62 protein-coding genes and 1 riboswitch (1 of these 63 running past the window's edge) are annotated in these 53,882 nt (G+C 72.2%); of the genes, 27 read left to right on the plus strand and 35 right to left on the minus strand.

What is annotated here, in order from left to right:
- The coding region (locus ACTHMF_RS03255; RefSeq protein ID WP_440316276.1) for a substrate-binding domain-containing protein at positions 1–940 on the plus strand (940 nt) is incomplete at its 5' end.
- Positions 941–1,261: 321 nt separating this feature from the next.
- On the opposite strand, the gene ACTHMF_RS03260 is transcribed toward ACTHMF_RS03255, so the two are convergent.
- The 5 genes from ACTHMF_RS03260 to ACTHMF_RS03280 are packed head-to-tail and all read right to left on the minus strand — an operon-like array spanning position 1,262 to position 3,801.
- Entirely contained in the window at positions 1,262–1,798 is a 537-nt protein-coding gene (locus ACTHMF_RS03260) for a DUF6328 family protein (protein WP_440316277.1), read from the minus strand.
- Complete coding sequence (locus ACTHMF_RS03265; protein ID WP_440316279.1) at positions 1,795–2,175, minus strand: hypothetical protein; 381 nt, start codon at positions 2,173–2,175, stop codon at positions 1,795–1,797. Before ACTHMF_RS03265 ends, ACTHMF_RS03260 begins: the two co-directional genes overlap by 4 nt.
- 38 nt (positions 2,176–2,213) lie before the next feature.
- Entirely contained in the window at positions 2,214–2,519 is a 306-nt protein-coding gene (locus ACTHMF_RS03270; RefSeq protein ID WP_314146224.1) for an AzlD domain-containing protein, read from the minus strand.
- Complete coding sequence (locus tag ACTHMF_RS03275; RefSeq protein ID WP_440316280.1) at positions 2,516–3,259, minus strand: AzlC family ABC transporter permease; 744 nt, start codon at positions 3,257–3,259, stop codon at positions 2,516–2,518. Before ACTHMF_RS03275 ends, ACTHMF_RS03270 begins: the two co-directional genes overlap by 4 nt.
- Entirely contained in the window at positions 3,256–3,801 is a 546-nt protein-coding gene (locus ACTHMF_RS03280) for a TetR/AcrR family transcriptional regulator (protein WP_314146226.1), read from the minus strand. The genes ACTHMF_RS03275 and ACTHMF_RS03280 overlap by 4 nt, the downstream gene beginning before the upstream one ends.
- A 91-nt stretch (positions 3,802–3,892) precedes the next feature.
- Between ACTHMF_RS03280 and ACTHMF_RS03285 the strand changes: the two genes are divergently transcribed.
- Complete coding sequence (locus ACTHMF_RS03285; RefSeq protein WP_440316282.1) at positions 3,893–5,131, plus strand: MFS transporter; 1,239 nt, start codon at positions 3,893–3,895, stop codon at positions 5,129–5,131.
- Here the strand turns inward: ACTHMF_RS03285 and ACTHMF_RS03290 are convergent.
- On the minus strand, positions 5,115–6,134 hold the full coding sequence (locus ACTHMF_RS03290; RefSeq protein WP_440316283.1) for an NADPH:quinone reductase: 1,020 nt from the start codon (positions 6,132–6,134) through the stop codon (positions 5,115–5,117). The genes ACTHMF_RS03285 and ACTHMF_RS03290 overlap by 17 nt on opposite strands.
- 32 nt (positions 6,135–6,166) lie before the next feature.
- Positions 6,167–7,354: a MarP family serine protease gene (locus ACTHMF_RS03295; protein ID WP_314146229.1), complete on the minus strand. Its 1,188-nt coding sequence runs from the start codon at positions 7,352–7,354 to the stop codon at positions 6,167–6,169.
- A 119-nt stretch (positions 7,355–7,473) separates the two neighbouring features.
- Between ACTHMF_RS03295 and ACTHMF_RS03300 the strand changes: the two genes are divergently transcribed.
- Positions 7,474–7,677 (plus strand): hypothetical protein, encoded by a 204-nt coding sequence (locus ACTHMF_RS03300; RefSeq protein WP_440316285.1) that lies wholly within the window; start codon positions 7,474–7,476, stop codon positions 7,675–7,677.
- A 9-nt stretch (positions 7,678–7,686) separates the two neighbouring features.
- Here ACTHMF_RS03300 and ACTHMF_RS03305 read toward each other — a convergent pair whose 3' ends face one another.
- Complete coding sequence (locus tag ACTHMF_RS03305) at positions 7,687–7,812, minus strand: hypothetical protein (RefSeq protein ID WP_440316286.1); 126 nt, start codon at positions 7,810–7,812, stop codon at positions 7,687–7,689.
- A 20-nt stretch (positions 7,813–7,832) separates the two neighbouring features.
- Complete coding sequence (locus ACTHMF_RS03310) at positions 7,833–8,537, minus strand: copper resistance CopC family protein (RefSeq protein ID WP_440316287.1); 705 nt, start codon at positions 8,535–8,537, stop codon at positions 7,833–7,835.
- A 106-nt stretch (positions 8,538–8,643) separates the two neighbouring features.
- Here ACTHMF_RS03310 and ACTHMF_RS03315 point away from each other — a divergent pair, with 106 nt between their 5' ends.
- The 9 genes from ACTHMF_RS03315 to ACTHMF_RS03355 all read left to right on the plus strand — a co-directional run bounded on the left by ACTHMF_RS03315 (position 8,644) and on the right by ACTHMF_RS03355 (position 20,578).
- Positions 8,644–9,891, plus strand: a complete 1,248-nt coding sequence (locus ACTHMF_RS03315; RefSeq protein WP_440316289.1) for an ROK family transcriptional regulator — start codon at positions 8,644–8,646, stop codon at positions 9,889–9,891.
- Between the two features lie 10 nt (positions 9,892–9,901).
- Complete coding sequence (locus tag ACTHMF_RS03320; protein ID WP_440316290.1) at positions 9,902–10,336, plus strand: DUF1905 domain-containing protein; 435 nt, start codon at positions 9,902–9,904, stop codon at positions 10,334–10,336.
- A gap of 172 nt (positions 10,337–10,508) precedes the next feature.
- Complete coding sequence (locus ACTHMF_RS03325) at positions 10,509–11,861, plus strand: extracellular solute-binding protein (protein WP_314146234.1); 1,353 nt, start codon at positions 10,509–10,511, stop codon at positions 11,859–11,861.
- On the plus strand, positions 11,861–12,826 hold the full coding sequence (locus tag ACTHMF_RS03330; protein WP_314146235.1) for a carbohydrate ABC transporter permease: 966 nt from the start codon (positions 11,861–11,863) through the stop codon (positions 12,824–12,826). Before ACTHMF_RS03325 ends, ACTHMF_RS03330 begins: the two co-directional genes overlap by 1 nt.
- Positions 12,826–13,662 (plus strand): carbohydrate ABC transporter permease, encoded by an 837-nt coding sequence (locus ACTHMF_RS03335; RefSeq protein ID WP_314146236.1) that lies wholly within the window; start codon positions 12,826–12,828, stop codon positions 13,660–13,662. Before ACTHMF_RS03330 ends, ACTHMF_RS03335 begins: the two co-directional genes overlap by 1 nt.
- Before the next feature lie 29 nt (positions 13,663–13,691).
- Positions 13,692–16,685: an alpha-mannosidase gene (locus tag ACTHMF_RS03340; RefSeq protein ID WP_440316291.1), complete on the plus strand. Its 2,994-nt coding sequence runs from the start codon at positions 13,692–13,694 to the stop codon at positions 16,683–16,685.
- Positions 16,686–16,804: 119 nt separating this feature from the next.
- Entirely contained in the window at positions 16,805–17,461 is a 657-nt protein-coding gene (locus ACTHMF_RS03345) for a response regulator transcription factor (RefSeq protein ID WP_440316292.1), read from the plus strand.
- On the plus strand, positions 17,458–19,179 hold the full coding sequence (locus ACTHMF_RS03350) for a hypothetical protein (protein WP_440316293.1): 1,722 nt from the start codon (positions 17,458–17,460) through the stop codon (positions 19,177–19,179). The genes ACTHMF_RS03345 and ACTHMF_RS03350 overlap by 4 nt, the downstream gene beginning before the upstream one ends.
- Positions 19,180–19,435: 256 nt before the next feature.
- A complete protein-coding gene (locus ACTHMF_RS03355; RefSeq protein WP_440316294.1) occupies positions 19,436–20,578 on the plus strand; it encodes a hypothetical protein in 1,143 nt (380 codons plus the stop codon).
- 48 nt (positions 20,579–20,626) lie between these two features.
- Here the strand turns inward: ACTHMF_RS03355 and ACTHMF_RS03360 are convergent, their stop codons facing one another.
- Together ACTHMF_RS03360 and ACTHMF_RS03365 are read right to left on the minus strand one after the other, a co-directional pair.
- Positions 20,627–21,802 (minus strand): RtcB family protein, encoded by a 1,176-nt coding sequence (locus tag ACTHMF_RS03360; RefSeq protein WP_440316295.1) that lies wholly within the window; start codon positions 21,800–21,802, stop codon positions 20,627–20,629.
- 302 nt (positions 21,803–22,104) lie between these two features.
- A complete protein-coding gene (locus ACTHMF_RS03365; RefSeq protein ID WP_314146242.1) occupies positions 22,105–22,560 on the minus strand; it encodes an Lrp/AsnC family transcriptional regulator in 456 nt (151 codons plus the stop codon).
- A gap of 84 nt (positions 22,561–22,644) precedes the next feature.
- Here ACTHMF_RS03365 and ACTHMF_RS03370 point away from each other — a divergent pair, with 84 nt between their 5' ends.
- A complete protein-coding gene (locus ACTHMF_RS03370) occupies positions 22,645–23,265 on the plus strand; it encodes a LysE family translocator (protein WP_314146243.1) in 621 nt (206 codons plus the stop codon).
- A 33-nt stretch (positions 23,266–23,298) separates the two neighbouring features.
- Here ACTHMF_RS03370 and ACTHMF_RS03375 read toward each other — a convergent pair whose 3' ends face one another.
- The 5 genes from ACTHMF_RS03375 to ACTHMF_RS03395 all read right to left on the minus strand — a co-directional run bounded on the left by ACTHMF_RS03375 (position 23,299) and on the right by ACTHMF_RS03395 (position 25,977).
- The gene (locus tag ACTHMF_RS03375) at positions 23,299–23,958 is read right to left on the minus strand and encodes an NUDIX domain-containing protein (protein WP_440316296.1); all 660 of its coding nucleotides are present in this window, start codon (positions 23,956–23,958) and stop codon (positions 23,299–23,301) included.
- Positions 23,959–23,981: 23 nt separating this feature from the next.
- Positions 23,982–24,314: a YciI family protein gene (locus tag ACTHMF_RS03380; RefSeq protein ID WP_314146245.1), complete on the minus strand. Its 333-nt coding sequence runs from the start codon at positions 24,312–24,314 to the stop codon at positions 23,982–23,984.
- Between the two features lie 61 nt (positions 24,315–24,375).
- The gene (locus ACTHMF_RS03385; protein ID WP_314146246.1) at positions 24,376–25,356 is read right to left on the minus strand and encodes a YihY/virulence factor BrkB family protein; all 981 of its coding nucleotides are present in this window, start codon (positions 25,354–25,356) and stop codon (positions 24,376–24,378) included.
- Complete coding sequence (locus ACTHMF_RS03390; protein ID WP_440316297.1) at positions 25,346–25,549, minus strand: hypothetical protein; 204 nt, start codon at positions 25,547–25,549, stop codon at positions 25,346–25,348. The genes ACTHMF_RS03385 and ACTHMF_RS03390 overlap by 11 nt, the downstream gene beginning before the upstream one ends.
- The gene (locus ACTHMF_RS03395; RefSeq protein WP_440316298.1) at positions 25,546–25,977 is read right to left on the minus strand and encodes a phage holin family protein; all 432 of its coding nucleotides are present in this window, start codon (positions 25,975–25,977) and stop codon (positions 25,546–25,548) included. Before ACTHMF_RS03395 ends, ACTHMF_RS03390 begins: the two co-directional genes overlap by 4 nt.
- A gap of 118 nt (positions 25,978–26,095) precedes the next feature.
- Here ACTHMF_RS03395 and ACTHMF_RS03400 point away from each other — a divergent pair, with 118 nt between their 5' ends.
- From ACTHMF_RS03400 to crcB, 3 genes are all read left to right on the plus strand, one after another.
- Positions 26,096–26,620, plus strand: coding sequence for a universal stress protein (locus ACTHMF_RS03400; RefSeq protein WP_314146249.1), 525 nt, complete (start codon positions 26,096–26,098; stop codon positions 26,618–26,620).
- Positions 26,621–26,703, plus strand: a riboswitch (Fluoride riboswitch). It abuts the gene before it with no gap.
- Positions 26,704–26,724: 21 nt separating this feature from the next.
- On the plus strand, positions 26,725–27,162 hold the full coding sequence (locus ACTHMF_RS03405; protein WP_440316299.1) for a fluoride efflux transporter FluC: 438 nt from the start codon (positions 26,725–26,727) through the stop codon (positions 27,160–27,162).
- Positions 27,159–27,533: a fluoride efflux transporter CrcB gene (crcB, locus tag ACTHMF_RS03410; RefSeq protein ID WP_440316300.1), complete on the plus strand. Its 375-nt coding sequence runs from the start codon at positions 27,159–27,161 to the stop codon at positions 27,531–27,533. The genes ACTHMF_RS03405 and crcB overlap by 4 nt, the downstream gene beginning before the upstream one ends.
- On the opposite strand, the gene ACTHMF_RS03415 is transcribed toward crcB, so the two are convergent.
- Positions 27,530–27,883: a nuclear transport factor 2 family protein gene (locus ACTHMF_RS03415; protein WP_314146252.1), complete on the minus strand. Its 354-nt coding sequence runs from the start codon at positions 27,881–27,883 to the stop codon at positions 27,530–27,532. The two genes, crcB and ACTHMF_RS03415, sit on opposite strands and share 4 nt — an antisense overlap.
- A 69-nt stretch (positions 27,884–27,952) precedes the next feature.
- Between ACTHMF_RS03415 and ACTHMF_RS03420 the strand changes: the two genes are divergently transcribed.
- Positions 27,953–28,459 carry a hypothetical protein gene (locus ACTHMF_RS03420; RefSeq protein ID WP_314146253.1) on the plus strand — a complete coding sequence of 169 codons (507 nt, stop codon included), beginning with the start codon at positions 27,953–27,955 and terminating at the stop codon, positions 28,457–28,459.
- A gap of 10 nt (positions 28,460–28,469) precedes the next feature.
- Here the strand turns inward: ACTHMF_RS03420 and ACTHMF_RS03425 are convergent, their stop codons facing one another.
- Positions 28,470–28,922, minus strand: coding sequence for a MarR family winged helix-turn-helix transcriptional regulator (locus ACTHMF_RS03425; RefSeq protein WP_314146254.1), 453 nt, complete (start codon positions 28,920–28,922; stop codon positions 28,470–28,472).
- A 118-nt stretch (positions 28,923–29,040) separates the two neighbouring features.
- Between ACTHMF_RS03425 and ACTHMF_RS03430 the strand changes: the two genes are divergently transcribed.
- The 3 genes from ACTHMF_RS03430 to ACTHMF_RS03440 all read left to right on the plus strand — a co-directional run bounded on the left by ACTHMF_RS03430 (position 29,041) and on the right by ACTHMF_RS03440 (position 32,673).
- On the plus strand, positions 29,041–30,237 hold the full coding sequence (locus tag ACTHMF_RS03430) for an MFS transporter (RefSeq protein ID WP_314146255.1): 1,197 nt from the start codon (positions 29,041–29,043) through the stop codon (positions 30,235–30,237).
- Positions 30,238–30,295: 58 nt separating this feature from the next.
- Complete coding sequence (locus ACTHMF_RS03435; RefSeq protein ID WP_440316342.1) at positions 30,296–31,249, plus strand: hypothetical protein; 954 nt, start codon at positions 30,296–30,298, stop codon at positions 31,247–31,249.
- 83 nt (positions 31,250–31,332) lie between these two features.
- Positions 31,333–32,673 carry a chaplin family protein gene (locus tag ACTHMF_RS03440; RefSeq protein ID WP_440316301.1) on the plus strand — a complete coding sequence of 447 codons (1,341 nt, stop codon included), beginning with the start codon at positions 31,333–31,335 and terminating at the stop codon, positions 32,671–32,673.
- 57 nt (positions 32,674–32,730) lie between these two features.
- Here ACTHMF_RS03440 and ACTHMF_RS03445 read toward each other — a convergent pair whose 3' ends face one another.
- The 4 genes from ACTHMF_RS03445 to ACTHMF_RS03460 all read right to left on the minus strand — a co-directional run bounded on the left by ACTHMF_RS03445 (position 32,731) and on the right by ACTHMF_RS03460 (position 35,718).
- The gene (locus ACTHMF_RS03445; protein WP_440316302.1) at positions 32,731–32,988 is read right to left on the minus strand and encodes a ParB family protein; all 258 of its coding nucleotides are present in this window, start codon (positions 32,986–32,988) and stop codon (positions 32,731–32,733) included.
- Positions 32,989–33,062: 74 nt separating this feature from the next.
- A complete protein-coding gene (locus ACTHMF_RS03450; protein WP_440316303.1) occupies positions 33,063–34,112 on the minus strand; it encodes an NAD(P)/FAD-dependent oxidoreductase in 1,050 nt (349 codons plus the stop codon).
- Positions 34,109–34,633 (minus strand): isoprenylcysteine carboxyl methyltransferase family protein, encoded by a 525-nt coding sequence (locus tag ACTHMF_RS03455; protein ID WP_314147960.1) that lies wholly within the window; start codon positions 34,631–34,633, stop codon positions 34,109–34,111. The genes ACTHMF_RS03450 and ACTHMF_RS03455 overlap by 4 nt, the downstream gene beginning before the upstream one ends.
- Complete coding sequence (locus ACTHMF_RS03460; RefSeq protein WP_440316304.1) at positions 34,630–35,718, minus strand: type III polyketide synthase; 1,089 nt, start codon at positions 35,716–35,718, stop codon at positions 34,630–34,632. The genes ACTHMF_RS03455 and ACTHMF_RS03460 overlap by 4 nt, the downstream gene beginning before the upstream one ends.
- 87 nt (positions 35,719–35,805) lie before the next feature.
- Between ACTHMF_RS03460 and ACTHMF_RS03465 the strand changes: the two genes are divergently transcribed.
- Positions 35,806–36,579 (plus strand): class I SAM-dependent methyltransferase, encoded by a 774-nt coding sequence (locus ACTHMF_RS03465; RefSeq protein ID WP_440316305.1) that lies wholly within the window; start codon positions 35,806–35,808, stop codon positions 36,577–36,579.
- Here the strand turns inward: ACTHMF_RS03465 and ACTHMF_RS03470 are convergent.
- Genes ACTHMF_RS03470 through ACTHMF_RS03480 form a run of 3 tightly spaced genes read right to left on the minus strand, consistent with a single transcriptional unit; the run spans position 36,576 to position 38,784 of the window.
- Positions 36,576–36,980, minus strand: coding sequence for a RidA family protein (locus ACTHMF_RS03470; RefSeq protein ID WP_440316306.1), 405 nt, complete (start codon positions 36,978–36,980; stop codon positions 36,576–36,578). The genes ACTHMF_RS03465 and ACTHMF_RS03470 overlap by 4 nt on opposite strands.
- Positions 36,977–37,762 (minus strand): IclR family transcriptional regulator, encoded by a 786-nt coding sequence (locus ACTHMF_RS03475; protein WP_440316307.1) that lies wholly within the window; start codon positions 37,760–37,762, stop codon positions 36,977–36,979. Before ACTHMF_RS03475 ends, ACTHMF_RS03470 begins: the two co-directional genes overlap by 4 nt.
- Complete coding sequence (locus ACTHMF_RS03480) at positions 37,759–38,784, minus strand: sugar kinase (RefSeq protein WP_440316308.1); 1,026 nt, start codon at positions 38,782–38,784, stop codon at positions 37,759–37,761. The genes ACTHMF_RS03475 and ACTHMF_RS03480 overlap by 4 nt, the downstream gene beginning before the upstream one ends.
- A 94-nt stretch (positions 38,785–38,878) precedes the next feature.
- Between ACTHMF_RS03480 and ACTHMF_RS03485 the strand changes: the two genes are divergently transcribed.
- The 4 genes from ACTHMF_RS03485 to ACTHMF_RS03500 are packed head-to-tail and all read left to right on the plus strand — an operon-like array spanning position 38,879 to position 42,906.
- Complete coding sequence (locus ACTHMF_RS03485) at positions 38,879–40,126, plus strand: alanine racemase (protein WP_440316309.1); 1,248 nt, start codon at positions 38,879–38,881, stop codon at positions 40,124–40,126.
- 7 nt (positions 40,127–40,133) lie between these two features.
- On the plus strand, positions 40,134–40,754 hold the full coding sequence (locus tag ACTHMF_RS03490; protein WP_440316310.1) for a bifunctional 4-hydroxy-2-oxoglutarate aldolase/2-dehydro-3-deoxy-phosphogluconate aldolase: 621 nt from the start codon (positions 40,134–40,136) through the stop codon (positions 40,752–40,754).
- The gene (locus ACTHMF_RS03495) at positions 40,751–42,361 is read left to right on the plus strand and encodes an N-acyl-D-amino-acid deacylase family protein (protein ID WP_440316311.1); all 1,611 of its coding nucleotides are present in this window, start codon (positions 40,751–40,753) and stop codon (positions 42,359–42,361) included. The genes ACTHMF_RS03490 and ACTHMF_RS03495 overlap by 4 nt, the downstream gene beginning before the upstream one ends.
- Positions 42,346–42,906 carry an RBBP9/YdeN family alpha/beta hydrolase gene (locus ACTHMF_RS03500; protein WP_440316313.1) on the plus strand — a complete coding sequence of 187 codons (561 nt, stop codon included), beginning with the start codon at positions 42,346–42,348 and terminating at the stop codon, positions 42,904–42,906. Before ACTHMF_RS03495 ends, ACTHMF_RS03500 begins: the two co-directional genes overlap by 16 nt.
- Positions 42,907–42,912: 6 nt before the next feature.
- Here ACTHMF_RS03500 and ACTHMF_RS03505 read toward each other — a convergent pair whose 3' ends face one another.
- Genes ACTHMF_RS03505 through ACTHMF_RS03530 form a run of 6 tightly spaced genes read right to left on the minus strand, consistent with a single transcriptional unit; the run spans position 42,913 to position 48,476 of the window.
- Entirely contained in the window at positions 42,913–44,064 is a 1,152-nt protein-coding gene (locus ACTHMF_RS03505; protein ID WP_440316314.1) for a mannitol-1-phosphate 5-dehydrogenase, read from the minus strand.
- Between the two features lie 12 nt (positions 44,065–44,076).
- Entirely contained in the window at positions 44,077–44,514 is a 438-nt protein-coding gene (locus tag ACTHMF_RS03510; protein WP_314147973.1) for a PTS sugar transporter subunit IIA, read from the minus strand.
- Positions 44,511–46,121: a PTS mannitol transporter subunit IICB gene (locus ACTHMF_RS03515; protein ID WP_440316316.1), complete on the minus strand. Its 1,611-nt coding sequence runs from the start codon at positions 46,119–46,121 to the stop codon at positions 44,511–44,513. Before ACTHMF_RS03515 ends, ACTHMF_RS03510 begins: the two co-directional genes overlap by 4 nt.
- A 40-nt stretch (positions 46,122–46,161) precedes the next feature.
- Positions 46,162–47,838 (minus strand): phosphoenolpyruvate--protein phosphotransferase, encoded by a 1,677-nt coding sequence (gene ptsP / locus ACTHMF_RS03520; RefSeq protein WP_440316317.1) that lies wholly within the window; start codon positions 47,836–47,838, stop codon positions 46,162–46,164.
- Between the two features lie 2 nt (positions 47,839–47,840).
- Positions 47,841–48,107, minus strand: a complete 267-nt coding sequence (locus tag ACTHMF_RS03525; protein ID WP_314147977.1) for an HPr family phosphocarrier protein — start codon at positions 48,105–48,107, stop codon at positions 47,841–47,843.
- A 60-nt stretch (positions 48,108–48,167) separates the two neighbouring features.
- Entirely contained in the window at positions 48,168–48,476 is a 309-nt protein-coding gene (locus ACTHMF_RS03530; protein WP_314147978.1) for a PTS sugar transporter subunit IIB, read from the minus strand.
- Positions 48,477–48,637: 161 nt separating this feature from the next.
- Here ACTHMF_RS03530 and ACTHMF_RS03535 point away from each other — a divergent pair, with 161 nt between their 5' ends.
- Positions 48,638–50,536: a BglG family transcription antiterminator gene (locus ACTHMF_RS03535; RefSeq protein WP_440316318.1), complete on the plus strand. Its 1,899-nt coding sequence runs from the start codon at positions 48,638–48,640 to the stop codon at positions 50,534–50,536.
- A gap of 84 nt (positions 50,537–50,620) precedes the next feature.
- Here the strand turns inward: ACTHMF_RS03535 and ACTHMF_RS03540 are convergent, their stop codons facing one another.
- From ACTHMF_RS03540 to nucS, 4 genes are all read right to left on the minus strand, one after another.
- Positions 50,621–51,028, minus strand: a complete 408-nt coding sequence (locus ACTHMF_RS03540) for a hypothetical protein (RefSeq protein ID WP_314147980.1) — start codon at positions 51,026–51,028, stop codon at positions 50,621–50,623.
- A gap of 95 nt (positions 51,029–51,123) precedes the next feature.
- Positions 51,124–51,807, minus strand: a complete 684-nt coding sequence (locus ACTHMF_RS03545) for an HAD hydrolase-like protein (protein ID WP_440316319.1) — start codon at positions 51,805–51,807, stop codon at positions 51,124–51,126.
- Positions 51,808–51,844: 37 nt separating this feature from the next.
- Positions 51,845–52,267 (minus strand): SseB family protein, encoded by a 423-nt coding sequence (locus ACTHMF_RS03550; RefSeq protein ID WP_440316320.1) that lies wholly within the window; start codon positions 52,265–52,267, stop codon positions 51,845–51,847.
- Entirely contained in the window at positions 52,267–52,962 is a 696-nt protein-coding gene (gene nucS, locus ACTHMF_RS03555; RefSeq protein ID WP_314147984.1) for an endonuclease NucS, read from the minus strand. Before nucS ends, ACTHMF_RS03550 begins: the two co-directional genes overlap by 1 nt.
- A 62-nt stretch (positions 52,963–53,024) precedes the next feature.
- On the opposite strand from nucS, the gene ACTHMF_RS03560 reads away from it, so the two are divergent.
- Positions 53,025–53,882, plus strand: the 5' portion of a protein-coding gene (locus ACTHMF_RS03560) for a lactonase family protein (RefSeq protein ID WP_440316321.1). The gene runs 186 nt beyond the window's last position; the window shows 858 of its 1,044 coding nt (coding positions 1–858); its start codon is at positions 53,025–53,027; its stop codon lies off the right edge, out of view.

Below are 53,882 nucleotides of genomic sequence, written 5' to 3' on the forward strand. Positions count from 1 at the left end.
GTCGGAGAACTGGGTGCTCGCCGGTGGCCTGTTCGAGAACGGGCTGAAGGAGGCGGGCTTCAAGGGCGACGTCCAGTACGCCGGTGGCTCGGGCGTCTCCGACCAGCAGTCGCAGATCCAGTCGATGATCACCAACGGCGCCAAGGTCGTCATCATCGGCGCCGTCGACGGCGGCCAGCTCGCCGCGCAGGCCAAGGCCGCGCACGACGCCGGCGCGACCGTCATCGCGTACGACCGCCTCATCCTCAACACCAAGGACGTCGACTACTACGTCGCGTACGACAACGAGAAGGTCGGCGAGCTGCAGGGCCAGGCCCTGCTCGACGGCATGAAGGCCAAGTACCCGGGCAAGAAGAACTACAACATCGAGCTGTTCTCCGGTTCGCCGGACGACGCCAACTCGAAGGTCTTCTTCGACGGCGCGATGAAGGTCCTCGAGCCGAAGATCAAGGACGGCACGCTGAAGGTCGTCTCCGGTGAGACCGACATCAAGCAGACCGCGACCCAGGGCTGGCTGCCGCAGAACGCGCAGACCCGCATGGACACGCTGCTCGCCAAGAGCTACGGCTCGGCCGAGCTCGACGGCGTGCTGTCGCCGAACGACACCCTGGCCCGCGCCATCATCACCTCGGTGAAGGGCGCAGGCAAGCCGGTCCCGATCGTCACCGGTCAGGACTCGGAGGCCGAGTCGGTCAAGTCCATCATGGCGGGCGAGCAGTACTCGACCATCAACAAGGACACCCGCAACCTGGTCAAGCAGGCCATCCAGATGGTCAAGGACCTGCAGCAGGGCAAGAAGCCCGAGACGAACGACACCACGTCCTACAACAACGGTGTGAAGGTCGTCCCGGCGTACCTGCTCAAGCCGGTCATCGTGACCAAGGAGAACGCGGCCAAGGCATACGCCAACGACCCGACCCTGGAGCCGCTGACCAAGTAAGGTCAGTCCTCACGCACCGAAGGCCGGTCCCGCTGGGGCCGGCCTTCGTCGTGCCCACCCTGTGTGTGCCCATTCGGTACAACCCGCCCTGCGCGAGCACCCTCGGGACGTACCGAACGGGGACAGTCGCGATGGGCCGAGACGAAAAGAGGGGCCGGAGCGGTTGTGCACCGCTCCGACCCCGTCCCCCGGATCCTTCCCCCTGGACCGGTCTGTCCCCCTGGCCGAGCCTGGTTAACAGGGTAAGAACGGGGTGCGGTGGCGGGCATCAGGGCTGCCACGGATTCCGGCACCGTGCGGACTCGTACCGATCGGACGGTTTCAGGCCGGACGACCGCTGGTCCCGCTCGTCCCGCCTTGCTTGCCGCGCAGCCGGCGGAGGACGACGGCCGGGAAGACGACGAGCAGCAGGATCAGCACGAGCAGCACGGCGCAGCCGGCGACGATCGCGGGCGCGCGCCCCAGGGTCACGTCGAAGACGAAGAAGACGACGCCGGAGGTCAGCAGCGCGACCAGGGCCAGCGTGATCCGCAGCAGCCGGTTGGCGATCGAGACGGTCTCCACCTTCTCGTGATGCCGGAACAGCTCACGGTGCAGGGCGACCGGCGCGAGGCCGAGCGCCGTGCATCCCGCGGCGAGCGTCACGAGGACGAGGTAGAAACCCACCTGGAACCCGTCCAGCTGCGAGAACCGCTGCTGGAACGCGATGGCGAGTAGGAAGCCGCTGATCAGCTGCGTCCCGGTCTGTGTGACGCGGAGCTCCTGGAGGATCTCGTTCCAGTTCCGGTCGGCGCGCTGGGTCTCGCTCTCGGGCCGCCCGTCCTCCGGGTCGACGTCGGGTTCGGGAAGCTGCGTCATCGCTCCATGCTCGCCCCACTCGTGCGGCGACGCAATGCCGCCCGGTAGAACCGCACCAGCTCGGCCGCGCTCGGCCGCTGGGCGGCCATCGCCTCCGCGTTCACCCGCTTGGACGCCATGTGGTGCCGCCAGGACTCCGCGGCGCAGCGGTGATCCCAGGCGACGCCGGCGGCGGCCTCCAGGCTGCGGCACCAGCCGATCAGCTCCCTGCCCTGGGAGGCGGGGGCCCAGGTGACGACGCGATACCAGACATCGGGGCGGTTCGGGTCGCCGAAGGCGAAGCGCCGGACGACGGCGTATGGAGCGCCCGTTGCGCCCTGGCGGAGCGTCCACTCGGTGGGAGTGGCGTTCGCCACGGGGTGCCAGGATGCGCTCACGGCAGAACGTTACGGAACGCCGCCGACACCGGGCCCGCTCAGGTGACGAGCCGGATGAGTGCGGCGACCACCGCCGCTGCGGGCACCACGACGATGAACGGCACGCGCAGCGCATAGAGGCCGGCCGCGATCGCGACCGCCGGGAGCCGCGCATCCAGCTGCAGCGACTGGCCGGCGCCGAAGGTCTGCACGCAGATCAGCGCGGCCAGCAGGGCTGCCGTCAGCAGATCGCTGATGCGGGCGACGGTCGGGTGGTCGAGCGCCTTCGGCGGCACCAGCCAGCCCGCCGCCTTCAGGGCGAGCACGGCGATGGAGCCGAGCAGGATGACGTGCCAGGTGGTCACGGCTCCACCTCCCGCTCCATCGGGACCGGGTCGGGATGCGGAGGGTCGTCCCTGCGTCCGAACCAGTTGAACGCGCCGACCAGGATCGCGACGACGGCCGCGGCGAGGACCGGGAGGCCGGGCATCAGGAACGGCGTCAGCAGGGTCGCGACGAAGCCGGCTGCGACCGCGACCGCCTGGGTCTGTCTCGCCTTGAGCCGCGGCCAGAGCAGGCCGAGGAAGGCGGCGGCGGCCGCGGCGTCGAGACCGTAGGCCTTCACGTCGCCGATCAGGTTGCCGAGCACCGCGCCGAGCAGGGTCATCAGGTTCCAGCCGACGTAGACCACGAGGCCGGTCACCCAGAAGCCGATGCGCTGCGCCCGCGGCTCGGTCTGCGCCGTCGCGACGGCGGTCGACTCGTCGATCGTGAGCTGCACGGCGGCGGAGCGCCGCCAGAACCCCGGGCCGATGATGCGGGAGAGGCGGAGGGCGTAGAAGGAGTTGCGCACGCCGAGCAGGGCGGCGCTGGCGATCGCGGTGCCGCCCGCGCCGGCGCCTCCGGAGGCGAGCACGCCGATCAGGGCGAACTGCGACCCGCCGCTGAACATCACGAGGCTGAGCACGCAGGCCTGCCACACGTCCAGGCCGGAGGCGGTGGCGAGCGCGCCGAACGAGATGCCGTAGGCCGCGGTGGCGATGCCGACAGCCCATCCCGAGCGTGCGGCGGCCCGTTCCTGGGTGGTGCGATCCGCTCCGCTCACCGGAACAGCCGGGCGACGACCGTCTCGGCGGTCGTGTCGTCGAGCGTCCACGGCTGGAAGATCACGCGGTAGATGATCGGGGCGACCACCACATCCATCACCTCGTCCTCGGTGAGCGTCGACTCCGGGTGCCTGGCCAGCAGCAGGCCGGCCTCGGTGCGGCGGTTGCGCAGGCAGTCGGACTGGCGCTCGCCCGCGGCTCCCGCACCGCCGCGCAGCAGGGCGGCGTTCACCGGCTTCCGGAAGTGCGTCACGAGGCCCTGCGCCCAGTCGGTGAGGTCGTCGCGCACCGAACCGTGGTCGGCGAGAGGACGGTCGGGGTCGAGGTGGTACGTGGCGATGTCGTTGATGAGGGTGGGCAGGTCTCCCCAGCGCCGGTAGATGCTGGTCGGGTTGACGCCGGCGCGCTCCGCGATCATCGGCACGGTGACGCGCTCGCTGCCCTTCTCCTTGACGAGCTCTTCGACAGCCCGGCGGACGCTGTGGATGACCGCGGCACTGCGTCCGCCCGTCCGCTTCGACGGGGTGGTCGTACTGGTCATGGGAATAGCTTAAAGCAAATTCTGTTGCTTTTCGGTGGGGAGCCGATCTATAGTCCGTTAAAGCAATCAGATTTGCTTTAGGAGGCCCGACATGTCCACAGCCGAGCAGACCTGCCCGACGGGAGCCGCTCCCGCCGTCCGTCTACCCCGCTCCCGCCGGCTGCGCCCGGCCGCGGCCTTCACGGGCACCGCGCTCGCCTTCGTGGCCGTGGCGCTCGCCGTCGGAGCGCCCAGCCCGCTCTTCGTCCTCTACCAGCAGGAGTGGGGCTTCCCGTCGTGGCTGCTCACGCTCGCGTTCGCCATCTACGCGGTCACTCTGCTCATCACACTCCTGGTGGCCGGGTCGCTCTCCGACCACATCGGGCGCCGCCCGGTGCTGATCGGGGCGCTGGCGCTGCAGGTGGTCGCGATGCTGATGTTCCTGTTCGCGACGGACATCGGCTGGATCATCGGAGCCCGCTCCGTGCAGGGCGTCGCGACCGGCGCCGCGATGAGCACCTTCACCGCGGCACTCGTCGAGCTGGCGCCCGAGCGTCAGAAGAAGCTCGGGGCGACCATCGGCAGCACCGCGCCGGTCGGCGGAATCGCGCTCGGCGCGTTCTTCACCGGCCTCGCTGTCCAGTTCACGGCCCAGCCGACGACCCTCGTCTTCGCCAGCCTCGCGCTGCTTTTCGTGGCGGGCATCCTCGTCGTCGTCGCGTCCCCGGAGACGGTGCGCGCCCGGCCCGGCGCCGTCCGCTCGCTGATCCCGCGGCTGCTCGTGCCCCGCGCGGCGCGCTCCGAGTTCGTCTCGGCGATCCCGCTGTTCGTGGCGACGTGGATGCTCGCCGGGCTGTTCATCGGGCTCTCGCCGTCCATCGTGCACGGTCTCTTCCACCTCGACTCCGGACTGCTGAACGGCGCCATCGTCGCGGTCCCGCCCGCGGTCGGCGCGGCGGCGGGACTGCTGCTGACGCGAGCGCCGGCGCGGCCCACCACGATCTGGGCGATGGCCGCGATCGTGGTCGGCGTCACGATCGCGGGAACCGGCATCGCGCTGGAGACGCTTCCCCTGCTGTTCGCCGGCGCGGTGGTGGCGGGCGCCGGGTTCGGGGCCGGCTTCTCGGCGATGCTGCGCATCCTCGCTCCGCTCGCGCCGAACGACCAGCGCGCCGAGCTGTTCGCCGGGATCTTCCTGGTCAGCTATCTGGCGTACGGCGTTCCGGCGCTCGCCGCGGGCGAGCTCATCGCGGCCGTCGGCCTGCTGCCGACCGCGCTCGGCTACGTCGTGGCGATCGCGGCAGCATCCGTCGTCGCGCTCACGGTGCAGGCGGTCAGGCGACGTCGATGAGCACCTTGCCCACGATGCCGTCCTCGACGGCGTCGTGGGCGGCGGCCGTCTCGGCCAGCGGGAAGCGGGTGAGCGGGAGGCCGTGCTCCGCGCCGACCGGCAGCGCGCCGGCCGCGGCCGCCGCAGCCACCGCGCGGACGGCGGCGTCCTTCTGCTCCGGCGTCACCGTGTAGGTCAGCACGAACTGCCAGCGCAGGTTCTTCTGCATGCTCGGCCGGATCGGTACGGAGGCCTCGGTGACGCCCGGCGCGTCCGCGTAGCTCGCGATCGTCGCTCCGCGCCCGGCGACCTTCGCATCCAGCTCGGCGTTGGCTCCGACGTTGACCTCGACGATCACGTCGACGCCCCGCGGGGCGAGCGCACCGATCGCCTCCGCCGTGTCCGGGTCGGTGTAGTTGACGACGTGGTGCGCGCCCGCCGCACGCGCGAGCTCGGCCTTCTCGTGGCTGCTGACGGTCGCGATCACCGTCGCGCCCGCCCAGACGGCCAGCTGGATGGCCGCGTGCCCCACCGCGCCGGCGCCGCCGGCGACGAGCACGGTCCTGCCGTCGAGCGAACCAGGGCTCAGCTCGGCCGGCGCGTGCTCGTACGCGGTCAGCGCACGGTGCGCGGTCAGCGCCGGGATGCCGAGCGACGCGCCGACGTCGAAGCTCACGCCGTCCGGCAGCGGGACCACCTGGCGGCGCGGCAGGACGACGAGCTCCTGCGCGGTCCCGTCCGGCCGCTGGTAGGCGGCGTCCCACACCCACACGCGATCGCCGACGGAGACGCCGTCGACGCCGTCGCCGACCTCGTCGACGACCCCGGCGCCGTCCTGGTTCGGCACCTGCGGCCGGGGAAGCTCCGCCGGGCCGCTGCCGCGCCGCGACTTCCAGTCCGTCGGGTTCACGGCCGAGACGTGGATGCGCACGCGCACTTCGCCCGCGCCCGCGTGCGGCTCCTCCCGCTCCCCGAGGACGAGCACATCCGAATCGCCGGTCGCGGCGTAGCTGACAGCCTTCATGGCTCCAGCCAACCACGCACGGCGCGGTGTTGTCAGCCCGCCGAGCAGGCTCCCGAGCTGATCGGAGCGGAGCCGACGGAGCTGAGCACCGGACGGAGCTCGTCGAGGGTCAGCGCGTATCCGGTGTCGGCGTCCGAGGTGGAGCGCGCGAACACGACGCCGGCGACGTCGCCCGCCGTGTCGAGCAGCGGGCCACCGGAGTTGCCGGGGCGGATGCTGCCGCGCAGCGAGTAGATCTGACGCTCCACGATGCCGCTCTGGTAGATGTCGGTGCCGCGCGCGGTCAGCTGGCCGCGGACGCGCTGCGGGCTGATGGTGAACGGGCCGTCGCCCGGATAGCCGGCCGCGTACGCCTGGTCGCCGGCGGCGAGGTCCTCGCCGATCTGCAGTGGCTGGGCGCTCAGGTCGGTGACGTCGAGCACCGCGAGGTCGCGCTCGGGGTCGAAGGCGACCAGCGTCGCCCTGTCCACCCCGCTGCCGTCGCCGGAGCGGACGACGATCGACGAGGCGCCCGCGACCACGTGCGCGTTGGTGACGACGCGGCCGCGCTGGACCACCCAGCCGCTGCCCTCCGAGTCCACACCGCACGCGGGCTTGGCGGCGAGCACGGTGACGACCGAGTCCTGCGCGCGGGCGACGGCGGCCGGGACCGCGCTGTCAGGCGCGTCGATCGGCGAGATCGGCTCGCCGCCGGCGAAGACCTTCGGGAGACCAGCGCTCGCGAGCGCGTCGTCGACCGCTCCGAGGACCGTGGACGACGGCATGGGCGCGATGCCGTTGAGGGTCGCGACGACCCGAGATGAGTTGGCGGCCTGGACGACCGTCGCCAGGCTCGTCGCCATCGCGAAGCCCGCGACCAGCCAGACGACGACCGCCCAGGTGACCAGGCCGAGCACCGCGCCGACCAGCGAGTCCAGCCAGCGGATCGGGCCGTGCCGGAGCACCTTGCCGAGCAGCGATGCCAGCGCGGCGGCGACGGCGTAGACGACGCCCGCGCAGACGAGGATGACGATGGCGGCGACGATGGAACGCTGTGTGACGCCGGTGAGGCCCGATCCTGCCATCCAGTCGACGACGACGGGCGCGAGCATCAGCCCGAGCGCGATCCCGAGACCCAGTCCGACCAGCGAGCCGGCGGCGCGGATCGCCCCGTTGCTCCAGCCGGCCGCGATCGCGAGGACGGCGAGCACGAGCAGCACGACGTCGACAACGATCTCCACCAGCCCAACTGTGCCCCACCTTTCTGGGGGCAGCCTGGGGCGTCGGTGAGCATCCTCTGGCGCTTGCCTCCGCGAATCCCCGGGGCTACCGTTCGTGCCCCGACCACAGAGGAGGAACCATGACGGACCCCACGGAGCGCGGCGACCTCGACCCCGGCGAGCGGGAGATGACGAGCGCCGACCTCACGGCGCACGACCCGGAGCACGGGCAGGAGCCGGGCGGCCAGGAACCGGAGCGGGAAGGCGAGGAGGAGCCGTCGCTCCAGGAGCACCACAACGCCCAGACGGAGGAGGACACGGTCTCCGGAGGCGCGCCGGACTGAGTCCGGGGGTCAGTGGCCCTCTGCGTCGTCGTCCTCGTCCTCGTGTGCGTTCTCGTCCGGCACGGGGAGCGGCTCCGGCACGATGTCCGGATCCATCTGCCACTCGGGGACCGGCTGGTCCTTGTCGTCGCTCATGCGGGCACCATACGCCGGGGTCAGTCCTCGCGCGAGCCGTCCCCGGATCCGGCGTCGGCCGCTCCCGCCGGCGGCTTCCTGCGGGCCGTGAGGACGACGATCAGCACGCCAGCGATGGCGAGCACGACGATCGCGACCGCGATGCCGATGACGAGGCCGACGTTGCCGGAGTCGGCCGCCCGGGTCGGCTGCGGGGTGGAGGCGGTGGCCGTGGCGGTGGGGCCGGGCGTCGCTCCGGCCTGGGTCGTCATCGTCGGCTCGGGAGTGGCAGAGGGCGTGGCGGTCGCGCCGCACGGCGAAGACGGCGCGCCGGCCGCCGCCGCCGTGCCGGCCGGCGGGGTGTAGCGGAAGCTGTACGAGTCAGAGACGGTGTGGCCGTCGGCAGAGACCACCTGGTAGCTGACCGTGTACCGACCGGCGGACCCCAGCGCGACCGGTGCCGACACCACTGTGTCCGCGATGGTCGGGCAGCCGGTCTCGAAGTGCGTGCCCGCGCCGTCGGGGCCGGTGACCGTGAGCAGGCTGCCGCTGCCGTCGCCGCCGAGGTCCAGGACGCGGTCGTTGAAGGTGAGCGAGACCGTGGAGAGCGCCGACGAGACGGTGGAGTCCGCGGCCGGGTCGCTGGAGACGAGGTAGTCGTGGGCGGAGGCGGCGGCTGCGGGGACGACGACCAGGGCGATGGCCGCGGCGACGCCGGCGGCCGCGGACAGGAGGCGGCGGCTCATGGTCGAAACCCTACGCGAGTGCACTGGCCGACCGCTGTGCACGCGACGGGGACAGCCCAGGCGGTATGTATTGTACGAGGGACACGAGCGGCCGGAGGGAGGACGCGTGCCCAGAGGAGCGAACCTCCCCGCGATCGCGGCGTTCAACGAGACCGTCGTGCTCGATGCCGTGCGCCGCTCGGCGGACGGCCTGAGCCGCGTCGAGCTCGCGGCGACCACCGGCCTGTCCGCCCAGACCGTGACGAACGTGACCAGGCGACTGCTGCGGCAGGGGCTGATCCGGGAGGCGGGCAAGCAGAGCGAGGGCAGCCCGGGCAAGCCGCGCACCATCCTGCGGCTGGATCCGGCGGGAGCGTACGCGGTCGGCGTGCACCTGGACCCGACCGTGATCGCGTGCGTGCTGCTCGACCTGGAGGGCGGCATCGTCGCGCACGTGCACCGGCCGTCGCCGCCCGACGGGGACGCGGTGACGACGCTCGCCGCGACCGTGGACGCCATCCACGAGGTGCTCGCGACGCCGGGCGTCGGCGCCGAGCGCGTGATCGGGGTCGGCGTCGCCGCCCCCGGACCGATCGACGCGGACACCGGCGTCGTCGTGCGGCCGCCGCTCATCCCCGGCTGGAACGACTTCCACCTGCGCGACGAGCTCACCGCCGCCACCGGGCTGCCCGCGCTGGTAGCCAAGGACGTGACCTGCGCTGCCGTCGCCGAACGCTGGCGGGATCCGGCCGGCGCCTCGCGGGACTACGCGTTCGTGTACTACGGCACCGGCGTCGGCGTCGGGTTCGTGCTCGGCGGCGAGGTGTACACGGGCTCGACCGACAACGCGGGCGACGTCGGTCACGCGCTCGTCGATCCCGGCGGCGCGCTGTGCGCGTGCGGACGGCGCGGCTGCTACGGCGAATCGGTGCGGCCGTACCGGCTGGTGATGCAGGGGCTGTGGGCGGGCGTGCTCACCCCGCCGGCGGGCGTCGCGGTCGCCGACGGCGAGGACGTGCACCTCGACGTGGAGACGGTGGATGCGCTCTTCACCCGGCTGACGGCGGCCGCGGACGCGGGGGACGAGCGGGCGCAGGCGATCGTCGACCGCAGCATCCGCAACTCGGCGTTCTACCTGTCGAACCTGACCGCGCTGCTCGACCTCGACCGGGTGGTCTACGGCGGGCCGTCGTGGTCCCGGGTCGAGCGCCGCTACCTGGAGCTGCTGCCGCAGCGCCTCGCCGAGATCGACATGGACATCCTCACGCATCCGGTGCGGGTCGGGTCGAGCGCGGTGGGGGAGGACGTCGCCGCGGTCGGCGCGGCGGCGCTCGTCCTGGACGGGACCTTCTCGCCGCGGGTGGGGCTGCGCTAGGTTTCGCAGCATGGAGTTCCGGGCGATCCTGCAGCTGGACGGTGCGACGGCGACCGGCATCGAGGTGCCGCCAGAGGTGGCGGAGGCGCTCGGGGGCGGCGGGCGCATCCCGGTGCGCGCCACCGTCGCCGGCGTCGAGTACCCGAGCACGGTCGCGACGCTGCGCGGGGTGCTCAAGCTCCCGGTCAGCGCGGAGGTGCGCACGGCTGCGGGGATCGCGGCCGGCGACGAGGTGCTGGTGTCGCTCGAGCGCGACGACCAGCCGCGCGTGATCGAGGTGCCGGACGATCTCGCACAGGCGCTGGACGCCGCGGGCGTCCGCGAGCGCTTCGACGCGCTCTCGGCGAGCAACCGCAAGCGGCTCGTCCTCTCGGTCACCGGTGCCAAGGCGGCGGAGACGCGCGCCCGCCGGGTCGCGAAGGCCGTGGACGAGCTGACCGCGTAGGGGCGGCGGCGGGCGATCGCGCGGCCCTCCGGTCGCGCCCTTCCGCGTGCCCCGACCGAGGGACATACAGAAAATGTCCTGACAAGCATTGCGCCGTAAATCAAATTGATTTATAAATTACGGAGAGTCCGGCGGCGCTGAGAGCCGCGGACATCAATGCAAAGGAGCATCGATGAAGCGAAGCAGGGTCCTGGCCGCCACGGTGGCCGCCGCAGCACTCGTCGCGCTGGCCGGATGTTCGTCCTCGTCCGGCGGCGGCGACGGCAAGTCGATCAAGGTCGCCTTCCAGGACTTCGGGTCCGACATCATGGCCAACTTCATGACGAAGGCCAAGACCGACTTCGAGAAGGCCAACCCCGGCACCAAGGTCACGCTGGTGCCGATCAAGGCGGCCGAGAACGACTACTACACGAAGCTCTCGCTCATGAACCGGGCGGCCACGACGGCTCCCGACGTCATGTCGGAGGACACCTTCCTGATCCGCGCAGACGCGCAGGCCGGCTACCTGGCCCCGCTCGACTCCTACGTCTCCAAGTGGTCCGACTGGTCGAACTTCTTCGACAACGCCAAGGACGCGGGCAAGGGCGACGACGGCAAGGTGTACGGCATCCCGACCGGGACCGACACCCGCGGGCTCTGGTACAACAAGCAGATCTTCGAGAAGGCCGGCATCGCCACCCCGTGGCAGCCGAAGTCGTGGGACGACGTGATCAGCACTGCCAAGAAGATCAAGGCCGCCGTCCCCGGCGTGATCCCGCTCAACATCTTCTCCGGCAAGGCGGCGGGCGAGGCCAGCTCCATGCAGGGCTTCGAGATGCTGCTCTACGGAGCGAGCGAGAAGGGCCTGTACGACGACTCGAACGGCAAGTGGATCACCGGGTCGAAGGAGTTCGTCGACTCCCTCGACGTGATCAAGGAGGTCTACCAGGGCGGCCTCGGCCCGAGCCTCGAGGTGACCAGCGACACCAACTACCAGAACACGATCAACAACCAGCTCGTGCCGCAGGGCAAGCTGGCGATCAACCTCGACGGGTCGTGGGCGTCCAACGCCTGGCTGCCGACCGGCGCCACCCCGTGGGCCGACTGGGACAAGGTGATGGGCACCGCCGCCATGCCGACCAAGGACGGGCAGGACCCGGGCACGATCAGCCTCTCCGGCGGCTGGACCTTCTCGATGGGCTCCAAGAGCAAGGCCAAGGACACGGCGTGGAAGTTCATCACCTTCCTCACCGACAAGGAGCGCTCGCTCGAGTACAACATCAACACCGCCGGCATCCCGGTCCGCAAGGACGTGGCCGACGACCCCAAGTACAAGAGCTCGAACCCGACCTCGGAGTTCTTCTCCTCGCTGGTCGCCGTCACCAAGTTCCGCCCGGCGACGCCCGACTACCCGAAGATCTCCAACGGCATCCAGGTCGCCATGGAGTCGGTGATGACGGGGCAGGCCTCGCCGGCCGACGCCGCCAAGACCTACGACGACACGGTCGTCGGGATCGTCGGTAAGGACAAGACGGAGTCGAAGTAGTGACCTCCACCATCGACGCCGTCACCGCGGACGCGCGCGGCCGGACCAGCTCGGTCCGGCCGCCGCGCCAGCGGGACAAGGCACGTTCGCGCGCGCACGCCCGCCGATCGCTCGCTCGGTCGGTTCCCCTCATCCCCGCCATCGGACTGCTGGTCGTTTTCCTGCTTGGGCCGATCCTGTCCTCGTTCTACGGCTCGTTCACCGACATGTCGCTGACCGGCTCGGCGGCGGCGTCGAGCCAGTGGGTGGGGCTGCAGAACTACATCGACCTGTTCAAGAGCCCCGACTTCCCCGTCTCGGTCTGGCTGACCCTGGTGTTCCTCATCGGCTCCGCCGTCATCGGCCAGAACGTGGTCGGGATGGTGCTGGCGCTGCTGATGCGCTCCGGCAGCCGCTGGGTCGGCGCCCTCGTCTCCACGTTCGTCGTCGGCGCCTGGGTGCTGCCGGAGATCGTGGCGGCGTTCGCCTCCTACGCGTTCTTCAGCCAGCACGGCACGCTGAACGCGCTGCTCGCCCTGTTCGGGATCACCGGGCCGTCGTGGCTGTTCGCCTTCCCGATGCTCTCGATCATCCTCGCCAACACCTGGCGCGGTGCGGCCTTCTCGATGCTGGTCTACTCGGCGGCGCTGCAGGAGGTGCCGCCGGAGATCACCGAGGCCGCCGAGGTGGACGGCGCGAACGGGGTCAAGCGGTTCTTCCTGGTGACCCTGCCGATGATCCGGCGCAGCATCTCCACGAACCTGATGCTCATCACGCTGCAGACGCTCTCGGTGTTCACCCTCATCTACGTGATGACCGGCGGCGGACCCGGCAACAAGAGCATGACCCTGCCGGTGCTCGCCTACCAGGAGGCGTTCAAGTTCTCGGAGCTCGGCTACGGGACCGCGATCGCGACCATCCTGCTGCTGGTCGGCGCGGTGTTCGCCATCGTGTACGTGCGCGCCCTCAAGACGGAGGTGGACTGATGAAGCTGTCATCGCCCAACGGCGTCGCCCTCAAGTGGACGGCGAACATCCTGCTCCTGCTCATCGGCGTCGTCTTCGTGCTGCCGCTGGTGTGGGTGGTGCTCGCGTCCTTCGACGGCAGCGCGACCCTCTCCGTCGCGTGGCCGAAGCAGTGGACGCTGGACAACTTCCAGAAGGTGCTCACCCCTGAGCTCTCCTTCCTGCCGCTGTGGAACAGCCTGCTGCTGTCGGCGGGGTGCGCGATCGTCACGGTCGTCGTCGCCGTCCTCGCGGCCTACCCGCTCTCGCGCTACCGGAACCGGTTCAACCGGCCGTTCCTGTACGCGATCCTGTTCGGGACGTGCCTGCCGATCACGGCGATGATGGTGCCGGTCTACAGCCTGTTCGTGTCGCTCAACCTGATCGACTCGCTCGGTGGGACCATCCTGTTCATGGCCGCGTCGTCGCTGCCGATGGCGATCTGGATGACGAAGAACTTCGTCGACTCGGTGCCGATCTCCCTCGAGGAGGCGGCCTGGGTGGACGGCGCTTCGAGCATGAAGACGCTCTGGACGGTCGTCGTCCCGCTCGTGCGTCCCGGGATCGCCGTCGTGTTCATCTACGTGTTCGTCGCGGCGTGGGGCAACTTCTTCGTCCCGTTCGTGCTGCTGCTGAGCCCGGAGAACCAGCCGGCCGCCGTGAGCATCTTCACGTTCTTCGGCCAGTACGGCGCCGTCGCCTACGGGCAGCTCGCCGCCTATTCGCTCATCTACTCCGTCCCCGTCATCGCCCTCTACGTCATCGTCTCCCGCGCGCTCGGCGGTTCGTCCGCGCTCGCGGGGGCGGTCAAGGGCTAGCCCGTTCCCCTCTTATATAAGGAGACCCGTTGTATCAGCAGAACCAGCTCGCCGAGCTGCGGATCGACCGTTTCGTGCGCGAGCGCCTCACCCCCGCACTGGAGCGCGCCGCCGTGCCGGTCTCGGTCCAGGCGTGGGAGGTGCCGGACGAGCCGGTGCCCTTCGCGCAGGCGACCGCGAACGATTTCGCGCCGTTCGAGGTCGGCCGCGCGTGGGGACGCCCGTGGAGCACGGTGTGGTTCAAGGTGACGGGCACCGTCCCCGCCGAGTGGGAGGCGGCGGCGGACGACGTCGAGCTGGTCGTCGACCTCGGGTTCACCGCCGGGCAGGTCGGGTTCCAGGCGGAGGGGCTGGTCTGGGCGACGGACGGCACGATCGTGAAGGCGCTGGAGCCGTTCAACTCCTATGTGCGTCTGCAGGCGAAGCCGGGGGAGTCGTTCGAGCTCTTCGTGGCGGCGGCGGCCAACCCGGACGTCGGCTCCGACTGGTCGTTCGCACCGACGCCCGTCGGCCGCAAGAGCACGGCGCCGCAGACGCCGATCTACACGCTGCGGCGCGTGGACGTCGTGCACCGCGACCGCGAGGTGTGGGAGCTGATCCAGGACATCTTCACCGCGCGCGGCCTCGCCGCCGTGCTGCCGGAGACCTCGCCGCGGCGCGCATCCCTGTTCACGGCGCTCGAGGCGGCGGTGGAGGCGGTCGACCCGTCCGACGTCGCCGGAACGGCCGCCCGCGGCCGGGAGGCGCTCGCAGCCGTGCTCGCGTCGCCCGCGAGCGCGACCGCGCACCGGGTGTTCGCGGTCGGCCACGCCCACATCGACTCCGCCTGGCTCTGGCCGGTGCGCGAGACGATCCGCAAGTGCGCGCGCACCTTCTCCAACGTGCTCGACCTGATGGACCAGGACCCGGACTTCGTGTTCGCGTGCTCGTCCGCCCAGCAGTTCGCGTGGATGAAGCAGTTCTACCCGGAGCTGTTCGAGCGCATCCGGATCCGGGTGGCGGAGGGCCGCTTCGTCCCGGTCGGCGGGATGTGGGTGGAGTCGGACACCAACATGCCGGGCGCCGAGGCGATGGCCAGGCAGTTCGTGGAGGGCAAGCGGTTCTTCCTGGAGGAGTTCGGCTACGAGCCGAAGGAGGTCTGGCTGCCCGACTCGTTCGGCTACTCCGGCGCGCTGCCGCAGATCGCGCGCGAGGCGGGGATGGACCACTTCCTCACCCAGAAGATCTCCTGGAACGAGGTGAACACCTTCCCGCACCACACCTTCGACTGGGAGGGCATCGACGGCACGCGCATCTTCACGCACTTCCCGCCGGTGGACACCTACAACTCCATCCTGTCGGGGGAGGAGCTGGCGCACGCCGAGCGGAACTTCCGCGACAAGGGCAGGGCGAACACGTCGCTCGTCCCGTTCGGGTTCGGCGACGGCGGTGGCGGTCCCACCCGCGAGATGGTCGCTGCCGCCTCCCGGACCGCGGACCTGGAGGGCTCGCCGACGGTGCGCGTCGCCTCGCCGGCGGCGTTCTTCGCGGCCGCGCGTGAGGAGTTCGACCCGGCCCCGGTGTGGGCGGGGGAGCTCTACCTCGAGTTCCACCGCGGCACCTACACGTCGCAGGCGCGCACGAAGCAGGGCAACCGGCGCAGCGAGGCGCTGCTGCACGAGGCCGAGCTGTGGGCGGCGACGGCGGCCGTCCGCACCGGCGCGGCGTACCCGGCGGAGGAGCTGCGGGAGGCCTGGCGCACGGTGCTGCTGCAGCAGTTCCACGACATCCTGCCCGGCTCGTCGATCGGCTGGGTGCACGACCAGGCGGTGGAGAACTACGCGACGGTCGCCGCCTCGCTGGAGGGCATCATCGCCCGGTCGCTCGCCGCGCTCGGCGCGGACGCCGGAGAGCAGCAGGGCGTGCTGGCGAACGCGTCGCCGTATCCGGTGGACGGCGTGCCCGCGGGCGGCGCCGGCGTCCCGGTGCGCGCGGGCGGCGTCCGGCTGGAACGCGACGGCGACGGCTTCCGGCTCGTCAACGACCTGGTCGCGGTCGTCGTCGACGCCGACGGCCTGATCCCCTCGATCGTCGACGCGGCGAGCGGCCGCGAGGCGGTTCCGCCGGGGACCCGGGCGAACGTCCTGCAGCTGTTCCGGGACACCCCCGCCCAGTGGGACGCGTGGGACGTCGACATCGAGTACCGGCTCTCCGGCGAGGACCTGACGGGGCTGGACACGCTCGAGGTCGCCGCCGAGACGGACGAGGCGGTCGCGCTGCGCATCGTCCGGCGGTTCGGCGCGTCCACCGTGACGCAGACGCTGACGCTCGCGGCCGGCTCGCCCGCCGTCGAGATCGAGACGCACGTCGACTGGCACGAGCGGCAGCGGATGCTGAAGCTCGCCGTCCCGGTGGATGCGCACACGGCCTCGGCGCGCTCGGAGATCCAGTTCGGTCACATCGAGCGGCCGACGCACACCAACACGAGCTGGGACGTCGCCCGCTTCGAGACCAGCGCGCACCGCTGGGTGCACGTCGGCGAGCCGGGCTTCGGCGTCGGCGTCGCGAACGACGCGACGTACGGGCACGACATCACGCGGCACCCCCGCGAGGACGGCGGGACGTACTCGCTGATCCGGCAGACGCTGCTGCGCGCACCGCTCTTCCCCGACCCCGAGGCGGACCAGGGCGAGCACACGCTGCACAGCGCGATCGTGGTCGGCGGTGTGGAGGCGGCCATCGAGACCGGGTACCGGCTGAACCTGCCGCAGCGTCCCGCCGCGGCACCGGTCGAGCCGCTCGTCGTCTCCAGCGACCCTGCCGTGGTGATCGAGACGGTCAAGCTCGCCGAGGACGGCTCCGGCGACGTCGTCGTCCGCGTCTACGAGGCGCACGGCACGCGCGCGACGGCGACGCTGACCGCGAGCTTCGACCACGAGCGCATCGTGCGCACCGACCTGCTGGAGCGCGAGACCGGCGACGGCTCGGCCGAGCTGTCCCTGCGCCCCTTCGAGCTCGTCACCCTGCGGTACGTCCGCGGGTGACGCCCGACCGCCCGCCCCGGGCCGCGCGAACCCCGGGGCGGGCAACCCTCTTCTCGTGCTCCCGAATTGGGGTGCACCCGCCGATCGAGCGCGTCCCGCGGCCGGGCTAGTCTTTCCCCGTGGTGGACACCTGGAGGCGGCGCGTGCTGGTGGTGGAGGACCACGCCCTCATGCGTTCCCTCGTCGCCGACGCCTTCGGGCAGCGGGGATTCGAGGTCACGGCGTCCCCCTCGGCGGTCGAGGCGCTGCGCCTCGCCGACGAGGCAGACCCCGACCTCCTGGTCACCGACATCGACCTCGGCTCGCGGCCGAACGGGGTCGAGCTCGCGACGATCCTGCGCGAGCGCGCACCGCATATCGCCGTGCTGTTCCTGAGCAACGTCTCGCGGGAGGCGGCCGCCGCGCAGGCGAAGGACACCGTCGCGGGCGCCTCCTTCGTGAACAAGGGCGCCATCGCGTCGGTGGACGAGCTGGTGGACGCCGCCGAGGCGGTGCTCGCCGACCGCCCCGTCGCGCACCTCGCGGAGGGCAGCGGCGCCCAGGCTGCGCTGCTGCGGCTGAGCCCCGCACAGCTGGAGACCACGCGCCTGCTCGCCGCCGGCCTCACCAACGCCGAGATCGCCCGCCGCCGTGGCGTCTCGGTGCGCGCCGTCGAGAAGAGCGTCGAGCGTGTGTTCCAGGCCCTCGGCCTCTCCGCGGGCGAGCACACGACGCCGCGCGTCGCAGCGGCGACGCTGTACACCGCCACGTACGGCGACCCGGACTCCGGCGTATGACCGCCACGGCCCGCGCCGAGTCCGCCGGAGCGCGCACCCGGCGGCTGATCGCGCGCGCGACCGGACCGTCGGCGATCACCTGGTGGACGTGGCTCGTGACGGCGCCGTTCGCGCTGACCGTCATGTCCGGCCTGCAGTACGTGGCGAACGGCCCGTGGGCGGTCGTCGCCGTGGCCTCGCTGCAGCACGCGGCCGTCGGCGGCCTGCTGCTGTGCGGGAGCGCCCTGCTGCGGATCACGTCGCCGCGGGCGCGTCCCTCCGTCGTGCTGCTGATCTTCGCGCTCATCGGCGCGCTCCGCCCGCTGCTGTTCCTGGCCTCCGGCGCCGCGCTCGGCATCCCGGTGCGGGCGGGCGACCTGGCCGGCCGCATCATGATCAACCTCGTCGTGACGGTCACGGTGTTCGCGCTCATCGCGGTTGCGGTGGACCTCGTCCGCGATCATCTCGGCGTGTACCGGCGGCTGCGGGCGGCGCGTTCCGCCTCCGCGCGCGACGCCGAGCAAGCGGCGGAGCGCATCGGGGAGCTCCGCGGTTCCGCCGTGGACGACGTGCTCGGCCAGCTCGAGACCGCGACGGAGGCGGCGGCGGAGCACGGCATCCAGGCGCAGGACGCCGCGCGGCTGCTCCGCGCGCTCGCCGAGGAGGTGGTGCGCCCCGCCAGCCACCGGCTGTACGAGGACGAGGACGCCCAGCCGGACGCGGCGGCCGGCGACGCCAGGGTCTCGAACCGGGACTGGGTGGTCTCGGTGCTCGGCGGGATGCGCGCGGCTCCCCCGCTCCTGCTCGCCCTGCTCTATGCGGCCCTCGTGACGCCGTTCGCGATCCAGCAGTACGGCATCGTCGTCAGCCTGCTCCCGCTGCTCAGCGGTCTGCTGGTGGTCTGGCTGGCGAACGCGGTGCTGGCGCGGCTCGTCGAGGTGACGGTGCGCCGCTGGCGGCTGCTCGTCCTCGTGACCGGCTACCTGCTCATCGGGGTGCTGCTCTCGGCGACGAGCGACCTCGTCGTGCGCGCGATGGGCCACGACCCGCGGCTGGTCTGGTTCGAGTCGGCCACCTACGGGGTGATCGCGATCGGCGTCGCTCTCGTCGCCTCCCTGTCCGCTCGCGTCCGCCAGGACCAGAGCGAGCTCGAGGCGGCGCTCCAGGCCAACATCCAGTCCGCGGCCCGGATGCGCGCGGACTACGAGCACGAACGCGCCTCGCTCGCGCGGCTGCTGCACTCCGGCGTCCAGGCCGAGCTGATCGCCGCCGCGCTCGCGCTCGGCGCCGCCAGAGGCGGCCGCCCGGAGGAGGACGCGTCCGCGGAGCTGCGCGCGGTCGTCCAGCGCATCCGCGCCGAGCTGCTCGCGCCTCCCGCCGAGCCGGACGCGGCCGACCGGGTGGCCGCGCTCGTGGAGAGCTGGCGGTCCGCGATCCCGCTGCGCACCACCATCGGCGACGGCGTCTGGGACCGGCTGCGGGAGCCTGCGCGGGCCTCCGCCGTCGTCGACGCCATCTCCGAGGGGCTCGCGAACGCGGTGCGGCACGGCGACGGGACACCGGTGAGCCTGGAGGTGCGCCCGGACCGCCCGTCCGGGGTGGAGGTCGTCGTCACCTCCGGCGGCGCGCTCGCGTCCGCTCAGCCCGGGATCGGTCTGCGACAGCTCTCAGAACGCGGCGCGGTGACCCTGCACGAGAGCGGCGCGGGGCGTGTGGAGCTCGCGGTCGCCATCCCGTAGCGCGGTGTCGTAGCAGCCGTACCAGGCAGCGGGCCACGCGGATGGCGGGCATACGTTTGCAGTGATCGGCAACCCGCATCCGATTCGATCACGGATGGGGTGCTTCTGCGCGACCCGAACGCGCGGTATGCGCCCCCTCCGCGGATCCATTCGTCTGCATTGATAGAACGTCCAGGCGAAATAGGGTAGAAATGGTTGGGTACCTCCGGCGCCCGCTCGTGGGCGTCCCCCCTCCGACCCCCCAGGGAAGACCAGTTTGACCGAGTCCACGGCCCCTCTGCGCTCTCGCCGCAGCTATCGGGCACCCGTCGTCATGGACGTGGACGAGCGTCAGGGCCTGTCGGCCGATCCGGTCAACGACTTCACCAGTGCGGACTCGCTGGAAGCCGCTCCCGCGGCTCCCGCCCCCCTCAGCCGTCGCGCCGCCCTCGAGGCGGAGCGCTCGCGCGGACGGGCGAAGGCCGAGGGGCGCCAGCGCGAGGTGCGCCAGCGCGTCGTCGTGAAGCCGTCGCGTCCGGACCGCAGCGCGCTGAAGGCGGCGAAGGCGGAGGCCGCCCGCACCGAGGCCGCCCGCTCGCACGGTCCGTCGGTCGCCGACCCGGCACGGCCGGCGCACCCGCAGAGCGGCATCTACCGGCGGCTGCACGTCGGCGACCGCCGCCGCTGGGGCTTCCACACCGTCGTGCTGCTCGCGCTCACCGCGTTCTTCGGCACCGCGGCGCTGCCCGCCTACGCCTATACCGGCGAAGGCTCGACCATCGGGAACGCGAAGACCGCGCTCGCCGTGCAGACGCTGACCGGCGGCACCAACACGGTCGCCCAGGTCGTCGCCCGCGAGGGCCTCAGCATCGAGGAGAGCCCCGCCGCGCTCGACTCCACCACCAACGACTCCGTCTCGCCCACCGTGCAGGCGCTCGCCGTGCAGCTCATGGGCGCCGTCGCCTCCGGCCGGCTGGTCGGCTCGACCCCGAACCACATCCCCGAGATCGCGAACCTGGCCGAGGGCAAGGTCGTCCCCGGCTGCGGCGTCGACTACCGCGTGCTGCAGGCGATCTCCGTCGCGCTCGACAACTTCAGCCAGGTGGGCGTGAGCGACATCAACCGTCGCTGCACCGGCCAGATCGAGGGCGCGGGCACCGAGTCGGCGCACTACGCCGACGGCGGCGGCCACGCGGTCGACTTCTACCTCCTGAACGGCCGCCCGCTCACCGGCGGCGACGAGATGTCGCTCCAGCTCATCCACGTGCTCGACCCGCTGGTCCCGAACGGCACCGGCCTGGGCCAGGTGGAGTGCCGCGCCTCGATCAGCCTGGACAACTTCAAGCCGTTCAGCGACACCTGCAACCACGTCCACATCGACTTCCTCAAGTCGGACGGCGCAACGCTCCGCTACGGCTGAGCCGGGGCGCGCGGGCCGCGCCGCCGCAGCGACACGACCCGCGGACCCTCAGTCGCCCTTCACGTTGACGAGCTGACGCAGCGTGTGCCGGATCTCGACCAGGTCGGCCGCGTCCGCCATCACCCGGTCGATCGGCTTGTAGGCCTGCGGGATCTCGTCCAGGAACGCGTCCGTGTCCCGGAACTCGATACCGGTCATCGCCTCACGCAGCTGCTCGTGCGTGAACGTGCGCCTCGCCGCCGAACGCGAGTACTGCCGCCCCGCCCCATGCGGGGAGGACTCCAGCGCCAGCGGGTTGCCGAGGCCGGAGACGACGTACGACGCCGTGCCCATCGAGCCGGGGATCAGCCCGAGCTGCCCGGGCCTGGCCGAGATCGCCCCCTTGCGGGACACCCACACGTCCTTGCCGAAGTGGCGCTCACGCTCGGTGAAGTTGTGGTGGCAGTTGATCCGCTCGAGCTCCTCGACCGGGGTGCCGAGGTGCTCCGCCGTCTGCCGGATCACCCGGTCCATCATCTCCTCACGGTTCAGCAGCGCGAAGTGCTGGGCCCAACGCAGCTCGGCGATGTACGCGTCGAACTCCGGCGTCCCCTCCACGAGGTAGGCGAGGTCCCTGTCCGGCAGCTCGATCCACCACTTCGCCATCAGCGACCGGGCGACCTGGATGTGATGCCCGGCGATCCGGTTGCCGACGCCGCGGGACCCGGAGTGCAGGAACAGCCAGACCGCGTCGTCCTCGTCGACGCTCACCTCGATGAAGTGGTTCCCCGAGCCGAGCGAGCCGAGCTGACGCTCCCAGTCCTTCACGTACCGGGCCGGGTCGAAGCCGGCGTCGGCCGCGAGGGCGGTCAGCTCCTCCACGCGCGGCTCCGCCGTGGCGACGACGCGGTTGTTCTTGCCGCCGGCCGACAGCGGGATCGCGCGCTCGATCGAGCGGCGCAGGTCCGAGAGCGGTGCGCGCGCGGTGGTCAGGTCCGCGCGGCGGAACTGCGTGCGCACCGCGATCATCCCGCAGCCGATGTCGACCCCGACGGCCGCTGGCATCACGGCGCCGAGCGTGGGGATGACCGACCCGACCGTCGCGCCGAGGCCGAGATGCGCGTCGGGCATCAGGGCGACGTGCGGGTGGATGAACGGCATCCGCGAGGTGGCGACCGCCTGGTCCCTGGTGTTGTCCTCCAGCAGGGAGGCCCAGTTGAGCAGGCGGTTCGAGATTCTCTCCATTGTCCTTTCGTCTCTTCTCGATGGGTCCGGGACGGCCCGCGAACCCCGAGTGGACGGGAGGACGAGAGGACAGCCCCGGGTGAACGGCCGGGGCTGAGCGGCATCCGTGGATGCGGTGCTACAGACCCCGCGAGCGCTGGTCACTGCGGAGGGCGCGCTGTTCGCGCTTCAGGTTCGCGAGGTATCGCATCCTGATCCCTTCCGTCATGAGCGCTGCTCGGGGCCGTCTGCGCCGGTCGGCGCAGGGTTCCAGACTCTACACGCTGCGAGGGCCGTGAGTCCAGGGCGGGTTTCCGCAGGCGCTAGGGCAGCGGAACCGCGGCCCCCGCGCCGAGGCGCTTCATGACCAGGGTCGAGGAGACCCGCTGGATGCCGGGCAGGCCGCCGAGCGCGCCGTCGAAGAGCTCCTGGTATGCGGCGAGGTCCGGGGTCAGCACGCGCAGCATGTAGTCGGGGTCGCCGAACAGCCGCTCGGCCTCCACCACGTTCGGGATGGCGACCACGGCCTCCTCGAACGCGCCGACCGTGTCCGGGTCGGTGCGGCTGATGGTGACGAACACGATCGCCTCGAACGTGAGGCCCACCGCGGCGGGGGAGACCACCGCGCGGTACTGCTCGATCACGCCGGACTGCTCCAGTTCGCGCACGCGGCGGTGGCACGCGGACAGGCTGAGGCCGACGCGTGCGGCGAGTTCGGTGACGCTGATGCGGCCGTCCTCCTGCAGTGCAGAGAGGATCTTGCGGTCAAGACTGTCCATGCGAACGATTCTCCCGCGCAACGCCGTGTTACGCGCGCAGAAATCGAAGCACTTCCCGCGAAGTTTTGCGTATCTTCTTCGACCATGGACCTCTCCCTCGTCGCGCAGTTCTGGACGCTCGCGGTGCTGCTCGCGCTCACGCCGGGCGCCGACTGGGCGTACGTGATCACCGCGGGGCTGCGGGCGCGCTCGATCGCGCCGACCCTGCTCGGGATGCTGTCTGCCTACGCGGTGCTCATCACGGCGGTAGCGGTGGGGGTCGGCGCGCTGGTGACGCAGTACCCGATCGTGCTCACGGTGCTGACCGTCGGGGGCGCCGCGTACCTGATCTGGCTGGGCGTCAACGCGCTCGTCCGCCGCGCCGAGCCGGTCGGCCCGCACGGCGAGCCGATCGCCGGGAGTGCGACCGCGCAGTTCCTGCGCGGCGCCGGCGTCAGCGGGTTCAACCCGAAAGGCCTGCTGCTCCTGCTCGCCCTGCTGCCGCAGTTCACGAGCCCCGGCGGGATGCCGCCGGCGGCGCAGATGCTCGTCCTCGGCAGCCTGCACCTGGTCGACTGCGCCGTCGTCTACTCGCTGGTCGCCGTGCTCGCCCGCCGCATCCTGCGCACCCGCCCGCGCGCGCTCGCCATCGTCGCCAAGGTGTCCGGCGCCGCGATGGTGCTGATCGGCACCGCCCTGCTCGTCGAGCGGTTCATCCCCGGCTGACCCGGATGATGGGGCAGACACGGCCGGCCGGCCTCACCTGCCGAACAGCGTGAGCGCGGCCCACTGCAGCAGGATCACGGTCTTGCCGTCCGCGATCCGGCCGTCGGCGATCATCGCGAGCGCGTCGTCGTAGCCGATCGTCACCGCTTCGATCTCCTCGCCCTCGTCCGCGACGCCGCCACCGCCGGCGATGTCCGCCGGTCGGTAGGGCGCCGCGTAGAAGTGCACGCGCTCGGTCACGGAGCCCGGGCTCATGTAGAGGTCGAACAGGTGCTCGAGCTCGCCGATGCGCACGCCGAGCTCCTCGGCGGCCTCGCGGCGGATCGCCTCCTCCGGGGCGTCTCCGTCGAGCAGGCCGGCGGCCGTCTCCACGAGCATCCCGTCGGGGTGGCCGTTGACGTAGACCGGGAACCGGAACTGCCTGGTCAGCAGCAGGGTGCGCGCCTCCGGGTCGTAGAGGAGCACGGTCGCGCCGTTCCCGCGGTCGTACGTCTCCCGCGCCTGCGTCGTCCACGAGCCGTCCCGGGCGCGGTAGTCGAACGTGGTGCGGCGCAGGACGTGCCAGCCGTCGGAGACCACCTCGACATCGGTGACACGGACGCCCGGGTTCCCCGACAGCTCCCTTCCCGTCCGATGGAGGCCGGTGCGGCCCCTGCTGTCCGGGTGGTCGTGGCCTGGCCGCTCGTCGCTCATGGCGCGAGCCTATCCGGCCAGCCTCAGGGCCGGATGTACGAGCCGATCACCTCGCGGACCTCCACTCCGGCGCCCTGCCAGGTGGCCGGGTTGCGCCGAGCGATGGCCAGGGCGGCGTCGAGGTCATCCGCCTCGACGATGCCGATGCCGGCGATCAGCTCCTTGGTCTCGATGTACGGGCCGTCGGTGACGCCGTCCTCGCGCACGGCCTTCGCCGCCTCGTTCGCCGCGAGCGCGTACGCTCCCGTGAGCGCGCCCTCGCGGATGAGGTCCTCGGCGTGCTTGTCGTGCTCGGCGAGCTCCTCCTGCGTTCCTTCGTGGCCGTCTGCGTAGATGATGATGGCGAACTGGGGCATCGTCTGTTCCTCTCTCGTGCCGTTACCGATGCGTCGAACGGCGACGCCCGTTTTCGACACGTCAGCGGTAACGGCGGCGGATGGCCCGTGCGGCGAGGATATCGGCCGCGTCGGCGTCCTGCGCCTTGATGATGGCCGTGTTGGACTTCAGCGGGAGCGCGAGCCTGCGGTCCGCGACCGTGCCGTGCACCAGCTCGCGCGCGCGCTCGATCTCGCTGTCGAGCTCCGCACCGAGCAGCAGCACGACGTTCGCGATCCAGATCCACAGCAGGAACACGATGATCCCGGCCAGTGCACCGTAGGTCTTGTTGTAGCTGCCGAAGTTGGCGACGTAGAACGCGAACAGCGCCGAGGCGACGCCGAGCAGGATGATCGCGACGAACGATCCGGGCGTCAGCCAGCGGAACTTCGGCTGCTTGACGTTGGGGGTGGCCGTGTAGAGGAGCGCGACCAGCAGCACCAGGGCGAAGATCACGAGCGGCCAGCGCAGGATGGACCACGCCACCTGCGCCGCCTCGCCCAGCCCGATGGCGCGACCGATGGCCTCGGCGATCGGTCCGGAGACGACGAGCAGGATGGCGACGATCGCGACGAGCACGAGCGACGCGAGGGTGACGCCGAGCTGCACGGGCCGCAGTGTGAACGCGCTCCGCCCCTCCTGCACGCCGTACACCCGGTTCAGGGCGCGGCCGAAGCCGCCGACGTAGCCGGACGCGGACCAGACAGCACCGACGGCGCCGATCACGAGCGCCCACCCCGTCGCGGGCGAGGACGCAAGGCTCTCGATGGGGCCCTTGACCACCGCGAGCATCCCGGGCGCGAGCTCGTCGACCATCCCGAACAGCGCGTCGATGCCCTGCTGGCTCTGGCCGACGAGACCCAGGATGCTGACCAGCGCGATCATCGCGGGGAAGAGGGCGAGCACGCCGAAGTAGGTGAGGCCGGCGGCCAGGTCGGTGCAGGCGTCCTGGCCGAAGCTGCGCATCGTGCGCTTGAGGACGTAGCCCCAGGGGAGGCGGTACCAGGGGACGTCAGCGGCCACGCGACAGCCCCCGCCACACGATCGCGGCGGCGCCGCCCGCGATCGCCAGGAAGATCCCGGCGAACACCACGGGATGCGACCGGATCTGCACGCGCGGGTTGAAGGTGGCGAAGATGTCGTCGAGTGTGGAGGCCAGCTCGGCGCGGGTGTCCTCGAGCTCGAGCTTCATCGTGTTCATGCCTTTGGCGGTCACTGCTGCTCCCCTCTCAGCGCGCGGGCGTCTGCCTTCAGCTCGGAGCCGAGGTCGTCCGGCACGGGAGGCAATCCGCGCTTCAGGCTGGCCCGGCCGATGAGCGCGGCGATCACGGCGATGACGATGAGGATGCCCGCGACGATCAGCGCGGCCAGCCAGGCCGGCACGATGAGCGCGAACGCGAAGACGGCGGCCGTGACCAGCACGCCGAAGGCGAAGAACAGGAAGACGAGAGCGCCGACGAGCAGTCCGGCGCCGATCCCCGCGGCCTTCGCCTTCGCGGCCATCTCGGCCTTGAACAGGGCGAGCTCGCCCGCGATCAGGCGCTTGAGCTGCGCGATCGCGTCGCGGGTCAGCTCCGGCAGCGGGCGGAGCCCCCTGGTGGTCCGGCGGCGCTCGCGGGGGAGCGGAGGCTTGTCGTCGGTCATGTTCCGGCTGTCTCCCTTCTCTCGCCCGACCGTACCCCCAGCCTCGCTGACCCGCCAAGGGGCGGATCCTCGCGGATGCACAGGCGCCCGGGCGGGGGCGATGGTGCACACTAGGGGCATGAGCGGCAATCCGAGCGTCGGGGCAGGCGGGATTCTCGTGGCGGTGGTGCCGGGCCAGCCGGTCGCGGTGCTCGACCAGGCGGCGCGGCTCGCGGACGACCTGGACGTCCCCCTGGTCTGCGCGAACGTCGACCCGAACCGCTACCTCGTCTCCAGCTACGTGGACGGCACGGTCGTCGCCCTTCCCTACGACCCCGACCTGCCGGAGACCGAGGACGAGACCTTCGACCCGGAGCTGGAGGCGCGCATCCGGGAGACGCTCGACGGCCGCGGCGTCCCGTTCACCCTCACCCAGCTGGCCGGTGACCCGGCCTGGGCGCTCGCACGGCTGGCCGACCAGATCGACGCGCGCTACATCGTCGTCGGAACCCGCGAGGCCGGACTGCGCGGCAGCGTCAGGGAGTTCTTCAACGGCTCGGTCGCTGTGCACCTGGCGCACCGTCAGCACCGGCCGGTGATCGTCGTCCCGCTCGCGCCGGTCGAGGGCGGCGAGAAGCTGCCCTGGGAGGACCCGCCGGTATAGTTGCAGCACGGCGATGGATCTCGCCGGGGTGCGGCGCGGAGCCCACCCGAACCGCGACGGTCGCTGATAGTTCCTGCGCTTCCTCATCGAAGGGTGGATGACCCGTGTCCGCGAGAACCCCCGTCCCCGTGCACCTGCACTGGCGATCCGTGCTGCTCGTCTTCGTCGGCGGCGCGGCGGGGACGACGGTGCGCTACCTGCTCTCCGCAGCCGTCCCCCCGCTGCTCGGCATCCCCGTCATCACCCTCGGCATCAACGTCGTCGGCGCGTTCGTGCTCGGCTGGCTGCTGCAGACGCTCGCGCTGCGCGGACCGGACGAGGGCCGCAGGCGCGACCTGCGGCTGCTCTGCGGGACGGGCGTGCTCGGCGGGTTCACCACGTACAGCTCGTTCGCCGTCGACACCGACGGCCTGATCGCGGCGCAGAACCTGGGCGGGGGAGTCGTCTACGCGGTGGCGACGATCGTCATCGGTGCACTGGCCTCCGTCGCCGGGATCGCGCTGGCCTCCGCATTCGGCCGCAGGAAGGCGGATCGCGCGTGACGCCGCTCGTCGTGCTCGGCGTCGCCGCGGCGGGCGGCCTCGGCGCCGTCGCCAGGCTGGTGCTCGACGGCGTGCTGCGCAGCAGGGTCGCCGTCTCGTTCCCGCTCGGGACGACGGTCATCAACGTGACCGGCTCGTTCCTGCTCGGCCTCGTGACGGGACTCGCGCTGGCGCACGGGCTGCCACCGGAGTGGCGCGCGATCCTCGGCACCGGCTTCCTCGGCGGCTACACCACCTTCAGCACGGCGAGCTACGAGACCGTCAGGCTCGCGCAGCAGCGCCGCTACCGTGCCGCGCTGTTCAACGGCGTCGGGATGCTCCTGCTCGCGCTCCCCGCAGCCGGGCTGGGCCTCTGGCTCGGCGGGCTCTAGGCCTCCTGGTCCATCCACCACTCGGTGAACTCCTGCGCGCGGCCGTCGGGTGCGAGTACCACGATCCACAGGTTGCTGTAGGTCGGGCCGTCCACGTAGTCGGTCACGCCTTCCACGAAGTAGGTCTCACCGTCCCGCCCGGCCAGCCGCCACTCGAAGTCCGCCGCTCCCGGCTCGTCCTGCGCGTCGAGCCAGCCCTCGACGATCTCGAGGTGGCCGTCCCACGGCTCGGCGAACGGTTCGGTGCGGTAGCTCGCGTCCTCCGTGAAGAGAGCGCGGATGTCGTCGGGGTCGTTCGACTCCCACGCGCGTCGATAGCGGTCGATCCAGGTGGTGATCGCGTCGGCCATGTCCCCGTTATACGCCCTCGGCGGGTGGCCCCACCAGACTGCGGCGCCCGCCCCCGTTACGCTGTGCGCATGGACGGCGTCTTCCGGGAGTGGTCCGAGTTCAACGTCGCGGTCGCGGGTGCGGGCGCGGCGCTCGGCGGCCTGCTCATCGTGGCGCTGTCGGTGAACATCCGCCAGATCGCCGAGTCGCGCGGTCTCGCCGCCCGGGCGGGCGCGTCGATCGCGACGCTGATCCTCGGCGTCGTGCTCAGCTGCGCCGCGCTCATCCCGGGTCAGGTGTCGTGGGGATACGGCATCCAGGTGCTCGCCGGGACCGCGGTGTGCGGTCTGGTGGCGGTGCGGTCGGCCGTCGCGATCCGGCGGGACTCCGCCGCGACCGGGTACGGGCGCTCCGACGCCGAGCGCATCGCCCTCTTCGCGCTGCCGCTGGTGTTCGACCTGGCGGGTGGCGTCCTGCTGGTCGTGGGCACGACGACGGCCGCAGTGGGGCTCGTGCTGGTGGCGGTCGCGACTATCCTCGCGATCGTGACGACGGTGCTGTTCTCGTGGGTCGCGCTGGTCGAGGTGCTGCGCTAAGGCGGCCGGACTAGCGGGCGGCCAGGGCCAGCTGGGGCAGCGCGTCGAGCAGCGGCGCGAGCTCGGGGATGCGGTGGGCCTCGTCGAGCGCGCCGGCGAGCGCGGCGTCGTGGACGGGCCTGGCCTGGTCGAGCAGCTCGTGGCCGCCGCCGGTCAGCTCGGTGTAGATGCCACGCCGGTCGTCCAGGCAGTCGACGCGCGTGAGCAGGCCGCGCTCCTCCAGCCGGTTCACCAGGCGGGTGGTGGCGCTCGGGCTGAGGGCGCTCGCGCGGGCGAGCTGCTGCATCCGCATGTGCCAGCCGTCCTGGCGGTCGAGAGCGTCGAGCACGGTGTACTCGACGACCGAGAGGCCGGCCTCCCTGGTGAGCGCGCGCTCGAGCGCGGTCTCGATGAAGTCGTGCAGCGCAGCGAGCGTGCGCCAGCCCTGTGCGCGCACCTCGACGGCGTCGTCGGCGATTCCCACGCGTCCTCCTGTGCTCGGGGTTGCGCAATCTAGTTGCACGTGCAACTATTTATAGCGCGTCTGCAACTAACAAAATACGCGCTTCCCTCATCCGCATCGACATTCACAGGAGTTCCGCATGCCTGCTGGCCTGATCGCCCTCGCCCTGGGCGGATTCGGCATCGGCCTGACCGAGTTCGTCATCGCCGGGCTGCTGCCCGAGGTCGCCGCCGACTTCCACGTCGACGCGGCCGCCGCGGGCTGGCTCATCTCCGGCTACGCCCTCGCCGTCGCGGTGGGCGCCATCGGCCTCACGGCCGCCGTCACCCGGCTGCCGCGCAAGGCGGTGCTGCTCGGCCTCATGGTCCTCTTCATCGCGGGCAACGCCCTCTCCGCGCTCGCGCCCAGCTACGGCGTGATGCTCGGCGGCCGCATCCTGGCCGCCCTCTGCCACGGCGCGTTCTTCGGAATCGGCTCGGTGGTGGCCGCTGCGATGGTCCCTGCCGACAAGCAGGCGCGCGCCATCGCCATCATGTTCACCGGTCTGACCGCGGCGAACGTGCTCGGCGTTCCGTTCGGGACGCTGCTCGGCCAGGCGTTGGGCTGGCGCTCCACGTTCTGGGCGATCACGGCGATCGGCGTCGTCGCGCTCGCCGGCGTCGCGCTGCTCGTCCCGCGCGAGGAGCGGGACACGTCCGCGCCGGGCCTGCGCCGCGAGCTGGGCGCGTTCCGGTCGGGACAGGTGTGGCTCTCGCTGGCCGCGACCACCCTCGGGTTCGGCGGGATGTTCGGCGCATTCACCTACATCGCCTACACGCTGACCGGGATCTCCGGGTTCCCGTCCGCGGCGGTGCCGTGGCTGCTCATCCTGTTCGGCGTCGGGCTGTTCGCGGGCAACGCGCTCGGCGGCCGGCTCGCCGACCGCTCCATCGACGGCACGCTGATCGCGGTGCTGTCCGTGCTCACGGTCGTGCTCGGCGTCTTCGCGCTGGTGGCGGCCGTCCCCGTCGCGGCGGTGATCGCGCTGGTGCTGATGGGCGCGGCCGGGTTCGCCACCGTCCCCGCCCTGCAGCTGCGCGTCCTGACCTCCGCAGAGCACGCGCCGACGCTCGCCTCCGGCGCCAACATCGCGGCGTTCAACGTGGGGAATGCGCTGGGCGCGTGGCTCGGCGGCCTGACCATCGCGGCGGGCCTCGGCTACGCGTCGCCGCTCTGGGTGGGCGCGGCGATGACGGCGGCGGCGATCGTCGTCGTCGCGATCGCAGCGGCCCGGCTGCGCCGCCGGCCGGGACGTGCGTCGGCGGCGGTCGCGGAAGAGACACTTCCGGTCCACTAGACCGAGGCGTACACTCGCGCTTGTCTCGAACGGCTCATGCGATCAGGGGGTGATCGTGATGGAAGACGCGCCACAGCTGCGCCGCTCCGTCCTCACCCCTGCCCGCGTGCTGATCGGCTCCCTCGTCCTCGGCGTCGGCCTCACGGTCCTCGGCTTCCTGATGGGCGGCTCGCCCGCGAGCGCCGCGGAACCCGCCCCGCCGAGCCCGGTCGGAGCCGTCGTCTCGTCGGTCACAGGTGCCGTGGGCGAGGCGACGGGGTCCGTCACCTCGGCGGTGGCGCCGGTGCTCCCGGAGCCGGTCCGCGAGGCGGTCGCACAGGTGGTGACCCCGGTGACGGACGCCGTCGACGATGTCGCCGCCTCCGACCCGGTCGCCACCGTCGTCGAGCCCCTGACCTCCACCGTCGACCAGGTGGTCGCCTCGGTTCCGGTCGTCGGCGATCTGGCGGGCGATGCGCCGGTGTCGAGCGTGACCGAGCCGGTCGCCTCCACCGTCGACACCGCCGTCTCTGCCGTCTCCGGCGCGGTCGACGCGACCGTCGAACCGCTCACCCCGGTCGCCACGGCCCCCGGGACCGGCCCGGTGCTTCCGCCCATCGTGGATGTGCCGGGCGTCACGGAGCCGTCGGCGACCGTTTCCGCGACCGTCGGCGCGGCTGTCGCCGCCGTCCCGGGCGTGTCCACCGCCTCGGCCCCGGCCGGCCCGTTCGCGCTGGAGCCGGCGTCGCTCGCCCTCGCCGCGGGCGCGTCCGCCTCCGCGACCGTCGCAGACCGTCCGCTCGGCTCGGATCCCACGGGTCCGCAGCCGTCCTCTCCCGGCTCCCCGGTCCCTGCCGCGCCCACGGGTGCGGCGGGCGGCACCGGCGCGGCTGCCGGGGGAGCGCCCGCCCTCGCGGCGTGGCTCAGCGACCCCGCGCGGCCCGCCGACGCGCCCGGCGTCCTCGCCGCGCGCCCGGGCGATGACCGCATCCCGGCTTCTCCCATCGAGGACCACGACTCCAGCCCTGACTGAGTGTGCCCGGGTCCGCCCTGCGCGGACACGGACCTCCCGCTCCCGCCCGGGAGCGGAGACACACTCACTCGAAAGGCTGAACGATGAACACGTACGTCTCAAGAGGGCTGTGGTTCACCCTCTGCGTCGGTGGGCTCTGGCTCGCCGGAACGGCCGCCGCGAACGCGGCCGAAGCACCATCCACGAGCGGCACGGACGGCACCGCGTCCGGAACGCAGGCCGTGGTCGGCGTCACCGTCCCGGTGACCGTCGGCGGCAACGGCATCTCCCTCGTCGGCGACTCGACCTCGACGGACTCGACCGCCGTGGCCGCGCCGTCGGCCCCTGCCCCGGCTGTCGACGTGTCGACCAGCGGCATCGACGGCGTCCTGAGCGGATCCCAGGCGCTGGTGAGCGTCGACGTCCCGGTGACGGTCGCCGGCAACGCGGTGAGCGCGGTCGGCGACTCCTCGGGCACCGACTCGTCGGCGTCCGCTCCGGCCGCCACGGCACCCTCCGCAGCCGGCGCCACCAGCTCCGGCTCCGACGGGATCGCTTCCGGGACGCAGGCACCGGTCGATCTCGCGGTGCCGGTGACCGTCTCCGGCAACGCGATCAGCGTGCTGGGCGACAGCGGTTCGAGCGGTTCGGATGCGGCGGCGGCTCCGGCGGCCGGTGGCGCGTCGACCGCCTCGCCCACGACGTCCGGCTCGGACGGTGTGCTCTCGGGGACGCAGGCTCCGATCGGTGCGAGTGTTCCGGTGACCGTCGGTGGCAACGCGGTCAGCGTGCTGGGTGACAGCTCGTCGTCGGGTTCGTCGTCGGCGGCTCCTGCGGGCACGGCGTCCGGCTCGGGGTCGACGACCTCGGGTGACGCAGGGCTGCTCGGCGGGACGCAGATCCCGGTGGCTGCGGATGTTCCGGTGACGGCCGGTGGCAACGCGGTCAGCGTGCTGGGTGACAGCTCGTCGTCGGGTTCGTCGGCGGCGGTTCCTGCGGGCACCGTGTCCGGCTCGGGGTCGACGACCTCGGGTGAGGGTGGGCTGTTGGGCGGGACGCAGCTGCCCATCCACCTGGGTCTGCCCGTGACGGTCGGTGGCAACGCCATCAGTGTCGTCGGTGACTCCGAGACCACCGGATCGACCACCCCGACGACGCCGACCACCCCGGGCACCCCGGGAACGCCTGGAGCCCCGGGTACCCCGGGCACCCCGGGTACCCCCGGCGCCCCCACCGGTAGCACCCCGGCCGTCCCCGTCGACGGCGGTGCGGCGGGCGTGACCGTCGCGGCGGCCGGACAGGTGTCGGCGCTCGACGGGTCCGCTCGGCTGGCCTCGACGGGGATGGACGCGAACACGCTGGGGTCGCTCGCTGCTCTTCTGGGCCTGCTCGGTGCGCTCGCGCTGTTCGGAGCAGGGAACCGTCGGCGTCATCACACGCGGTGAGGCCGCCGAGGCGGTGCGGCCGGTCGCGGTCGCACCGCCTCGAGGCTGTGCCGCGGGTCAGTCCCCGATGGGGCGACCCGGCGACAGTGGTGCGTCGACGCCGAGGAATTCTCTGCCTCCGTTGTGCAGCGCTTCCCTGCGCTGCACCTCGGCGAGCAGGGCCTTGCCGACCATCTCCGACCAGCTGCGGTCGCTCTCGGCGTACGAGGTCGACCGGTAGGCCTCCCTCGCGCGATTCCGGAGCTCGTCGGTCAGGTAGAAGGTGACCGTCGTGCGCCCGAGCCTGGTCGGCGTGGTGTCTTCCTCACGAGTCATGTGAACCTCACAGATGCGCAATCTGATATGCGAAAGTCATCATACACGTGTATTTCACCCGCCGGGCAGAATTTTCAGCGCGAAAGGCGCTCGACGATCGCGCCGAAGAGCTCCGGGCGGCCGGCGGCGGTGGGGACGATCCGCGGGCGCCACCGGGAGCGGGCGGCGACGACCAGCCCGGAGGTGAGCATCCGGAAGTCCCGCGTCGTGGCGCGCCACGCCCGCTCGTACTGCTCGGTGTTCCCGGCGCGGACGGCGGCGACGGCGGCGCGCGCCTGCGCGAAGCCGACGCGCATCCCCTCGCCGGTGAGCGCGTCGACGTAGCCGGAGGCGTCTCCGGCCAGCAGCACGCGGCCGTGCGTGCGGGCGCGCGAGCGCTGCAGCAGGGGACCGGCTCCGCGAACGTCCGAGACCGGTTCGGCGCCGCCGAGGCGATCGGCCAGCTCCGGGATGGCGCCGACGACCGCCTCCTGGTCCAGCGGGCGGGTGCCGAGGATCGCGACGCCGACCGTGCGGTCGTCCACCGGGGTGACGTACGCCTCCGCCGACGGCGACCAGTGCACCTCGACCAGATCGGTCCACGGCTCCACCGCGTAGTGCCTGCGGATGCCGAACCGGCGACGGGAGACCGGCTGGGCGCGCCCGTTCAGCCCGAGCAGGCGGCGCACCGGCGAGTGCAGCCCGTCGGCGGCGATGAGCCACGGGCTGTCCAGCTCCGACGGGCGATCGGCGGCGACGGTCAGGATCACGCGCGACCGCTCCTGGGCCAGCCCGGTCACCCTGGCGCGCAGGAAGCGCGCGCCCACCTCGACGGCACGGCGCTCGAGGGCGCTGTGCAGCGCGGTCCGGCGCACTCCGCGGCCGGGCCGCTCCACGAACCGGTGCTCGACGCGCGTTCCCGCGTCCACGTAGGCGATGCCCGTGATCGTGCGGCCGGCCGGATCGACGCCGATCCGGTGCAGGGCCGCCAGGGCGCCCGGCATCAGTCCCTCGCCGCAGGCCTTGTCGATGGGCGCCGTCCTCGGCTCGATGACCAGGACGTCCATCCCGGCCAGGCGCGCCTCGATCGCGCAGGCCAGGCCGACCGGGCCGCCTCCAGCGACGATCAGCTCGGCCGCCGTCATGCCCGGGCCGGGAGGACGGACGCGAGCGCGCGGTTCTCGCATGGGATGCGCACAGCGAGCAGCAGCACCGCGTTCAGCACAGTGAAGGCGACGGCGGTGATCCAGGCCGTGTGCACCAGCGGGAGCGCGAAGCCCTCGACGACCACAGCGACGTAGTTGGGGTGACTGAGCCAGCGGTACGGCCCGCGCGTCACCAGTGGCAGGTCGCGGACGACGATCACGCGGGTGTTCCAGCGCGGGCCGAGGGAGGCGATGCACCACCAGCGCAGCGCCTGGCTGGCGAGCACGAGCGCGAACATCGGCCAGCCGAGCCACGGCAGGAACGGCCGGTCCAGGAACCACACCTCGGCCAGGCACGCGAGCAGCAGTCCGGTGTGCAGGGCCACCATCGGCGGGAAGTGCCCGCGGCCGAACTCCACACCGCCGCGCGCGAACGACCAGCGCGCGTTGCGCGCGGAGACGACCAGCTCGGCGATGCGCTCGCCGCCGGTGGCGAGCACGAGCAGCGTGTACCAGATCATGCGGCGGCGCCGAGCTCCGGGGCGCCCGCCCAGCGCAGCAGCACCAGCTCGCTGGTCACACCGGGGCCCAGCGCGAACAGCAGCCCGACGGTCCCGGGCGGATGCGCATCCAGCTGTTCCGCGAGGACGTGCAGCACGGCCGCCGACGACAGGTTGCCGACCCGGGCGAGCGAGCGCCAGCTGGCGTCGAGCGCGCCGTCCGGCAGGTCGAGCGCGCGGGAGAACGCCTCCAGCACCTTCGGGCCGCCGGGATGCGCCGCCCAGGCGGCGACGTCGGCCACCTCGAGGTCGTGCGCGGCGAGCAGGCCGCGGGCGTCGTCGGCGAAGTTGCGGTCGATCACGTCCGGCACCCCGGCGCTCAGCACGATGCGGAAGCCGGTGCCGCCGATGTCCCAGCCGATCACGTCCGCCGTGTCCGGGTAGATGTGGCTGCGGGTGTCGACGACCTCGGGCCCGGGCAGGCCAAGGGCCTCCGCCCTGCGGTCGCCGACCAGCACGACCGCGGCGGCGCCGTCGCCGAAGAGGCCGCTCGCGACGATGTTGGCCATCGAGTCGTCCGCCGCCTGCACGGTCAGCGAGCACAACTCCACCGAGAGCAGCACGGCCACCTCGTCCGGGTGGCCGGCCAGGTAGTCGTGCACGCGCGCGAGCCCCGCGGCTCCGGCGACGCAGCCGAGCCCGAAGCTCGGCAGCCGCTTGACGTCGGGCCGCATCCCGAGCCGCTGCACCAGCTGCGCGTCGATGGACGGGGCGGCGATGCCGGTGACCGAGGTGAACAGCAGGTAGTCCACATCCCGCGGAGAGAGGCCGGCGGAGTCGAGCGCCTGCGTGATCGCGCGCTCGGCGAGCGAGGTGCCTTCGGCGATGAAGAAGTCGTTCGACTCCCGGAACGAGGCGAGCGAGCTGTAGCGCTCCAGCGGCATCACCAGGCTCCGCGTCTCCACGCCGCTGGACGCGTGGATGCGCCGCATCACGGCCTGCCTGGAAGGGTCGCTCGTGATCATCGCGAGCAGGGCGGCGGTGATCTCGCCCTGGCTGTAGCTGCGGGCGGGAAGCACGGGCGCCACGGCGACGATTCGGCTCACATGCGAAACGTACCACCGGGATACCGGCGCGAGACCGGGTCGCAGCGAACTCGCACCCGGGGCCGCCGTGGATGCGAGGATGGGCGGATGTCCGAGACTTTCGACGAGCTCATCGCCCTGGGCGAGAACGCCGACGTGACCGGGTGGGATTTCTCCTGGCTGGACGGCCGGGCCACCGAGGAGCGGCCGCCGTGGGGCTATGCGCGGCTGCTCTCCGAGCGGCTGGGGCGCGCGAGCGCATCCCTCGACATCCAGACCGGCGGCGGCGAGGTGCTCGCCGAGGCGCGCGCGTTCCCGCCGACCGCCGTCGCGACGGAGTCGTGGCCGCCGAACGTGCAGGCGGCGACCCGCTTGCTGCACCCGCGCGGGGTCGTGGTGGTGGCCGACGCGGACGAGCCGCCGCTGCCGTTCGCCGACGGCGCGTTCGACCTGGTGACCAGCCGGCACCCGGCGACGGTGCACTGGGAGGAGATCGCGCGCGTGCTGGCACCGGGCGGCACGTACCTCGCCCAGCACGTCGGGCCGGCGAGCGCCTTCGAGCTGATCGAGTTCTTCCTCGGCCCTCAGCCGGAGGCGCGGCGCGGCAGGCACCCCGACGACGAGACGGCGGCGGCGCGGGCGGCCGGGCTGGAGATCGCCGACCTGCGCGTCGCGCGCACCCGCATCGAGATCTTCGACGTCGCCGCCGTGGTGTACCTGCTGCGCAAGGTGATCTGGTGGGTCCCCGGCTTCACCGTCGACGCCTACCGCGACCGGCTGCGCGACCTGCACGAGCTCATCCGGCGCGAGGGACCGTTCGTGGCCTCCTCGTCGCGGCACCTGATCGAGGCGACGAAGCCCACTGAGCGCGTGCGTCGCTAGGCGAGCACGGCGAACGCGTCGATCTCCACGAGCATCTCCGCGCGCGGCAGGCCGGTGAACACCGTGGTGCGCGCCGGGAGGACGCCGGAGGCGACGCGCTCGCCGAGGAAGGCGCCGTACGCCTCGTTCATGGCGGCGAAGTCGTCGCGCGTCGTCAGGTAGACGCGCAGCATCATCACGTCGTCGAAGCCGGCGCCGCCGGCGGCGAGCACGGCCTCGACGTTCTGGAGCGTGCGGACGGTCTGCGCCCGGACGTCGCCCTCGTGCACGTACTCGTTCGTGGCCGGGTCGACGGGTCCCTGCCCGGAGACCTGCAGGAACGGCCCGCGACGGACGCCCTGGGAGAAGGTGTGGGCGGGCGCGGGCGCGTCGGCGGTGGAGACGGCGATGCGGTCGGTCATGCGGTGGTCCTTTCCTGCGTGGATGTGGGGGCGGCGACGGGAGCGCTGCCGCCGAGCTCGGCGGAGATGCGCGCGGTGGCGGCGAGCAGGGCGGGGACGAGCGCGAGGACGTCCTGGTACGGGAGCACCACGTTCGGTACCGAGACGGACACCGCGGCGGCGACCCGGCCGTCCGGCCCGTAGACCGGCGCGCCGACGCAGTTCATGAACGTCTCGTGCTCCTCGTGGTCCTCGGCCCAGCCGCGCTCGGCACTGCGGCGCACCTCGTCGAGCAGCGACTCCGGCGTGGTCAGGGTACGGTCGGTGAAGCGCTCGAACGGCGTCGCGGCGACGACCCGCCGCCGCTCGTCCTCGTCGAGGCCGGCCAGCAGCACCTTGCCGACCGCGGTGGCGTTCAGCGGCGCCGGCAGCCCGATCCGGGAGTACATCCGCAGCGGCTGGCGCGACTCCACCTTGTCGACGTAGCTGACGACGCCGTCCTGGTAGGTGGCCAGGTGCACCGTCTGGCCGGTCTCGGCGGCGAGCGCGCGCAGGGCGGGGGAGGCGGCAGCGCGCACGTCCTGCGCGTCCAGGGCCGTCGCGGCCAGGCCGAAGACGGCCGGACCGACGTGGTAGCGGTGGCCGCTGTCGCGCCGGACGAATCCGCGCTCCTCGAGGGTCTGCAGCAGCCGGAGCACGGTGGACTTGTGCACGCCGACCTCGGCGGCCAGGGCGTCCAGGGTGCGAACCCCGCGGGACACCAGGTCGAGCACATCGAGCGCGCGGGCGAGGGACTGGCTCACGACGCGCCTCCGTCCCGCCACGGCAGCTCGCCGGGATGGACGCGCCAGCCCGCCCACTCGGCATCGGCGGCCGCGGCGATGCGCTCCCGCTCGGCGGGGGTCGGCACCGCGAGCGGCCGATCGCCGTGCCCGATCAGCGCCAGCGCGGCGAGCACGTGGCCGAAGCGCAGGGCGACGGCGTCGTCGCGTCCCGTGGCGATGCCGGCCAGGAACCCGGCGGCGAATGCGTCGCCCGCTCCCACCGGCTCGACGACCTCGACGGTCAGGCACGGCACGTGGGTCTCCCGCCCGTCGCTGCGGTAGACGGAGGCCCGGTGCGCCTCGTCCTTGACGACGATCGTGCTGAGGCCGGGATGTGCGTCGAAGATGGCCGCCGCCTGGGCGTTCCCGAAGTGGCTGAGCGCTTCGTCCCTGCCGACCAGCAGCAGGTCCGCTGCGTCGAGCAGGGCGTCGAGCGGAGCCGTGTCCCGCTCGCGCCAGAGCTGCGGACGCAGGTTGAGGTCGACGCTCACGATCGTGCCGGGGCCGACCGCCGCGCGGAGTCCCCCGACGGCATCCGCCGCGGTCGGCGAGAGCGCGGGCGTGATGCCGCTGGTGTGCACGATGGCCGCGCGGGCGAGCAGGCCGGCGGCCGGTGCGGCGGCGAGCTGGGCGGCGTCGATCGCCGAGGCCGCGGAGCCGGAGCGGTAGTAGTGCATCCTGGTGCGCACCCCGTCCGGTCCGGCGCTCGGCTCCTTGACGTAGAGGCCGGTGCTGCGGGCGGCGTCCCGCTCGACGGCAGCCGTGTCGACGCCGGCCTCCGCCGCGACCGCGAGGATGCGATCCCCGAACCCGTCGGCGCCGAGCCGGGACACCCAGGCGGTCGGCAGCCCGAGGCGCGCGAGCGTCGTCGCGACGTTGAACTCGGCGCCGCCGACATCGGAGCCGAACGTGCGCGCCTCCGCGAGCGGGTGGCGTCCCTCGGGGTAGAGGGCGATCATGGCCTCGCCGATGGTGACGATGAGCCCGTCGTTCGTCGGCATCGGTCCCTGCTTTCGCGTGCGGCTGAGGCCTATGCTAGACAGGACCGCACGGATACTGCAACGCGCGTTGCACCATGCGCAACGATGAGGATTCATGGAAGAGTTCAAAGCCGTCCCGCTCTCGTACGCCGCCGCCGATGTCGCGGCGCTGCCCGAGACGCGTCCCGCCCTGCACACTTTCCCGACGCCGGTGGTCACGCTGAGCGAGGACGCCGTCCGGCACAACCTCGACACGATGGCGGCCTGGTGCCGGGCGGCCGGTGTCGCCCTCGCCCCGCACGGCAAGACCACGATGAGTCGCGCGCTCTGGGAGCGGCAGCTCGCGGCGGGGGCCTGGGGCATCACCGTCGCGACGCCGTGGCAGGCGTCGGTGGCGCTCGACTGGGGCGTCCCGCGGGTGCTGCTCGCCAACGAGCTCGTGCAGCCGGCTGCGCTGCGCGCGTTCTCCGACCGCACCGAACGGCTGACCGTCTGGGCGGACTCCGAGCGCGCCGTGCAGATCATGACGGACGCCCTGGCCGCGGCCGGCGCGACCGCTCCGCTCGGAGTGCTGGTCGAGCTGGGAGCGCCCGGCGCCCGGACGGGGGCGAGGGACGTCGAGACGGCGCTGGCCGTCGCGCGCGCCGTCGCCGCTTCCCCGGTGCTGCGCCTGGCCGGGGTCGCCGGTTACGAGGGCGCGCTCGCGCACGACGAGTCGGCGGAGACGCTGGCGAGGGTCCGCCGCTACCTGGAGGGGATGCTCACTCTGCACGACGCCGTCGCCGACGCCAGCCTCTACCCGGAGGGGCAGCCGGTGCTGCTCAGCGCGGGCGGCAGCGCCTTCTTCGACGAGGTCGTCGAGGTGCTCGCGCCGCGCCGGGACCCGGAGGCACGGTCGGGCCGCGTCGTCGAGGTCGTGCTGCGCTCCGGCGCGTACATCACGCACGACGACGGCTACTACAGCCGGATCACCCCGTTCTCCCGGCTCGGGGGAGAAGGCTTCCGCGCCGCGATCCACGGCTGGGCGACGGTCGTCTCGCGGCCCGAACCCGGGCTGGCGCTCGTGGATGCGGGCAAGCGCGACCTGCCGTACGACGACGGGCTGCCGGTGCCGCAGGCCGTCCGCCCGCTCGGGGCGAGCGCCGCCGAACCGCTCACCGGCGCGGTCGTGACCGCCATGAACGACCAGCACACCTTCGTGAGCCTCCCGGACGACGCCGAGGTGCGGGTGGGAGACGTGATCCGGTTCGGGCTCTCGCATCCGTGCACCACGTACGACAAGTGGCGGGCGCTCGCGGTGGTCGACGACGCACTCGCCGACGACCCGCGGGTGATCGGCCTGCTCGAGACGGCCTTCGGTTAGGAGCGCGATGCTCGTCGACACCCTTCGTGCCCACCGGGCGCTCGTCGTCGTGCGGGCGCCGCGCATCGACGATCCGGGCGGCCTGTGCCGCGCCCTCGTGGCGGGCGGCATCCCGGTCGTCGAGTTCACCTTCACGACGCCGGGCGTGGAGTCCGTGATCGCCGAGGCGGTGGCGGCGGTGCCGGAGGCGCTGGTCGGCGCCGGGACGGTGACCGACGCGCGCACCGCGGCCTCCGCCATCGAGGCGGGCGCCCGGTTCCTGGTGACGCCGGGGATCAGCGAGGGGGCGGCGGCGGTGGCACGCGAGGCGGGCGTCCCGATCCTGCTCGGGGCGCTCAGCGCGACCGAGGTGATGCGCGCCGTCGAGCTGGGTGCGGCCGCCGTGAAGGTGTTCCCCGCCTCGCTGGTCGGGCCGGGGTACCTGAGGGACCTGCGCGGCCCGTTCCCGCACGTCCCGTTCGTGCCGTCCGGGGGCTTGCACGCCGCGAACGCGGGCGAGTGGATGCGCGCGGGCGCGCTCGCGGTGACCGCCGGGTCCAGCGTCGTCGGCGAGGCCGACATCGCCGCGGCGGACTGGGCCGCCGTCACCGAGCACGCCAGGGCCTTCGCAGAGGCCGCGGCAGGGTGACCGGACGGCTGCTCATCCGCGGCGCCCGCATCCTGGACGGAAGCGGGCGGCCCGGCCGCACCGGGGACGTGCTGCTGGCGGCCGGCCGGATCGAGCGGGTCGCCGCCGGGCGCATCGATGCGCCGGGAACGCGGGCGCTCGATGCCGTCGGACTGGCGCTCGCGCCGGGGTTCATCGACATGCACGCGCACTCCGACCTCGCCGTGCTCACCGACCCGGCCCACCTGGCGAAGGTCGGCCAGGGCGTGACGACCGAGGTCGTCGGGCAGGACGGGCTCTCCTATGCCCCCGCGACGGCGGCTGCCGCGGAGGTTCTCCGCGAGCAGCTGGCCGGCTGGAACGGCATCCCGGACGGCGTCGAGCCCGGGTGGCCGACGATCGCCGGCTACCTGGCGGAGGTCGACCGGCGGGGCACCGCGACGAACGTGGCCGCGCTGGTCCCGCAGGGCACCGTCCGGCTCGACGTCGTCGGCGCGGACTACCGCCCGGCCGCGCCGGCGGAGGTCGCCGCCATGCGCGCGATCGTCGAGCGCGGGATGCGCGACGGCGCGTTCGGCATGTCAAGCGGCCTCACCTACGCGCCGGGGATGTACGCGGACACGGACGAGCTCGTCGCACTCTGCGAGATCGTCGCCAGGCACGGCGGGTTCTACGCGCCGCACCAGCGCTCGTACGGGTCCGGGGCGCTCGCCGCGTACGCCGAGATGGTGGAGGTCGCGACGCGCTCCGGATGCGCCCTGCATCTCACGCACGCCACCATGAACTTCGCGGTCAACCGCGGCAGGGCGGCCGAGCTGCTCGCCCTCGTGGACGACGCGATCGCCCGCGGGATCGACCTGACCGTCGACTCCTACCCGTACCTGCCCGGCTCGACCACGCTGGCGGCTCTGCTGCCCGGCTGGGCGTCGGCGGGCGGCCCGGACGCGGTCCTCGCGCGCCTCGCCGACCGGGCCGCACGGCGACGGATCGCGCACGAGCTGGAGGTCACCGGCAGCGACGGCTGCCACGGGGTGCCCGTCGAGTGGCGAACGATCGAGATCGCCGGAGTGCGGAACGCGGCGCTCGCGGACCGCGTCGGCCGCACCGTCGACGAGCTCGCGCTCGCGGAGCACCGGCCCCCGGCGGAGGTGTACGTCGAGTTGCTGATCGCCGACCGGCTGGGCACCAGCATCCTGCAGCACGTGGGCGACGAGGACAACGTGCGCGCCATCATGCGGCACCCCGCGCACACGGGCGGCAGCGACGGCATCCTCGTCGGCGGCAAGCCGCATCCCCGCGCCTGGGGTACGTTCGCGCGCTACCTGGGCCGCTACGTCCGCGAGGAGGGCGTGCTGACGCTCGAGGACGCGATTGTGCACCTGTCCGCGCGGCCGGCCGCCCGCCTCGGCCTCGCCGACCGCGGGCGCATCGCGGCCGGCCTGGTCGCGGACCTGGTGCTGTTCGACCCGGACGCCGTCGCCGACCGCGCGACGTTCGACGAGCCGCGGCTTCAGCCGGCGGGCATCCCATGGGTGTTCGTGGCGGGGGAGGCGGTGGTCGCGGACGGTGTCAGGACGGAGGCCGTCCCCGGCCGGGCGCTACGCTCGACCGCATGCGCGCCTTCCTGATCCTGCACGGCTGGGACAACCACCGCCCGCCCGGGCACTGGCAGTACGAGTTGGCCGCCGCGCTGCGGGAGCGCGGCGAGCGCGTCGTCTACCCGCAGCTGCCGGAGGCGGCGACGCCGGACGTCGACGCCTGGCGCGCCGCGGCCGCCGAGGCGCTGCGGGAGGCGGCGGCGGATGGCGCCCGGGTGACCGTTCTCTGCCACAGCCTCGCCTGTCTGCTCTGGCTGGGCGCTCGGCCGCGGGAGGCCGCTGTCGAGCGCGTGCTGCTGGTCGCACCGCCGTCCCCCGGCTTCGTGTCCGGCCACGCGGAGATCGCGGCGTTCGCGCAGCTCCCGGTCAGCCGGCCGGACGGGGCGCTGATCGTCGCGTCCGACGCCGATCCGTACTGCCCGGAGGGCGCCGAGCGCGCGTTCGGCGCGCCCCTGGGGATCCCGGTGGTCACGATCCCGGGCGGCGGACACCTGGAGCGGACCGCCGGCTACGGCGAGTGGCCGTCCGTGCTCGCCTGGTGCCTCGATCCTGGGGCCGCGATCGTCGCGCGCTGAGCCCGGTCAGGCCTGGGCGCCGCGCACGACCTCCACGAGCTCCTCGAACAGCGCCTCGCCCGGCTCCACGCCCATGACCTCGCTCACGATCGCCTCGGCCGACGCCTCGTCGAGCAGCTGCTGCAGCTCGATCGCCTGGGTGTCGTTCGCTGCGTCGAAGCGCAGGGCGGCGGACACGGCGAACAGAATGCCCTCCGGCACGCCGCCGACGTACTGCGCGTAGTCCGAGGCGGGCCCGATGAACCGGTCGTTGCGGCCGAGCTTCCGCAGCGGCTCGCGACCGACGCGGGTCACCTCGTCCACCAGGTGCGGGTTCCGGAACCGGTTCAGGATCTTCGCCCGGTACGCGGCCAGCTCGTCCGCGTCCAGGCCGTGCTTGGCCGAGAGGGCGGCGGACGTCTCCTCGAGCGCCGCCTCGACGGCCGCGAGGACGGCGGGCAGGGCGATCGCCTCGCTGATCGTCGCGACGCCCTCCAGGTAGCCCGTGTACGCCACCGTCGCGTGGCCTGTGTTCACGGTGAACAGCTTGCGCTCGATGTACGGCCCGAGCGAGTCGGCGAAGTGCGCTCCGGGGATGTCCGGCACGTCACCCGCGAACGGGCTGCGGTCGACGACCCACTCGTAGAAGGTCTCCACCGTCACGTCGATGCCGGCGCCCGGGTCCTGGGCGGGCACGATCCTGTCGACGGCGGTGTTGGCGAACACGGCGCGGGAGGCGATCTCCTCCCTGGCGTCGTCGTCGGGCAGGCCGTCCATCAGCTCGGCCGCGAGCAGGTCGGTCGCGCCGATCGCGTTCTCGCACGCCATCACGGCCAGGCGGGGCGCGTCGGCCGCGCGTGCGGCCAGACCCTTCGCGATCACCGGCGCGACGAAGCGGAGGATGCGCGGGCCGACCGCGGTGGTCACGACGTCGGCGGTCGCGATCTCGGCGACGAGCGCCTCCTCGTCGCTCGCGCTGTTGATCGCGCGGAAGCCGGTGACCGTCTTGGTCTCCGACTCGTCGCCGACCAGGTGCACGCGGTAGCTGTCCGCGGCCGCCAGCGCATCGATCAGCTCCGCGTTGACGTCCGCGAACACCACCTCGTACCCGGCCTCGTGGAGCAGGAGCCCCACGAAGCCGCGCCCGATGTTCCCTGCCCCGAAATGGACGGCCTTCATGCCCTCTCCCGCTTAGTCGTTGACGTCGGACAGCAGCGCGAACAGCGCGTCGGCGTCCGGCGCCTCGATGAGCTTCGCCACGTCGTCCTCTTCGGAGAACAGGATGGCGATCTTGCTCAGGATCTCCAGGTGCTCGTTGTTCTGGCCGGCGATGCCGACGACGAACCGCACCTCCTCGCCGCCCCAGTCGAGCGGCGAGGAGTAGCGGACGAAGGAGAGCGCAGACCGCCTGATCTCGTCCTTGGACTCGTTGGTGCCGTGCGGGATGGCGAGGCCGTTCCCCATGAAGGTGGAGACGGTGGCCTCACGCTGCCGCATCGAGTCGACGTACCCCGGAGCCACGGCGCCTGCTGCCACCAGCAGCTCGCCCGCCTCCCGGATCGCGTCCTCCCGCGTGGTCGCGGTGCCCGCGGCCACGACGTTCGCCCGGTCGAGAATCGTGTCGGTCATTTGGCAGCATCCTCCGTGGTGTTCTGCTTGGCGACCAGGTCGACGACCTCGTCGTACTTCGGGCTGTTCATGAAGTTGTCGACCGAGACGTGCAGCGAGTTCGGCGACTGTCCCTTGGCGCGGTCGGTCAGCTCGCGCTGCGTGATGACCAGGTCGGCCGTGCCGTCCAGGTTCGCGATGGCCTGGTTCGTCACCGTGACCCCCTCGACGCCCGCCTTCTTGATCTTGTTGCGCAGCACGGACGCGCCCATCGCGCTCGAGCCCATCCCAGCGTCGCACGCGAACACGATGTTGCGCACCAGCCGGTCGGTGCCGTCGCCCTGCGCGTCACCCGCGTCGTGCTCGCCCTCGTTGACCAGGCCCTCGAGGATCGAGGACTCCTTGCCCTTGTTCGCCTCGGTCTGCGCGACGGCGGCGGACAGGTCGCCGGCGTTGCCGGCGGCGAGGTCGCGCTTGCGGCTGGCCCGCAGGATGATCGACGCCACGATGAAGGAGACCGTTGCGGCGAGCACCACCGAGAGGATGACGCCGACGAAGCTGTCGGCAGGGGTCTGCAGCAGCACGGCGATGATCGATCCGGGGGAGGCCGGGGCGCGCAGGCCCGAGTTGAACGTCACGTTGGTGGCGATGCCGGTCATGCCACCGAGGATGGCCGCGATGATGATGGCCGGCTTCATCAGCACGTACGGGAAGTAGATCTCGTGGATGCCGCCGACGAACTGGATCAGCGCGGCGCCTGGGGCGCTCGCCTTGGCGACGCCGAGGCCGAAGATCGAGTACGCGATCAGGATGCCGAAGCCGGGACCGGGGTTGGCCTCCAGCAGGAACAGGATCGACTTGCCGGTCTGCTGCGCCTGCTCGACGCCGAGCGGGGTGAGCACGCCGTGGTTGATGGCGTTGTTGAGGAACAGCACCTTGCCCGGCTCGATCAGGATGCTGGCCAACGGCAGCAGGTGCACCGACACCAGCCAGTCGACCGCCCCGCCGAGCACCGAGCTCAGCCACTCGACGATCGGGGCGATGCCGAAGAACGCGCCGATCGAGAGCAGCATGCCGACGATTCCGGCCGAGAAGTTGTTGACCAGCATCTCGAAGCCGGCCTTGATCTTGCCGTCCCAGATCGCGTCGACCTTCTTCATCACCCAGGCGCCGAGCGGGCCGAGGATCATGGCGCCGATGAACATCGGGATGGTCGAGCCCACGATGACACCCATCGTCGCGATCGTGCCGACGACGCCGCCGCGCACGCCGTAGACCATCCGGCCTCCGGTGTTCGCGATGAGCAGCGGCAGCAGGTACGTGATCATCGGGCTGACGAGACCGACGTACTGCTCGAAGGTGTGCCCGTTCGCATCCTGCGCCAGCACCGTCGCGGCTCCGTGCCAGCCGATTTGGGCCTGGTCGCCGAATCCGCCGAGGATGCCGTTGATCGCCCAGCCGGTGTTCTGCAGCCAGCCGGTGGCGATGAACAGGGCCGTGATGAACCCCCACGCGATGAACGCGGGGATGTTCGGCATGACCATGTTCGAGAGGAACGTGCCGAAGCGCTGCACGTGAACGCGTGCGCCTCCGGGCTTCCTCGGCGTCGTCGCTGTCGCCGATGTCATGTTGGGGCCTCGTTTCTTGTCGGGGTAAGGGCTACCCGGGTTAGGGGGTGAACCGGGCCGCGGCCGCGCGGACCGCATCCCGGGCTTCGGCCGCACCGTCGGCGGCCAGGGCTGCCTCGGCCAGGACGCGTGCCTGGTCGAGGGTGTAACGGGTGAGGGAGAGCCGCACGTCGGCGATCGCCGCCGGCGACATCGAGAGGGTGGTCGCGCCGAGTCCGACGAGCACCACCGCGAGCAGAGGGTCCGCCGCCGCCTCGCCGCAGATCCCGACCGGCTTTCCCTTCGCCGCGCCCGCCGCGCCGACGTCGCCGATGAGGCGGAGGACGGCGGGGTGCCACGGGTCCTGGAAGCCGGCGACCGAGCCGAGCAGGCGGTCGGCCGCGAGCGTGTACTGCGTGAGGTCGTTGGTGCCGATGGAGGCGAACGCCGCCTCTTCGAGCACCCGGTCGGCGAGCAGAGCGGCGGAAGGGACCTCCACCATCACGCCGACGGTCTTGAGCCCGAACTCGGTCGCGAGCCGGACGAAGTACCTGGTCTCCTCGACGGTGGCCACCATCGGCGCCATCACCCAGAGGTCGGCCTCTGTCGCGGCGTCCGCCTCGGCGAGGGCGGTCAGCTGCTCGCGCAGGATGTCCTCGTTGGCGCGCAGCGCGCGCAGGCCGCGGAGGCCGAGCGCCGGGTTGTCCTCGTGCGCGTCGTTGAGGAACTCGAGCGGCTTGTCGGCTCCGGCATCGAGCACGCGGACCACGACCTTCATGCCGGGGAAGGCCTGCAGCAGTGCGACGTACTGCTCGCGCTGCTGCTCGACGGTCGGCGCCATCCGCGCATCCAGGAACAGGAACTCGGTGCGGAACAGGCCTACCCCCTCCGCTCCGGCCGCGAGCGCCTTCTCCGCGCCGTCGGCCGAGCCGAGGTTCGCCAGCAGCGGGATGCTCGTGCCGTCCGCGAGCGCGCCGGGCTCCAGGCCGCCGGAGAGCGCGGCGGCGCGGTCGGCGATGCGGCGCTCGGCGTCGGCGCGCTGGTCGGCGTCCGGGGCGATGGTCACGGTCCCGGCGGCCGCGTCGACGACGACCTCTGTGCCGTCGGCCAGGGCCTCCGCCCCCGCGACGCCGACGATCGCGACGATCGCCTTCTCGCGGGCGAGGATGGCGGTGTGCGAGGTCGGGCCGCCCTCGCTGGTGACCAGGCCGAGCACCTTCGTCAGGTCGAGCAGGGCGGTGTCGGCGGGGGCCAGGTCGCGGGCGACCAGGACGTACGGCTCGTCCGACTCGGGGACGCCGGGAGCCGGGCGCCCCTCCAGCGCGGCGATCACCCGCTGCGCCACGTCGTCGAGGTCGGTGGCGCGCTCGCCCATGTAGCCGCCGAGTCCGATGAGCATGTCGCGGAACACCGCGAAGCCCTCGTAGACCGCGCGCTCGGCGGTCTTGCCGCCGTCGATGCGCGAGGCGACGTCGTCGGCGAGGGTCGAGTCCTCCGCCATCATCGACTGCGCCTCGAGCACGTCGGCGGCGACGCCGGACACGGTGGCGGCCCTGGCGCGCAGGTCGGCCCCGACCGCCGCGACGGCCTGGGTCACGCGCGCCTTCTCCTCCTCCGGCGTGCGGGTGCTCGCCTCGTCGGCGGGCTCGGGGAGCGGGTCGGACATCCGGAGCACGCGCCCGAGCGCGACCCCCTGGCCGATGCCGGCCCCGGTCAGCTGCGTCGTCGTGTCGCTCATGATCAGGCGTCGTGGTCCGTGGCGAGGATCTCGGCCAGGTCGTCGAGCACCGCGTCGGCGTTGGGCGCGTCCGTGGTGAGGATGATCTTGTCGCCGTGGTCGATGCCGAGCGAGATGACTCCGAGGATGCTCCCGGCGTCCACGCTCTTGCCGCCCTCCTTCGAGAGCTGCACCGCGGCGCCGGAGTTGTTCACCGCCTCCACGAACAGCTTCGCCGGTCGGGCGTGCAGCCCGTGGCTCGATCCGACAGTGATGATCCGCTCAGCCATGATGGTTGTCTCCTTCTGTTCCGTCGACGGCCGGTTCCCTCTGTGGAACGGCGTCCGCTCTCATAGTGCCGCCGCCTTCGCTTCGAGGGCCAGGTCGAGCGCGCGCGCTCCGTCGAGCGCGGCCGGCGAGACGGGCGGAAGCACCGCGATGGCGGTCCCGCTCTCCGCGGCCCTGGCGCGCAGGCCGGGGACGGACGACTCGAGGTGGGCCCCGACGAGCACGACGTCGATCCCGTCGAGCGAGGTGAGCTGGCTCGCACTCCCGGCCGTCACGTCGGCCTGCAGCCCGCGCGCCGCGGCGGCGCTGCGCAGCTTGACGGCAACGAACGTGCTGGAGGCGCCCGCGCCGCAGACGACGACGATCTTCATCGACCTGGCCTTTCGAGTGGAGCTGATGGATCGCCTGCCATGCTCCCCCCGCCCGCGGCCCGGTTCCAGCAGCGTTTCTTCCTGGGGTGCGGAAAGCCGGGCGGAAACCTCTCGTCAGCGGGGCCCGGGGTGGTTGACTCGGTACGGAAAGGTGGTCCCCGGTGGCGCTCTCGGCGAAGCAGGCGAGGATGCTCGACATCCTCTCGCGCCGTGCTGCCTGGGTGACGGCCGCCGAGCTCGCACACGACCTCGGGGTGACCACCCGCAGCATCCGCAGCTACGTCGCCGCGCTCGGCGGTGCGGTCGAGTCGGGCCCGAACGGCTACCGCGTGCGACCGGACGCCTACGCCGCGCTCCTCGCGGACACCGGCCAGGATGCGGACGCCGGCTCGCCGCAGGAGCGGCTCGTCTTCCTGGCCCGCCGGCTGCTCGACGAGCCGGACGGCGTCGACGTCTACGAGACCGCCGACAGCCTGTTCGTGTCCGAGTCCACGATCGAGTCCGACCTCACGCGGATGCGCGGGCTGCTCTCCGGCACCGAGCTGACGCTGGAGCGGCAGGGGCCGGTCGCGCGGCTGGCCGGCCCGGAGATCGCCAGGCGCAAGCTGATCAGCCGGCTGTTCCGCGACGAGATGCGGCAGAGCGTCGTCGACGTCGCGCGCATCCAGGAGGCGTTCGCATCCACGGGCCTCAGCGAGTTCAAGGCCGACCTCGTCGCGATGCTCGACGCGCGCGGGTTCTTCGTCAACGAGTACGGCATCAACGACGTGCTGCTGCACATGGCCGTCGCCCTGGACCGGGTGGCGAAGGACCGGGTGCTTCCCGCGGCGGGCGACCCGGGGGTCAGCGACACCATCCGTTCGCTCGCGGACGATCTCGGCGGACTCATCCGCACCCACTTCGACGTGGAGCTGGACGCCACGGAGCTTCGCTACCTCGCCATCCTGATGCGCACGAGGGTGATCGCCCCCGGCGCCGGCAGCGACACGGTGGAGGAGTTCGTCAGCGAGGAGGACCTGGCGGTCGTGCGCGGCATCGTCTCCCGCGCCTCCGCCGAGTACCTGGTGGATCTGCGCGACGAGAACTTCATCGTCCGGCTGACGCTGCACGTGCAGAACCTGGTGGCGCGTGCCCACGAGAAGACCTACTCGCGCAACCCGCTCACCCGGTCGATCAAGAGCTCCTACCCGATGATCTACGAGCTGGCGGTCTACATCGCCAGCCGGCTGCAGTCCGCGGAGGGCATCGAGGTCAACGACGACGAGATCGCGTACATCGCGATGCACGTCGGCGCCTACCTGGAGCAGCAGTCGCGGCGAAGGGACGCGGTCACCTGCGCCGTCGTCTGCCCGAACTACTACGACATGCACATCCTGCTCCGCGAGCGCCTGGAGAGCGCGCTCGGCGACGAGCTGGACATCACCAGCGTGATCACCACGGCGGACGCGGACTGGTCGCGCATCGACGCGGACCTCGTGCTGACCACGATCGACCCGCGGGGCAGGCGCGAGAACGCGATCATCGTGCAGCCGTTCCTGACCGAGACCGACGTCGAGCACATCCGCCAGTCGGTCGCGCGCATCCGTCGTCAGCGGCGCAGGGCGGCGATCAAGAGCGAGCTGCTGGAGTACTTCGACGAGAGCCTGTTCCTGCGCAACTTCTACGCGCGGGACGCGATCACGATGATCCGCGCGCTGGGCGACCGGATGATCCAGGCGGGGGCGATCGACGCCGACTACGTCGCCCAGTCCATCGAGCGCGAGCAGATGTCGTCGACGGCGTTCACCGACTCGCTCGCGGTGCCGCACGCGATGACGATGAGCGCCAGGCGCACCGCCATCGCGATCGTCGTCAACGACACCGCGATGGACTGGGGGGACGCCCGCGTCAACGTGATCGCGTTCATCGCGTTCTCCGCCGGCGGCCGCGCGGCCTTCCAGACCGTCTTCGACCAGTTCGTCGAGGTGTTCTCGGACCGGGAGGCGGTGCTCGGCCTGATCCGCAGGGCGGACACCTTCACCGCGTTCATCGACGAGCTGGTCCGCATCATCGACGCGTGAGGCCGCCGAGCACAGGAAAACCGCCGCGAATCGAGCTCGATCGCGACGGTTTCCCTGTGCTCGGCGGCGCTGGGCGCCGGGGCGTCAGTTGGCGGTGACGAGGTAGGTCACCGAGACGCCGGGCGTGCCGACGGCGACCGTGTACTTATCGTTCGTGTAGACGGCCTTGGTGTCGGTGGCTCCCGCCTGCGCCTTGTAGCCCGCCTTCTCGAGGGCGGCCTTGGCGTCGGCGAAACCGGTCTTGTTGTCGGGCTGGACCGTGACCGACCAGCCGTTCTCCTTGTCGCCACGGGCGACAAGAATGGTGCCGGGGATGATCGGCACGTCGCTCTTCGGGAAGTCCGAGGGGAGCGACTGGGAGGCCGCGGTGGTGGCCTCGGCGGTCGGGCTGTCGCTCGCGTTCGAACCGGTGCCGGAGCAGCCGGCGAGCGAGGCGATTGTCAGGGCCGCCACGAGAGCGGCAGGGGCGATCATCGACTTAGCTGTGCGCATATTTCTTCCTAGTGCTGTATGTGGTGCGGTGTGCAACACTCCAGCCTACTGCGCGACCCCCGACGGTGGACCCTCCGGTCTGCCTGCGAGTGGTCTCAGCCGAGCAGCAGCGAGCTGAGCTGATCGGCGGAGTGGACGACGGCGATCGCGCCGGCGGCCTCGGCGGGGGAGCCGTAGCCCCACTCGACCAGGATGGTCGGCAGGCCGTGCTCGCCCGCTCCCTCGACGTCGTACTGGCGGTCGCCGACCATGACGGTGTGCGCGAGGTCGAAGCCGCGCTCGGTGAGCCGGCGCAGCGCCTCCTCCACCACATCCGCCTTGGCGCTGCGGCTCTCGTCCTCCGTCGCTCCGGCGATCACGTCGAAGTACGCGGCGAGGCCGAAGTGCTCGAGGATGCGCACCGCCTGCGCCTCCGGCTTGCTGGTGGCGACGGCGAGCGGGATGCCCGCGGCGTGCAGGCGCTGCAGGAGGCCGCGGATTCCGGGGAAGACCGCGCTGTCGAACGCGCCGTGCCGCGCGTAGTCGGCACGGTAGACGGCGAGGGCGTCGCGCGCGGCGGCCTCGTCCATCCCCGCCATGCTCTGCAGGGAGTCGAGCAGCGGCGGGCCGACGTACTCCACCAGCTGCGCGGGCGCGGGGACGGGCAGGCCGACGGCCTCGAACGTCCGGGCGAGCGACGAGGTGATGCCGGGCGCGGAGTCGGTGAGGGTGCCGTCGAGGTCGAAGAGGATGCACGTCCACGTTCGGGTGACAGTGGGCGTCGGGGTCGGGTTGGTCATAGCAGTCCCATGATATGTGGCGTATCCGAACGGCCGCTCAGCGCTCGCTGAGGGCGGACTCGATGTGCGAGCGGGCGACGACCATCGTGTGCGGGGCGCCGGGGTCGAACTGCACGGCGACGAAGTCGGCGGTGCGGATGTAGCCGAGCGCTTCGACGGCGGGCACGACGATCGCCTGCACGCGGGTGCCCGTGCCGGAGGCGGCGCCGACGGCCGTGCGCAGCGCCTTCATCGAAGTGAAGAGCGGGAGGACGGCCTCCCCGGTGGTGGAGCTGATCGTGCGCAGCCGGACGTCGTCGGCGCTCGACCCGGTGACGTCGACCACCAGCCCGCCCTTCGTCGCGGCCGCGAGCAGCGCATCCAGGTTCTCGATCGTCGGCTCGGCGGAGATGGCGGCCAGGGCCTTGCGGACCGGTCCGTTCTCGTAGCTCTGCGGGAAGCGTCCCTGCGGCGCCGGCATCAGAACAGCCTCGAATCGCTGTCGTCCAGCCCGCGCATCGCGTCGTAGTCGAGCACCAGGCAGCGGATGCCGCGGTCCTCGGCCAGCGTGCGCGCCTGAGGCTTGATCTCCTGCGCGGCGAACACCCCGGTCACCGGCGCCAGCAGCGGGTCCCTGTTCATCAGCTCCAGGTAGCGGGTGAGCTGCTCGACGCCGTCGATGTCGCCGCGGCGCTTGAGCTCCACCGCGACCGAGGCGCCGCCTGCGTCCCTCGCCAGGATGTCGACCGGCCCGATCGCGGTCATGTACTCGCGGCGGACCAGCACATGGCCGTCGCCGAGCAGGTGGATCTGCTCGGCCAGCAGCTTCTGCAGGTGCGCCTCAACGCCGTCCTTCTGCAGGCCGGGGTCGATGCCGAGCTCGTGCGCGGTGTCGCTGAACACCTCGTGGATGGACACGACGAGCATGTCGGCGGTCTTCGCCTGGGTGACGCGCCAGACCTGGGTGATGCCGGCCTCGCGCTGCAGCTCGTCGGGCTCGTCGACCGTGAGGGTGCACGGCGGGCTCATCCAGTTGAGCGGCTTGTAGGAGCCGCCGTCGGAGTGCACGAGCAGGCTGCCGTCCGCCTTGAGCATGAGCAGCCGTCTGGCCAGCGGCAGGTGAGCGCTCAGCCGGCCAGCGTAGTCGACGGAGCAGTTGGCAATCACGAGGCGCACCGGACAAGTGTACGGTGTCGCCCCGCACGCCCGGCGTCGGACGGTCCTGCCAGGATGGGCCCATGGACCACCGCCTCCTCATCGGCACGTACACCGAGCGTCTCCCGCACGTGGACGGGATCGCACCCGGGCTGCTCTCCGCGACCTTCGACGGCACCCGGCTGTCGGAGGCGCGGCTGGAGGTGCCGCTGCGGAACCCATCGTGGCTGGCCGTCGCACCGGGCGGCGGGCACGTCTACGCGGTCGAGGAGACCGGTCCGGACGGCGCCGTCGCGACCATCGAGCTCCGCGACGGCGGCCTCTACCCGCGCGGGGTCGACTCGGCGGGCGGCGACTCGCCCGCCCACGTCGTCGTGCACCCGTCCGGCCGCTTCCTGCTCACCGGCACCTACGGAAGCGGGACGGTCTCGGTCTACGCGATCGCGGCGGACGGGACGCTCGGCGAGCGCACGGCGTTCGTGCAGCATGAGGGCCACGGGCCGGACCCGGCGCGGCAGGACGCCCCGCACGTCCACCAGCTGAGCGTCGACCCGGTCACGGGCGACGTCGTCGTGGTCGACCTCGGCCTGGGCGAGGTCCGCTGGTACGCGCTGTCGGAGGACGGCGCGCTCGCCCTCCGCCCGGAGGCGACGGTCGTCACCGGCGCATCGGGGCCGCGCCACCTCGCCTTCCACCCGGACGGGCGCCACGCCCTGCTCGTGAACGAGCTGGACAGCACGCTCGACGTGCTGCGCCGCGACGGCGACCGCTTCGTCCGCGCGCACAGCGTCTCCACCCGCTCGCCCGGCGCGGACGGACCGAACCTGTCCGCTGCGGTGCGCGTCTCGGCGGACGGCGGGACGGTGCTGGTGACCAACCGCGGCGACGACACGGTCGCCGTGTTCGCCTTCGACGCCGCGGCATCCCGCGTCGCCTTCGTC

Source organism: Leifsonia sp., assembly GCF_051955155.1.
Taxonomy (GTDB): Bacteria; Actinomycetota; Actinomycetes; order Actinomycetales; family Microbacteriaceae; genus Leifsonia.

Coding starts and splice junctions, on each gene's coding strand:
- ACTHMF_RS03280 (WP_314146226.1), bottom strand. CDS start 3,801: ATGACCAGTACGACCACCCCGTCGAAGCGGACGGGCGGACGCAGTGCC.
- ACTHMF_RS03380 (WP_314146245.1), bottom strand. CDS start 24,314: ATGCCCCAGTTCGCCATCATCATCTACGCAGACGGCCACGAAGGAACG.
- ACTHMF_RS03525 (WP_314147977.1), bottom strand. CDS start 48,107: ATGGCTGAGCGGATCATCACTGTCGGATCGAGCCACGGGCTGCACGCC.
- ACTHMF_RS03510 (WP_314147973.1), bottom strand. CDS start 44,514: ATGACCGACACGATTCTCGACCGGGCGAACGTCGTGGCCGCGGGCACC.
- ACTHMF_RS03540 (WP_314147980.1), bottom strand. CDS start 51,028: ATGCGCACAGCTAAGTCGATGATCGCCCCTGCCGCTCTCGTGGCGGCC.
- ACTHMF_RS03465 (WP_440316305.1), top strand. CDS start 35,806: ATGTCCGAGACTTTCGACGAGCTCATCGCCCTGGGCGAGAACGCCGAC.
- ACTHMF_RS03365 (WP_314146242.1), bottom strand. CDS start 22,560: ATGGACAGTCTTGACCGCAAGATCCTCTCTGCACTGCAGGAGGACGGC.
- ptsP (WP_440316317.1), bottom strand. CDS start 47,838: ATGAGCGACACGACGACGCAGCTGACCGGGGCCGGCATCGGCCAGGGG.
- ACTHMF_RS03395 (WP_440316298.1), bottom strand. CDS start 25,977: ATGACCGACGACAAGCCTCCGCTCCCCCGCGAGCGCCGCCGGACCACC.
- ACTHMF_RS03290 (WP_440316283.1), bottom strand. CDS start 6,134: ATGAAGGCTGTCAGCTACGCCGCGACCGGCGATTCGGATGTGCTCGTC.
- ACTHMF_RS03305 (WP_440316286.1), bottom strand. CDS start 7,812: ATGAGCGACGACAAGGACCAGCCGGTCCCCGAGTGGCAGATGGATCCG.
- ACTHMF_RS03545 (WP_440316319.1), bottom strand. CDS start 51,807: ATGACCAACCCGACCCCGACGCCCACTGTCACCCGAACGTGGACGTGC.
- ACTHMF_RS03490 (WP_440316310.1), top strand. CDS start 40,134: ATGCTCGTCGACACCCTTCGTGCCCACCGGGCGCTCGTCGTCGTGCGG.
- ACTHMF_RS03415 (WP_314146252.1), bottom strand. CDS start 27,883: ATGGCCGACGCGATCACCACCTGGATCGACCGCTATCGACGCGCGTGG.
- ACTHMF_RS03300 (WP_440316285.1), top strand. CDS start 7,474: ATGACGGACCCCACGGAGCGCGGCGACCTCGACCCCGGCGAGCGGGAG.
- ACTHMF_RS03455 (WP_314147960.1), bottom strand. CDS start 34,633: ATGATCTGGTACACGCTGCTCGTGCTCGCCACCGGCGGCGAGCGCATC.
- ACTHMF_RS03350 (WP_440316293.1), top strand. CDS start 17,458: ATGACCGCCACGGCCCGCGCCGAGTCCGCCGGAGCGCGCACCCGGCGG.
- ACTHMF_RS03310 (WP_440316287.1), bottom strand. CDS start 8,537: ATGAGCCGCCGCCTCCTGTCCGCGGCCGCCGGCGTCGCCGCGGCCATC.
- ACTHMF_RS03485 (WP_440316309.1), top strand. CDS start 38,879: ATGGAAGAGTTCAAAGCCGTCCCGCTCTCGTACGCCGCCGCCGATGTC.
- ACTHMF_RS03420 (WP_314146253.1), top strand. CDS start 27,953: ATGGACGGCGTCTTCCGGGAGTGGTCCGAGTTCAACGTCGCGGTCGCG.
- ACTHMF_RS03470 (WP_440316306.1), bottom strand. CDS start 36,980: ATGACCGACCGCATCGCCGTCTCCACCGCCGACGCGCCCGCGCCCGCC.
- ACTHMF_RS03430 (WP_314146255.1), top strand. CDS start 29,041: ATGCCTGCTGGCCTGATCGCCCTCGCCCTGGGCGGATTCGGCATCGGC.
- ACTHMF_RS03320 (WP_440316290.1), top strand. CDS start 9,902: ATGGAGTTCCGGGCGATCCTGCAGCTGGACGGTGCGACGGCGACCGGC.
- ACTHMF_RS03360 (WP_440316295.1), bottom strand. CDS start 21,802: ATGGAGAGAATCTCGAACCGCCTGCTCAACTGGGCCTCCCTGCTGGAG.
- ACTHMF_RS03500 (WP_440316313.1), top strand. CDS start 42,346: ATGCGCGCCTTCCTGATCCTGCACGGCTGGGACAACCACCGCCCGCCC.
- ACTHMF_RS03435 (WP_440316342.1), top strand. CDS start 30,296: ATGGAAGACGCGCCACAGCTGCGCCGCTCCGTCCTCACCCCTGCCCGC.
- ACTHMF_RS03400 (WP_314146249.1), top strand. CDS start 26,096: ATGAGCGGCAATCCGAGCGTCGGGGCAGGCGGGATTCTCGTGGCGGTG.
- ACTHMF_RS03440 (WP_440316301.1), top strand. CDS start 31,333: ATGAACACGTACGTCTCAAGAGGGCTGTGGTTCACCCTCTGCGTCGGT.
- ACTHMF_RS03335 (WP_314146236.1), top strand. CDS start 12,826: ATGAAGCTGTCATCGCCCAACGGCGTCGCCCTCAAGTGGACGGCGAAC.
- ACTHMF_RS03450 (WP_440316303.1), bottom strand. CDS start 34,112: ATGACGGCGGCCGAGCTGATCGTCGCTGGAGGCGGCCCGGTCGGCCTG.
- ACTHMF_RS03480 (WP_440316308.1), bottom strand. CDS start 38,784: ATGCCGACGAACGACGGGCTCATCGTCACCATCGGCGAGGCCATGATC.
- ACTHMF_RS03325 (WP_314146234.1), top strand. CDS start 10,509: ATGAAGCGAAGCAGGGTCCTGGCCGCCACGGTGGCCGCCGCAGCACTC.
- ACTHMF_RS03530 (WP_314147978.1), bottom strand. CDS start 48,476: ATGAAGATCGTCGTCGTCTGCGGCGCGGGCGCCTCCAGCACGTTCGTT.
- ACTHMF_RS03370 (WP_314146243.1), top strand. CDS start 22,645: ATGGACCTCTCCCTCGTCGCGCAGTTCTGGACGCTCGCGGTGCTGCTC.
- ACTHMF_RS03515 (WP_440316316.1), bottom strand. CDS start 46,121: ATGACATCGGCGACAGCGACGACGCCGAGGAAGCCCGGAGGCGCACGC.
- ACTHMF_RS03375 (WP_440316296.1), bottom strand. CDS start 23,958: ATGAGCGACGAGCGGCCAGGCCACGACCACCCGGACAGCAGGGGCCGC.
- ACTHMF_RS03285 (WP_440316282.1), top strand. CDS start 3,893: ATGTCCACAGCCGAGCAGACCTGCCCGACGGGAGCCGCTCCCGCCGTC.
- ACTHMF_RS03505 (WP_440316314.1), bottom strand. CDS start 44,064: ATGAAGGCCGTCCATTTCGGGGCAGGGAACATCGGGCGCGGCTTCGTG.
- ACTHMF_RS03550 (WP_440316320.1), bottom strand. CDS start 52,267: ATGCCGGCGCCGCAGGGACGCTTCCCGCAGAGCTACGAGAACGGACCG.
- ACTHMF_RS03260 (WP_440316277.1), bottom strand. CDS start 1,798: ATGACGCAGCTTCCCGAACCCGACGTCGACCCGGAGGACGGGCGGCCC.
- ACTHMF_RS03445 (WP_440316302.1), bottom strand. CDS start 32,988: ATGACTCGTGAGGAAGACACCACGCCGACCAGGCTCGGGCGCACGACG.